Origin of the sequence: Pelomonas caseinilytica, assembly GCF_021353235.1 — a bacterium.
In the GTDB taxonomy this organism is placed as follows: Bacteria; Pseudomonadota; Gammaproteobacteria; order Burkholderiales; family Burkholderiaceae_C; genus Pelomonas; species Pelomonas caseinilytica.
Genome location: NZ_JAJTWT010000020.1, coordinates 1 through 53,689, shown reverse-complemented (window position 1 = coordinate 53,689; position 53,689 = coordinate 1). Strand labels below are relative to the sequence as shown.

Here is a 53,689-nt window from a genome sequence, read left to right as displayed (position 1 = left end):
GTGATCACTCCTCACACCCCCGCCCAGCTGTGGATATCTCGGGCAGGGTAGGTTGAACACCTGGGTCAAATTTGGGTCGGCAGGGCCCTCATGGGTGGGTCAAATTTCAGTCGGCGCCAACACGAGACCGCACTCTGCAGGTTGAGATCCTGTTTACTGTGCCAGTGCAGTTCCGAGAGCCCTAGACGATGGCGGAGCAGAGGCGTCTGAGGCGATCGACGACGCGATCTCCACCGCGTGGGCTACGGGTTTTCCTGGCTGTCGCGCCACCGCAGGACAGCAGCGATGGATTCCGAGAGCCCCTTCCGAGACGTCGGGGCCGCTCACCGGATGCATAAACGTGCCACCGCGCCCCAGAAAGCATAAAGCTGCCGGGACGGCAGCTTTATGGGTCAAGGCGCACGACCTTTCGGCGGCAACCCTTCTGACGAGTGGTGGAGAGGAGGAGGATCGAACTCCCGACCTCCGCATTGCGAACGCGGCGCTCTCCCAGCTGAGCTACCCCCCCACGCGAAGCCGGGAGTATAGCCCGGCTGCGGGTCCGTTGAAGCGGGCCGCGGTGTTGCCGCTCAGGTGGCCATGTAGCGGCCGGGCCGGTGGTTGATGGCCAGGGCGGCGTTGATGGCGGCCATGCCGAGCAGGGACAGGGCCACGCGGGGCCACGGCACCCAGGGGAGGGCGGCCAGCAGGATGGCGGCGTCCAGCGTCGCCTGCACGTAGCCGGCGCGCCAGCCGCGGCGGTCCTGCAGCCAGAGCACGACGAGGTTGAGGCCGCCCAGCGAGGCGCGGTGGCGGAAGAGGATGAGCATGCCGGCACCGATGAGCAGCCCGCCGCCGATGGCCGCGAAGTAAGGGTTGAGCTCGGTGATGCGCAGCCATCGCGGCAGGGCCTCGGCCAGTGCGGCCATCAGGGCGACGGAGGCCATCGTCTTGACGGTGAAGGCCGCGCCCATGCGGCGCCAGGCCAGGCCGTAGAAGGGCAGGTTGATGACGAAGAACAGCAGCCCGAAAGGCCAGCCGAGGGCGTAGTGCAGCAGGAAGGCGATGCCCACCGTGCCGCCGGTCAGCATGCCGGCCTGCTTGAAGAGGGCCACGCCCAGCGCCGCGAAGAGGGTGCCGGTCAGCAGGGCCTGCGCGTCCTCGAAGCGGCTGTGGCGGAAGCTGCGGCTGATGCGTGCGGCGGCATCCTTCATCCGATGATGCTCGACAGGAAGTACTTGATGACGCCCTTGGCCGCGAAGCCGACAAGGCCAAAGCCCAGGCCCAGCAGCAGCACGAAGGTGCCGAAGCGCCCGGCCTTGGACTCGCGCGCCAGCTGCAGGATGATGAACACCATGTACAGCATGAAGGCCGTCACGCCGACGCTCAGGCCGAATTGCGCGATCTCGGCTTCGGTGTAGCCCCAGAGGGTGTTCATGGCCTAGTCCCGCCGCCGCGTCACCAGGTCGCGGTAGGCATGCCAGCTGGCATGGCCGAGCCAGGGCGCGATGACGACGAGGCCGAGCAGCGCCGTGCCCATGCCAATGACGGTCAGCGCCAGGATGAGGGCGGCCCACAGGGCGATGGGCGCCGGGTGCTCCAGCACCACCCGCCAGCTCGTGAAGACGGCACCCAGCACGCCGAGCTTGGCGGGCGGCTGGTCGAGCAGGGCCGGGATGGCGACGACGCTGGAGGCGAACACGGGCGCGGCCAGCACCGCGCCCAGGGCCAGCCACAGCTCGAAGAGGTGGCTGGCGTCGTTGAGCACGACCTTGAAGAGGAAGTCGCGCGGGTTGCGGATGGGTTCGGGTGCGAAGACCGTGACGAGGCTGGCCGAGCACATGACCCAGCCGGTGCCGGCGAAGGCCAGCAGCACGCCGAAGACGATGAGGCGGCCGTCGCGCGGGCGCCAGGCTTCGCGCAAGGTGTGCCAGCCGGGGCGGCGGCCGAGGTCGATCTCGCGGCTCATGGCATAGAGGCCGGTGGCCAGCACGGGGGCCACGATGAGGAAGCCGCTGAAGGTGCCCGACAGCAGCCAGAATCGTTCATGCGCCACCCACCACAGCAGGGCGCCGAAGGCCGCCATGAGGGCACCCTGCGACAGCGAGACCAGGGGGCATTGCCAGAGGTCGCGCCAGCCGCGCGCGAGCCAGCCCAGTGGCCTCAGCAGCGGGATGGGACGAACGCCGAAGGCCTGCGACTCGCGCAGGGCCTGTTCACTGAAACGGTCAGGCATGACGGCGCGCAGTGTCGCCGCCCGGCCGTGCGCCGGCCTTGATGCCGCTCAAGGCGGTGACCAGGCGGGCGGTTCAGGGCTTGTCGAGCAGGTCGCGGGCGACTGCGCGCAGTGCCGGTGCTGTGCCATCGGCCAACTCGACGGTGCGCGCCTTGGCCAGCGCCGGGAAGTGGCCGCGCAGCGAGCGCTCGTAGCCGGGGTCGTAGTGCTCGCGCATCAGCTCGGCGAAGACGGTGGCCCAGTCTCCCGCGCGGGCGCGGCGCTGCCAGTCGTCGACGCGGGCGTGGCCTCGGAGTTCGACCAGGCCGTCCAGCGCGCGGCAGAAGACCTCCGGGTCGGCGGCGAAGTGTCCGTAGTCCTGCAGCAGCAGCTCGACCCGCGCCGCCTCCGGCATGGCGATCCAGACGCAGGAGGCGCACTCGCCGCGCATCGCGGCCAGCAGGGTGTCGGGCACGGTGATGCGGCCGATCTTGCGGCTCTCGCTCTCGACGAAGACGGGCCGGCTCGCGTCCAGCCCGCGCAGGGCGCTCCACAGCGCGCTGTCGAAGGCCTTCTGGCTGGGCTGGGGCGCGTCGGGCAGGGCGCCGAGCACCGAGCCGCGGTGGGCGGCCAGGGCTTCGAGGTCGAGCACCTGCGCGCCTTCGGCGGCCAGGGCCTGCAGCAGCCGGGTCTTGCCGCTGCCGGTGCGCCCGCAGATCACGCGCCAGTCGAAGCGGGCCGGCCAGGCGGCGAGGTCGTCGCGCACCTGGGCGCGGTAGGCCTTGTAGCCACCGACGAGCTGGCGCGAGCGAAAGCCGATCTGCCCCAGGAACCAGTGCATGGAGCCCGAGCGCTGGCCGCCGCGCCAGCAGTACACCAGGGGCCGCCAGGTCTTGGGCAGGCCGGCCGCGCTGGCTTCGATGTGGCGGGCGATGTTGCGCGCCACGAGGGCGGCGCCGAGCTTGCGGGCCTCGAAGGGCGAGGTGGCGTAGAGCAGCCCCACGTCGTGGCGCTCGCGGTCGTCCAGCACCGGCCAGTTCAGGGCACCGGGGATGTGGTCCTCGGCGAACTCGGCAGGCGAGCGCACGTCGATGAGGGCGTCGAAGCGATCCAGCTCGGCGACTGCTTCACCCACGCTGACGGTGTAGTTCATATCCTGCGATCAATCCGCCTCGAGGTGGCAGCGTAGTGCATGGCCACGCGGCTGTCGTGGAACTGGCTTTGCCAGGCCACTGACAGCGCCCCCTCGAGGGGGCCGGCGAAGCCGGTAGGGGGTGGGCTCATCACGCTGGCAGGGATACCGCGTCGAGGAGCTCGCTCTCGATCTGCAGCTGGGCCTTGTTCTGCTGCAGGGCCGGGCCGTCGACGAGGAAGGTGTCTTCCACGCGCTCGCCCAGGGTCGAGATCTTGGCCAGCTGCAGGTTGATGCCGTGGCGGGCCAGCACGCGGGCGATGGCGTAGAGCAGGCCGGCGCGGTCGCTGGTGGAGATGGTCAGCAGCCAGGCCGTGGCGCGTTCGTCCGGGCGCAGCGAGATGCGCGGCGTGTAGGGGAAGCTCTTGACCCGGCGCGAGAGCCGCCCGCGGCGCGGTTCGGGCAGGGGCCCGCCGGCCTGCAGCGCGGCGGCGAGCTTCTGCTCCACCAGGGGAACGAGGTCGCGGTGGTGGACGTCGGCCTCGGGGCGGATGACCTGGAAGGTGTCCAGGGCGTAGCCGTTGCGCGTGGTGTGGACCTTGGCGTCCAGGATGCTGAAGCCGGCGCCGTCGAAATAGCCGCAGATGCGGGCGAAGAGGTCGGGCTGGTCGGGCGCGTAGACCAGCACCTGCAGGCCCTCGCCGATGGGCGAGGGGCGGGCCCGCACGACGGGCACCTGGGTGTCGACGTGGCGCCAGAGCGAGCGCGCATGCCAGGCCAGCTCCGCGCCGTCGTGGCGGGCGAAGTAGCTGACGGCCAGCCGCTTCCACAAGGGCTCCTCGGTGCCGGGCAGTTGCGAATGCAGGGCCAGGTCTTGCCGGGCCTCGGCCTTGCGCGCCTCGATCTCAGCGTCCAGGTTGAGCTTGGCGCCGCCCAGGGCCCTGAGCGCGATGCGGTAGAGGTCTTCCAGCAGCTTGCCCTTCCAGGCGTTCCAGACCTTGGGGCTGGTGCCGCGGATGTCGGCCACCGTGAGCAGGTACAGCGCCGTGAGCCGGCGTGCGTCGCCCACCTTGGCGGCGAAGGCGGCGATGACCTCGGGGTCGGCCAGGTCTTCCTTCTGGGCCACGCGCGACATGGTCAGGTGGTGTTCGACGAGGAAGACGCACATCGCGGTGTCGTCGGCGTTCAGGCCGTGCTGGCGGCAGAAACGCCTCACCTCGACGGCGCCGAGCTCGGAGTGGTCGCCGCCGCGGCCCTTGGCCACGTCGTGGAAGAGGGCGGCGATGTAGAGCAGCTCGGGTGCGTCGAACTGCGCGGCCAGCTGCGAGCAGAACGGGTACTCGTGGGCGTGCTCGGGGATGAAGAAGCGCCTCACGTTGCGCAGCACCATGAGGATGTGCTGGTCCACGGTGTAGACGTGGAAGAGATCGTGCTGCATTTGCCCGACGATGGACCGGAAGACCCACAGGTAGCGGCCCAGCACCGAGGTCTGGTTCATCAGCCGGAAGGCGTGCGTCTGGCCCTCGGGCTGGCGCAGCATGGCGATGAAGGTCCCGCGGTTGACCGGGTCGCGCCGCCAGGCGGCGTCCATCAGGCCGCGGGCGTTGTACAGCGCCCGCAGCGTGCGCGCCGACAGGCCCTTGATGCCCGGCGTCTGCTGGTAGACGAGGAAGGTGCGCAGGATGGCGTGCGGGTCGCGCTGGTAGAGGTCGTCGGCGGCCACCTCCAGCATGCGTCCGCGGTCCAGGAATTCGGCGTGGCCCTCGATGGGCCGCAGCAGGCCCTGCTGGTCGCCATTGATCTGCTCTTCCAGGTTGAGCAGCAGGATCTGGTGCAGTTGCGTGACGGCCTTGGCCGCCCAGTAGTAGCGCCGCATCAGCACCTCGGAGGCGCGCTGCGCGCCCGTGCCCTCGAAGCCGAAGCTCTGGGCCACGGCCGTTTGAAGGTCGAACACCAGGCGGTCTTCCCGGCGGCCGGCCACGGCGTGCAGGCGCGCCCGGATGAGCTTGAGCTGGCCCTCGTTGCGCTGCAGCTGCTTGCTCTCGAACGGCGTGATGAGGCCGCGCTGGGCGAGCGCCTTCCAGGTCTTGCCCAGGCCCGCGGCGCGGGCGATCCAGACCAGCATCTGCAGGTCGCGCAGGCCGCCGGGGCTTTCCTTGCAGTTGGGCTCCAGCGCGTAGGGCGTGTCGTCGAACTTGGTGTGGCGCTGCACCGTCTCCAGCGTCTTGGCGCGGAAGAAGGCCTTGGCATCCATGGCCTGCATGAAGCGCTTGCACATCTGCCGGAAGAGTTTGGCGTCGCCGGCCAGGGGGCGGGACTCCAGCAGGGCCGTCTGGATGGTGACGTCGCCCTGGGACTCCGTCAGGCACTCGCCGAGGGTGCGCACCGAGGAGCCGATCTCCAGGCCCACGTCCCAGCAGGAGGTGATGAAGCCCTCGATGGCGGCCTTGACGGGGCCGGGCACATGGGCTTCGACGCCGTCCGGCAGCAGCACGAGGACGTCCACGTCCGAATGCGGGAAAAGTTCGCCGCGGCCGTAGCCGCCGACGGCGGCCAGGCAGGCGCCCTCCGGCATGCCGGCCTGGCCCCACAGCGCGCGCAGCGTGTCGTCGACGTGGCGGGCCAGGCGCCGCAACAGGCTCTGGGCGCCGGCCTGCGTGGGGCGATCGGCCAGGAAGCCGTCGATCAGCGCCTGCTTGCCGGCCTTGAACTGCTGGCGGAGGTCGGCGAGCGTGGCCACGTCAGGCGGCAGGCGCGGTGATGAAGGCCGGCGGCGGCGGGCTGCCGGCCGACAGCGTCATGACCTCGTAGCCTGTGTCGGTGACCAGCAGGGTGTGCTCCCACTGCGCGGACAGGGACCGGTCCTTGGTCGCGATGGTCCAGCCGTCGCCCATCTCGCGGATCTCGCGGCGGCCGGCGTTGATCATGGGCTCGATGGTGAACATCATGCCCGGCACGAGTTCGTCCAGCGTCCCCGGGCGGCCGTAGTGCAGCACCTGGGGTTCCTCGTGGAAGACGCGCCCGATGCCATGGCCGCAGAACTCGCGCACGATGGAAAAACCCGCGTTCTCGGCGAAGGTCTGGATGGCGTGGCCGATGTCGCCGAGACGCGCGCCGGGCTTCACCTTGGCGATGCCCTTCCACATGGCCTCGTAGGTGAAGGCGCACAGCCGCCTGGCCGCGATGCTGCCCTCGCCGACGATGAACATGCGGCTGGTGTCGCCATGCCAGCCGTCCTTGATGACGGTCACGTCGATGTTGACGATGTCGCCGTTCTTGAGCGGCTTGTCGTTGGGGATGCCGTGGCAGACCACCTGGTTGACCGAGGTGCAGATGGACTTGGGATAGGGCGTGTAGCCCGGCGGGCAGTAGTTCAGCGGCGCGGGCACGGCCTGCTGGACGCCGACGATGTAGTCGTGCGCCAGCTTGTCGAGTTCGTTGGTCGTGACGCCGGGCTGCACGTGGGACGTGAGCATGTCCAGCACTTCGGACGCCAGGCGTCCGGCGATGCGCATGCCGTCGATGTCGGCGCCGGTCTTGATCGTGATGGGCATGGAGAAATTATCTCAGTCGGCCCAGATGACCGTGCCGGTGGCCCAGGTAACCAGGACCACGATGCCGAAGGCGATGCGGTACCAGGCGAAGGGCACGAAGGTGTGGCTGGAGACATAGCGCAGCAGCCAGCGCACGCAGGCCCAGGCGGCCAGGAAGCTGACGACGAAACCCACCGCAAACATCGGCGCGTCGGCTAAGGACAGCGCGCCGCGCTCCTTCCAGAGGCTGTAGCCGCCCGCGGAGATCAGCGTCGGGATGGCCAGGAAGAACGAGAAGTCGGTCGCCGCCTTGCGCGACAGGCCCAGCAGCATGCCGCCGATGATGGTGGCGCCCGAACGGCTGGTGCCCGGGATCATGCCCAGGCATTGCACGAGGCCGACCTTGAGCGCGTCCAGGGCCGTCATGTCGTCCACGGCCTGCACGCGGGCCACCGGCTGGGCGCGCTTCTCGGCCCACAGGATGATGAGGGCGCCGACGATGAAGGCGCCGGCCACCACCGGTGCGTTGAACAGATGGGCCTTGATCGCCTTGTAGACCGTCAGGCCGACGACGCCGGCCGGAATGAAGCCCAGGGCGATGTTGAGCACGAAGCGCTGCTGCCGCGCGCTGCTGGTGATGCCGCCGAGCGCCTCGCGGATGCGGGCCCAGTAGACGATGAGCACGGCGAGGATGGCGCCGCTCTGGATGGCGATGTCGAAGACCTTGGACTTGGCGTCGGTCATGCCGAGCAGGCTGCCGGTCAGGATCAGGTGCCCGGTGGAGGAGACCGGCAGGAACTCGGTCAGGCCCTCGACGATGCCCATGACGGCGGCTTTGATCAGCAGGATGACATCCACGTAACGGCTCCGGGAGGCGAACAAAGCCGCGCAGTGTAGCCAGCCACCGTGTCCTGCCCTTGCCCGGAGCTGGCCCGGCGGGCTACATTACTGACCCACCGGTCATTAACTCGCCCATCCACCGCTTGGCCTCCACCCCCCGCCAACGCCGCAAGGACGCACGCCCGCAGGAATTGCTGGACGCGGCCCTGGAGCTTTTCGTCGAAAAGGGCTTCGCCGCCACGCGCAGCGAGGAGGTGGCCGCGCGCGCGGGCGTCGCCAAGGGCACGCTCTACCGCTACTACCCGAGCAAGAACGAACTCTTCAAGGCCATGGTGCGCGAGAACCTCTCGATGCACATCGCCGAGTCCGCCGCCCAGGCGGCCCAGTACGAAGGCCCCATCGCCGAACTGCTGGGTCGGATGATGCAGGCCTGGTGGGCCAAGGTGGGTCACGGCAAGGCCGGCGTCGTGTGCAAGATCGTCATGGTCGAGGCGCGCCGCTTCCCCGAGCTGGCGCAGTTCTACGTCGACGAGGTCATCACGCCGTCGCAGACGCTGATCGGCGGTCTCATCGAGCGCGGCATCCGCAGCGGCGAGTTCCGCGCCGTGTCCATCGAGGCGACGGTGCACCTGCTCATCGCGCCCATGCTGCACATGCTGCTGCACGAGCATTCCTTCGGTGAACACGACATCTGTCCGGAGACCATGACCGCCGAGGAACTGCTCGACGCCCAGATGTCGTTGCTTCTGCACGGGCTGCTCGCGCCTGGCTGACCTCTAGAATTTTGCTTTTCAGCCTGCCGTACCGTGCCCCGGAGAACTCCATGAACGTCGAACAAGCCCGCTTCAACATGATCGAGCAACAGATCCGCCCCTGGGACGTGCTCGACCCCAGCGTGCTCGAGCTGCTGCGCGTCGTGCACCGCGAGGACTTCGTGCCCGAGGCGCACAAAGCGCAGGCCTTCGTGGACGTCGAGCTGCCGCTGACCGCCACCCGCCGCATGCTGGCACCCAAGGTCGAGGCCCGGCTGCTGCAGGAACTCAAGGTGCAGCGCCACGAGAAGGTACTGGAGATCGGTGCCGCCACGGGGCACCTGGCAGCCCTGCTCGGCCACAAGGCCCAGCGCGTCATCGCCCTGGAGGCCGACACGGGCCTGGCCGCCCAGGCCGCGGCCAACCTCAAGCGCGCCGGCCTGCTGAACGTGACCGTGCTGAACCAGGACGGCGCCGCCGGCCTGCCCGCCGAGGAGCCCTTCGACGTCATCCTGCTGTCCGGCTCGGTGGCCGAGCTTCCCCAGGTGCTGCTGTCCCAGCTCAAGGTCGGCGGACGGCTGGCGGCCATCGTCGGCAGCGAGCCCGTCATGCGCGCCGTGCTGGTCACACGCACCGGCGCGAACGACTACAGCAGCGTGGAGTTGTTCGACACCGTGGCCGGTCGCCTGCCCGGCTTCGCCGAGGCGCCGGCCTTCAGCTTCTGAGAACTGCATGCAGCCCGTCCGCCGAAATCGTCGATTGCAGCCGCTGCCGGCGCAGGTCGTCGCATGCCTTCAGTCACCGGCGGGCTTTGCATCTATAACCCCGGCCGCTGCTTAATCCATTGCCCCAGCCAAGGAATCCCATGCCCTTCGTCCAAGCCCGCCGCCTGACCCTGCAACCGCTGGCATTCGCCGCCTGCCTCCTGCTCGCCGGGGCGGCCCAGGCGCAGAGTCTGCAAGAGCTCTACGACGCCGCGCGGGGCTATGACGCGACCTACCTCGCCACCAAGGCCAGCGCCGACGCGGCAGCAGCGCGCGCGGCCCAGGCCGAGGCCCTGGTGCGGCCCACGCTGGGCCTGGCGGCGACCGGCACCCAGGCGCGCAGCGAGCCGCCCAGCGGCTCCAGCCCCTCGGGCATCAACAGCACCACGCTGACGGCAGGGCTGCAGGGCAAGTATTCGGTCTACAACGCGGCCAATGCGCCCACCATCGACAAGGCCCGCCGCGGCTACGCCGTCGCCCAGGCCGACCTGGAGTCGGCCGAGCAGGACCTGATCGTGCGCCTGGCCACGGCCTATTTCGACGTGCTGGCCGCCAAGGACGCGCTGACCACCTCGCAGGCCAACAAGGCCGCCATCGCCGAGCAACTGGCCTCCGCCAAGCGCAATTTCGAGGTCGGCACCGCCACCATCACCGATACCCGTGAAGCCCAGGCCCGCTACGACCTGGCCGTCGCCCAGGAGCTGGCCGCCGACAACGACCTGCGCGTCAAGCGCGTGACGCTGGACCAGTTCGTCGGCCGCGTCGGCGTCGAGCCCAAGGGCCTGGCCGTGCCGGTGGCGCTGCCGGCGCTGCAGAGCGACAACGTCGACACCTGGGTGGCCACGGCCGATGACCAGCACCCCGCCGTGCGCAAGGCCCGCCTCGGCCTGGAAGTGGCCCAGCTCGACACCCAGATCGCCCGCGCCGGCGAAAAACCCACGCTGGACGCCAGCGCCTCGCTGGGCGCGCAGAACCTGCACAACAGCCTCAACGGCGCCGCGGCCACGGCCTCGGGCGTGGGCACGTCCAAGACGGCGAGCATCGGCCTGACCTTCAGCTACCCCATCTACACCGGCGGCCTGACGCAGAACCGCATCAAGGAAACCCTGGTGCTGGAAGACAAGGCCCGCAACGACCTCGACTTCGCCCGCCGCAGCGTCGCCGAGGCCACGCGCCGCGCCTTCTTCGGCGTGCAGTCGCTCAAGGCCCAGGTCAGCGCCTTCGAGGCCGCCGAGTCGTCCACCAAGCTGGCCCTGGAAGCCACGCAGCTGGGCTACAAGGTCGGCGTGCGCGTCAACCTCGACGTATTGAACGCCCAGACCCAGCTCTACACCACCCAGCGCGACCTGGCCAAGGCGCGCTACGACGTCGTCGTCAACAGCCTCAAGCTGCGCCAGGCCTCGGGCCAACTGCGCCCCGAGGACGTCACGGCGGTCAACTCGCTGCTGGTGCGCTGAACGGCGAGCGCCCCTCGGTCAAGCCCCGCCCCGGCGGGGCTTTTTACTGGCCGGGTCGGTGGGTGCCGGCACCTCGGCGGTGGGCAGGGGCTTGAGCGGTGCATGCTCGCGCAGCACGCGCAGGATGATGGCCGTGGACGTCGGGGTCTGCTGGCAGAAGCGCGAGAGCAGGGCGCTCAAATGGGCCACGTCGCGCACGGCGATCTCCAGGATCCAGCTGTCCTCCCCCGTCACGCCGTAGGCCGTCAGCACCTCGGGGCTGGACGCCAGCGCGGCCAGCAGCGCGGGCTCGTCGGTGTTGCCGATGCGGATGACGGCGCGGATGGCATAACCCAGCCGTCCGGCGTCGACGACCGCGTGGTAGCCGCGGATGACGCCGGCCTCCTCCAGCTTGCGCACCCGTTCCGTCACGGCCGGCTGGCTGAGGTGCACGCGGCGGCCGAGTTCGGCCATGGTCAGCCGGGCATCGGCCTGCAGCTCGGCCAGGATGCGATGGTCGTGCTGGTCGAGGTCGAGGGCCATCAGATTCTCTTGGAAGTGCCTGCAAGCAGCGGGGATCTTAAGGCGGCGGGGTGATTCAACCTTCAATCTGCCATGTCGCCCAAACGCCGTAATTCATAGCATGGCGGCCATGACGTCTTCCGCGCTGACCCTCAAGACGGCCTCCGGTCTGTCGCCCAAGCTGATGCTCTGCCTGGCCGCCACCTGGCTGGTCTGGGGCTCGACCTACCTGGCCATCAAGCTGGCCCTGACCAGCCTGCCGCCCTTCCTGCAGATGGGCAGCCGCTTCCTCGTTGCCGGGGTGCTGCTGGCGGGCTGGATGCGTTGGCGCGGCGTCCCATGGCCCAGCCGGCGGCAGTGGCTGCACGCCCTGGTCATCGGCGGCCTGATGCTTGGCGGCGGCATGGGCGGCACGGCCGCGGCGGAGCAGACGGTGGGCTCGGGCCTCGTCGTCGCCTTCATCGCCGTCATGCCGCTGATGATCGCGGGGCTGAACCTCCTCTGGGGCGAGAAGCCGGGCCGGCTGGAGTCCCTGGGCATCGCCTTCGGCCTCGTCGGCGTGCTGCTGCTGACCCAGGGCCAGGGCTTCGGCGCCTCGCCCCTCGGGCTGGTGGCCATCAGCGTCGCATGCGCGAGCTGGGCGGTCGGCAGCGTGCTGTCGCAGCGGGTGTGGCCCCTGGCGCCTGGCCCCATGGGCTTCGCCAGCGAGATGCTCGCCGGCGGCGCGGTGCTGATGGGGCTGAGCCTGGCGAATGGTGAGGCCCTGCCCGCCCACGTCGAACCGCAGGCCTTGTGGGCCTGGGCCTATCTGGTCGTGTTCGGGTCCCTGGTCGCCTTCAACGCCTACATGGTGCTGCTGGCCGAGGCTTCGGCCGGGCTGGCGTCGAGCTACTCGTTCGTCAACCCGGTCATCGCCATGCTGCTGGGCGTCACGCTGGCCGGCGAGCAGATCAGCGGCCACGAGTGGCTGGCCGCGGGCATCGTGCTGGTGGGCGTCGTGCTGCTGCTGTTGGGACGCGCCAGGACGCCGTCGAGATGAGCCGGCAGGGCGGCGGCCTGCGCCAGAATGGGCGCCCATGCTGTTCCTGCTCTCGCCTGCCAAGTCCCTCGACTACGACACCCCCACGCCGCCGGAGCTGGCGCCGGCGCTGACGCGCCCGCAGTTCCTCGACGATACGGCCGCCCTCATCGACGTGCTCCGCGCCAAGAGCGTGGACGACGTGCGCGAGCTGATGGACCTGTCCGAGCCCCTGGCCCGGCTCAACGTCGAGCGCTACGCCGCCTGGCGGCCACGCTTCACCGAGCACAACAGCAAGCCGGCGGTGCTGGCCTTCAATGGCGACGTCTACGACGGCCTGGACGCGAAGAGCCTGTCCGCCGACGACCTCGCCTGGGCCCAGCAGCACGTGCGCATGCTGTCGGGCCTGTACGGCATCCTGCGCCCGCTGGACCGCATGCAGCCCTACCGGCTGGAGATGGGCACGCGCCTGGCGACGCCGGCCGGCGCCAGCCTCTACGACTACTGGGGCGACCGCCTGGCCCAGCACCTGAACAAGCTCGCGCGTGGCGAGAAGGCGCCCGTCATCGTCAACCTGGCCTCGCAGGAGTATTTCCGCGCCGCCAACCGCGCCGTGCTCAAGCCGCGCGTGGTGGACTGCCAGTTCGAGGACTGGAAGAACGGCGGCTACAAGATCATCAGCTTCTTCGCCAAGCGCGCCCGCGGCCTGATGGCGCGCCACGCCATCCTGCACCGCATCGAGACGCCCGAGGGCCTGAAGGACTTCGACCTCGACGGCTACCGCTTCGCCCCGGCGGCGTCCACCGCCGACACCTTCGTCTTCCGACGCAAAGCCCTGCCATGAGCCAGCAAGCCATCACGCCCGAACTCCTCGAGTGGATCGCCGACCAGTCGCGCGCCGGCCATCCTTCGGAAAGCATCCTGGCCGCCATGCTGGGCAGCGGCTGGGACGAGTCCATCGCCCGCCAGGCGCTCGCCCGCCAGCTCGGCCAGTCGGCCACCCTGACGGCGCCGTCCGTCGGCACGCCGGGCATGCCCGAGCCCGACCTGAGCCGCTTCGCGCCGGTGATGGATGCCGGCGACCGCCAGGTCAAGGTCGTCATGGCGCTGCGCCAGCCCCGCGTCGTCGTCTTCGGCGACCTGCTCTCCGACGAGGAGTGCGACGGCATCATCGAGCTGGCCAAGACCCGCCTGGCGCGTTCCGAGACGGTGGCCACCGGCACCGAGGGCAGCGAGGTCAATGCCGCGCGCACCAGCGACGGCATGTTCTTCGAGCGCTGCGAGAGCGAACTGATCCGCCGCGTGGAGTCGCGCATCGCGACCCTGCTGCGCTGGCCGCTGGACCATGGCGAAGGCCTGCAGGTGCTGCGCTACCGGCCCGGCGCCGAGTACCAGCCGCACTACGACTATTTCGACCCGGGTCATGTCAGCACGCCCAACATCCTCAAGCGCGGCGGCCAGCGCGTGGGCACCCTGGTGATCTACCTCAACACGCCGGGGGCCGGCGGATCGACCATCTTCCCCGACATCGGCCTGGACGTCGCGCCGGTCAAGGGCAACGCCGTCTTCTTCAGCTACGACCGGCCCCACCCTTCCACCCAGACCCTGCACGGCGGCTCGCCCGTCGTCGAGGGCGAGAAGTGGGTGGCGACCAAGTGGCTGCGCCAGGGCGTGTTCAACTGAAGTCGGTTCCGGCGGGGCGATGGCTACGCCGAGAGCAGCTTGTGGATCAGCTCGGGCGTGCTGCCCGCCTGGTACTTCTTCATCAGCCGGCCACGGTAGATGTCCACGGTGCGCGGGCTCACGCCCAGGCGCCGGCCGATGAGCTTGCTGGTCTGGCCTTCGACGAGCAGGGCGGCGATCTCGCGTTCGCGCGGGGTCAGGTCGGCCGTGATCTGGCGCCGGGCGGACAGGTCCTCGAAGCTCCAGATGCCGCGGGCATGCGGGTCGGCCGGATCCAGGGCGCGGCCGGTGACGTGGCACCAGAACAGCTCGCCGCTGCCTAGCCGGCGCATGACGCGGTCGTCGGCGTAGTGGCCCTGGGCGTCGAGGCTGGCGACGATGCGCGCGCCGGTGCGCTCGAACTCGGCCGTGCTCGGGTACATGACGGCGAAGCTGCTCCCCACGAGCTGCTCGCGCGTGGCGCCGAAGATCTGCAGCACCCGCTCGTTGCAGTCCACGATCTGCCGCTGGGCCGACAGCACCAGCCCCACGGGGGCGAACTGGAAAGCGTGGCGGTAATCGAGGGCGGCGGGTTCCACTTAGGCGATCTTGCGTAATCGACGGCGGGCGGCGCGCGATAGTACCCTTGCGGTCGTTTTGAAACGGCCAGGAGACAGTGGCATGAACAAGGTGTACCCGAGCGCCGACGAGGCGTTGCGCGGCGTCGTCAAGGATGGGCAATTGCTCGCCGTCGGCGGCTTCGGCCTGTGCGGCATCCCCGAGGCGCTGATCGCCGCGCTGCGCGACAGCGGCGTCAAGGACCTCACCGTCATCTCGAACAACGCCGGCGTCGACGGCTTCGGCCTCGGCCAGCTGCTGACCACGCGGCAGATCAAGAAGATGATCTCCAGCTACGTCGGCGAGAACAAGGAGTTCGAGCGCCAGTACCTGGCCGGCGAACTGGAGCTGGAGTTCACGCCCCAGGGCACGCTGGCCGAAAAGCTGCGTGCCGGCGGGGCCGGCATCCCGGCCTTCTTCGTGCGCACCGGCGTCGGCACCCTGATCGCCGAGGGCAAGGAGACGCGCGAGTTCGACGGCCACACCTACATCCTCGAGAAGGCCCTGGTGCCCGACGTGGCCCTGGTCAAGGCCTACAAGGCCGACAAGAGCGGCAACCTCGTCTTCCGCCGCACCGCGCGCAACTTCAACCCGGCCGCCGCCATGGCCGGCAAGCTGACCGTCGTGGAGGTGGAGCAGCTCGTCGAGACCGGCGACATCGATCCGGACGCCGTCCACCTGCCGGGCATCTACGTGCACCGCATCGTCGTGAACGCCAATCCGGAAAAGCGGATCGAAAAGATGACACTGTCCCCGAAGAAGGAGGCCTGACCATGCCCTGGACCCAAGACCAGATGGCCGCCCGCGCGGCCCAGGAGCTCGAAGACGGCTTCTACGTCAACCTCGGCATCGGCATCCCGACGCTGGTGGCCAACCACGTGCCGGCCGACAAGGAAGTCTGGCTGCAGAGCGAGAACGGCATGCTGGGCATCGGCCCCTTCCCGACCGAGGACGAGGTCGACGCCGACCTCATCAACGCCGGCAAGCAGACCGTCACCACGCTGCCCGGCTCCAGCATCTTCGGCAGCCACGACAGCTTTGCGATGATCCGCGCCGGCAAGATCAACCTCAGCATCCTCGGCGCCATGCAGGTCAGCCAGAAGGGCGACCTGGCCAACTGGATGATCCCGGGCAAGATGGTCAAGGGCATGGGCGGCGCCATGGACCTCGTGGCCGGCGTCAAGCGCGTCATCGTGCTGATGGAGCACGTCGCCAAGAAGAAGGACGGCACCGAGGACCTCAAGATCATCCCCAGCTGCACCCTGCCGCTGACGGGCGTGGGCGTGGTGGACCGCATCATCACCGACCTCGGCGTCTTCGACGTGACGCCCCACGGCATCAGCGTCGTCGAGCTGGCCGAGGGCGTGACGCGTGAATTTGCGCAAAGCAAGACCGGGGTTCCGTTGCTCTGAGGTAAAGCCTCGCTCCCACCCCCCAGTTCATGGGCCTCGACGGGTCGGCGCAAGCCGGCCCGTTTGCATTGGCGGCCCCTTGCTCGGGGCTGGGCCATCCAAATCGGCTGAGAGCCGCGCTGTTCAATGGTGCGTGCTTGACGCCATGGAGTTAACGCGATTGCTCCGCGAATTCGGCCGGTGATTCTTGTCAGCCACCGCGACGGGAATCTTCCATTTCTCGCCGCCTGCATGAACGGTCCGGTCGCATATCACGGAAACGACGGACCTGTTCGTACCCGGCAAACGTGTCGTCCATTCCGCGCGCAGAGGTACGGCACAGGCTACCGCACCGGCCTTTAGATTCGGTTCGAGGGCCTCGAAACTGGTGCCATGTTTGCTGTTCCATTTGGCAACGAAGCTTCTGGCTTCCTGCCGTACTTCATAAAGGCCCTGCCAATCGCCCCGGGTGCGCATGTCCTCTATGCTGCTGGTATTTTGAGCCGTGGCTGGAATGGCGGTGATGACGAGCAGTGCGCCAAATAGGCTATTCGATAGTGATAGTGCCAACGTATTTTCCATTGCTGTCCATTCGATTCTTGATCAGATAGTCATAAACGGAATTCCACATGTCAAATTGATATATGGTCACACATCCTTCTGATAAGTTCCCGACATGCACGAAGCTGCTGTTGTGATTTCCGGCGTACTCAATTGGAAACCATACGGTGTGATACTTCAGGTCGCTTTGATATTGAACGTAGAAGTTCGTGAATCTGGCATTGTGGGCGCCATCGGGAGTAAGGATTTTATAGGTACCCTTTGGAAGCGGCTTTGAATGAAGGGTTTTGTTGTAATCGGGGCTTGTGGGGTTGGTCTCGGTGAAGTCTACATCTGAGTCGAGCGATATTGTGGCGATCTTGCCGTCGAACGACAACTTGGCTACAAGCTGATTGCGAACTTCTCCATGCCGCGCGACGGATTTCAATTGTTGGCGACCCAGTATTTTGGCGATTAACTTGGCGCCGCTTCCACGTTTTGCCGAGATGAGGCATTTTTCTCTATTCTCCAATGCCAGGCTCGCAATTTTCCCCTTGTATCGGCCTTCCAAAATGCTGAAATAAATGCGCCCATCTTTGGTTTGGTTTTCGGAAACCTTCAGGTATTCGGGTACTGCGACGATTCCCTCAGGGATACGGATTGCCAACCACCCGCTCTGGTCCAGGGACTTTGTGTATAGTATTTTGTGAAAGGAATTCTGGTTGCTATTGGGGATGCGGTTGGTTGGTCTTGTGGGTTCGGTCATTTCACTCTCCCGCATGCCCTAGTTCGATGACGAGTGACTCGGGTTTTATTGTGTAATATCGTCCCGTCTTTCCTTGTGCATCGGTCGTGCCGTGCGCGACGTTACCGTTCTCAAAAAACACTGTATAGGGTGTGTTTGCAAGTGGTTCGCCAGTATCCCGATCGCGCAACGTGAATTCCTCATCGAAAGCCTGATTTGCAATCATTGCGTCGCAGAGTGCAGCAGCTGCCTCTGCACCGCCGGGGGCGGCCTTAGCAACCAGGGCAGCGCCACAGGCGGTAAGGTGGCCCTCCGTGGCGAGAGGCAGCTTGGCATTCGTGTCTGTGCATATTGCAAGGCCTTCGATTATTTCGAAGACATGAGGCTTGCACTTTGGGCAGTAAACCTTGTCCCCTTTGCGGGCTACTGGTATTCCGTGCCAGCTGTTTGTCGGGCTTCCCGATAGGACGACGCCACCGTGAGTGGCTTTGTCGCCAACAATGATCTGTGCTTTTCCGAAGAGAGAACTTCTCATGGCGGTGTCGTTTGCTGGTACGTTGGTGGACAAGAATCCCGTGCCTGGTGCATCTGCCGATTCCTTGTTTATCACTCCAGACAGGCGGACGCCGGCCCATGGAACCAAATGACCTGCATACGGAATGAAAGTCCTATTTCGAGAGCCGAGCAGCCGACTGCTTGTTCGGCAGAGTACTGAGTCGTACCCGACAAGCCCGTAAAGAAAGCAGTTTTACTTACACAGGACAGGTGGCCGTGTTCCATAAGATGGCCGCCATGACCCGCCTTCTCGCCCCCCTGCTGCTGGCCGCGCTGCTGGCCCCCGTCCATGCCCAGCCTCCGGCCGTCGACCAGCCCGAGGCCGCGACCGCGCGCACGTCCAAGGCGCCCGGGCTCACGACGCCGGCCCGGCGCTTCGCCGTGACGGCCGCCAATCCGCTGGCGGTGGACGCCGGCCTCGAGATCCTGCGCGGCGGTGGCTCCGCCATCGACGCCGCCGTGGCCGTGCAGGCCGTGCTCGGCCTGGTGGAGCCGCAGTCCAGCGGCATCGCCGGTGGTGCCTTCCTGATGCACTGGGACGGCCATCAGGTGCAGGCCTTCGACGGCCGCGAGACGGCGCCCGCCGCGGCCACGCCGGCGATGTTCCTCAAGCCCGACGGCCGCCCGCTGGCCATGCGCGACGCCATCATGAGCGGCCTGTCCACCGGCGCGCCCGGCGTGCTGGCCATGCTGGCCGAGGCGCATCGCCAGCACGGTAAGCTGCCCTGGCCCCGCCTGTTCGAGCCGGCCATCCGCCTCGCGGAACGGGGCTTCGCCGTCAGCCCGCGGCTGAACGAGCTGCTGGCGGGCGAGACTGCACTGCGAGCCGACCCCCAGGCCGGCCCCTACTTCTACGACGACGCGGGCGCCCCCAAGCCCGTCGGCACCGTGCTGAAGAACCCCGCCTACGCCGCCGTGCTGCGCGGCATCGCGCAAAAAGGGCCCAAGGCCTTCTACGAGGGCGCGGTGGCCGAGGACATCGTGCGCCGCGTGCGCGGCCATGCCCGCCCGGGCCTGCTGACCACGGCCGACCTGGCCGGCTACAAGGCCGTCGTGAGGCCGCCGCTGTGCAATGACTGGCGCAGTTATCGGGTCTGCGGCTTCGGCCCGCCCACCTCGGGCCACCTGACGCTGATGCAGATCCTCGGCCTGCTCGACACCCAGCCCAAGGCCGTGGCGGCGCGCGGCATCACGGCCGACTGGCTGCACGCCTATGCCGAGTCCGCCAAGCTCGCCTTCGCCGACCGCGCCCAGTTCATCGCCGACCCCGCCTTCGTCGCCGCGCCCGGCGGCGACTGGCTCAACCTGCTCGCGCCGGCCTACCTGAAGGAGCGTGGCGCCCTCATCGGCGAGCGCGCCATGGCGCCGGCCACGGCCGGCGACCCGGGCGCGCTGAAGGCCGCCTGGGCGCCGCAGCCGGAGCAGGCCGAGCACGGCACCAGCCAGGTCAGCGTCGTCGACGCCGACGGCCAGGCGGTGTCCATGACGACCAGCGTCGAGGCAGCCTTCGGCAGCCGGGTCATGAGCGACGGCGGCACCGGCCTGGCGGGCGGCTTCATCCTCAACAACCAGCTGACAGACTTCTCGCTCAACCCGGTGGGCGCCGACGGCAAGCCCGTGGCCAACCGCGTCGAGGCCGGCAAGCGCCCGCGCTCCAGCATGGCGCCCACGCTGGTGTTCGACCGGGGCGGCCGCCTCGTCATGGCGGCCGGTTCGCCGGGCGGGCCGGTCATCATCCATTACGTCGCCAAGGTGCTGACCGGCGCCCTGGCCTGGGGCCTGCCGGCCCAGCAGGCGGTGGACCTGCCCAACTTCGGCCACTTCAACACCGGCCGGCTCATCGTCGAGCGCGGCGCGCTCTCGCCTGCACAGCTGGACGAGCTGCGCAAGCGCGGCCATCAGGTCGACGAGAGCGACCTGACCAGCGGCCTGCAGGTGCTGCTGCGCACCCCGGCCGGCTGGACGGGCGGCGCCGACCCGCGCCGCGAGGGCGTCGTGCGCGGCGAGTAAGCCCAGCCGAGTCCGGCGCGGCGACGGCTTCCCGTCCGACAGGGCGGGGCCCGCAGCGCCGCCTAGGCTGCCCCGGTGTGCTTCAGGGGCCGGGCATGGACGAGTTGCAGGGATGTCTTTCACGCCGCGACGTGCTGCTGGCCGGCGCCGGCGCGGCGACTGTGGCCCGCGTCGACGCGGCCTCCTCGCCGCCAGCCTCCGCGCCGCCTTCGACGGAGGGCCCGATGAGCCGCGTCACGTTGGAGGTCAACGGCGAGCGCCAGACGGTGGACGTGGACACGCGCACCACGCTGCTGGACTTGCTGCGCGAGCACCTGCGCCTCACCGGCACCAAGAAGGGCTGCGACCACGGCCAGTGCGGCGCCTGCACGGTGCTGGTGGAGGGGCGGCGCGTGAACAGCTGCCTGCTCTTCGCCGTGATGCTGCCCGACGCCAGGGTCACCACCATCGAAGGCCTGGGCACGCCCGAGCGCCTGCATCCGCTGCAGGCCGCCTTCATCGCCCACGACGGCTACCAGTGCGGCTACTGCACTCCCGGCCAGATCTGCTCGGCGGTCGGCATGCTGGACGAGCTCGGGCGCGGCATGCCCAGCCACGTGACGACCGACCTGTCGGCCCGGCCGCTGCTGTCGGCCGATGAGCTGCGCGAGCGCATGAGCGGCAACCTCTGCCGCTGCGGCGCCTACTCCAACATCGCCGAGGCCATCACCGAGGTCGCCCAGGCCCGCGGGGCACCGCATGAAGCCCTTCGGCTACCTGCGTGCGCGCACGCCCGCCGAGGCCGCCGCGGCGGTCGCCAGCCAGCCGGGCGCGCGCTTCATCGCCGGCGGCACCAACCTCGTCGACCTGATGAAGCTGCAGATCGAGACGCCGGGCCAGCTCGTCGACATCAACGCCCTGGGCCTGGACCGCGTCGAGGCCACGCGCGAAGGCGGCCTGCGCATCGGCGCCCTGGTGCGCAACAGCGACCTCGCCGGTCACGCGACCGTGCGGCGCGACTACGCGGTGCTTTCGCGGGCCCTGCTGGCGGGCGCTTCGGGCCAGCTGCGCAACCGCGCCACCACCGCCGGCAACCTGCTGCAGCGCACCCGCTGCCCCTACTTCTACGACACCCGGCAGCCCTGCAACAAGCGCCAGCCGGGCAGCGGCTGCGGTGCCCTGGGCGGCGTGTCGCGGTCGCTGGCCGTCATCGGCACCAGCCCGGCCTGCATCGCCCAGCATCCGAGCGACATGGCGGTGGCCATGCGGGTGCTGGACGCCGAGGTCGAGACCCTGCAGCCCGACGGCAGGCCGCGCCGCATTCCCATCGCCGACTTCCACCGGCTGCCTGGCGACACCCCCCATGTCGAGCACACCCTGGCCCCCGGCGAACTGGTCACCGCGGTGCTGCTGCCGCCGCCGGCCGGCGGCTCGCAGGTCTACCGCAAGGTGCGCGACCGCGCTTCCTATGCCTTCGCCCTGGTCTCGGTGGCCGCCATCGTGCAGCGCGACGGCTCGGCCCGGCTGGCCTTTGGCGGCGTGGCGCCCAAGCCCTGGCGCGTCGAGGCGGCCGAGCCGCTGCTGGCCCAGGGCGTCGGGCCGTATTTCAGCCAGGCCTTCGCCGGCGCGCGGCCCACGCCCGACAACGCCTTCAAGCTGCCCCTGGCGCAGCGCACGCTGGCCGGCCTGCTGCATTCCGTGAAGGCCCCGGCATGAGATTCGACCGCCCCGCCACCACCAACCCCATCGACCAGGGCCGTGTCGTCGGCCGCCCCACGCCGCGCATCGACGGCCCGCTCAAGACCACGCGCACGGCGCCCTATGCCTACGAGCACCACGAGGTGACGCCGGCGCCGGCGGTGGGCTACGTTGTCTGCGCCGGCATCGGCAAGGGCCGGGTCGCCGCCATGGAGCTGCGCGCCGCCCGCGCGGCGCCCGGCGTGCTGGCCATCGTCACGGCGCAGAACGCCGGCAAGCTCGGCAAGGGCAGCAAGAACACCGCCCGGCTGCTCGGCGGCCCCGAGGTCGACCACTACCACCAGGCCCTGGCCGTCGTGGTGGCCGAGACCTTCGAGCAGGCGAGGGCGGCGGCGGCCCTGGTCGAGGTGAGCTACGAGGAGGCGCCGGGCCGCTTCGACCTGGCGGCGCAGAAGGCGCGCGCCCCGCTGGCCAAGAGCGACGGCATGGGCGGCAAGGCGCAGACGCGGGTCGGCGACTTCGACGCCGCCCTCGCCAAGGCGCCGGTGCGGCTCGACGCCACCTACACCACGCCCGACCAGGGCCACGCGATGATGGAGCCGCATGCCAGCATCGCCTGGTGGGAGGGCCCGCGGCTGACGGTCTGGACGTCCAACCAGATGGTGGACTGGGCCGTCACCGACCTCGCCAAGACCCTGGGCCTGCCCAAGGAGAACGTGCACGTGAAGTCGCCGTTCGTGGGCGGCGGCTTCGGCGGCAAGCTCTTCCTGCGCGCCGACGTGCTGCTGGCGGCTCTCGGCTCCCGGGCGGCCGGGCGGCCCGTCAAGCTGGCGCTCCCGCGGCCGCTGATGTTCAACAACACGACGCACCGGCCGGCCACCGTCCAGCGCATCCGCATCGGCGCGTCGAAGGAAGGCCGCATCCATGCCATCTCGCACGAGAGCTGGTCGGGCGACCTGCCGGGCGGCAAGCCCGAGACGGCGGTCAACCAGACCCGCCTGCTCTACGCCGGCGAGCACCGCCACACCGCCATGCACCTGGCCGTGCTGGACCTGCCCGAGGGCAATGCCATGCGGGCGCCGGGCGAGGCGCCGGGGCTGATGGCCCTGGAGATGGCGATGGACGAGATGGCCGAGAAGCTGGGGCTGGACCCCATCGACTTCCGTCTGCGCAACGACACCCAGGTCGACCCGGAGAAGCCCGGCCGACCCTTCTCGCAGCGCCGCCTCGCGCAATGCCTGAAGCAGGGGCCGAGCGCTTCGGCTGGCACCGCCGCCAGGCCCGGCCGGCGCAGGTGCGCGAGGGCGACTGGCTTGTCGGTCTCGGCATGGCAGCCGCCTTTCGCAACAACCTGGTGATGAAGTCCAAGGCACGCGTGCGCCTGGACGGCCAGGGCCGCGTGACGGTCGAGACCGACATGACCGACATCGGCACCGGCAGCTACACCATCATTGCCCAGACGGCCGCCGAGGTGATGGGTCTGCCGCTGGAGAAGGTGGTGGTGCGCCTGGGCGACTCGGACTTCCCCGTCTCCTGCGGCTCGGGCGGCCAGTGGGGCGGCAACAACTCGACGGCGGGCGTCTACGCGGCCTGCATGAAGCTGCGCGGCCTGGTAGCCGCGAAGGCCGGCATCGGGGCGCAGGCGCAGTTCGTCGACGGCGAGGTACGCGGGCCGGGCAGGGCGGTGCCGTTGGCCCACTTCGCCGGCCTCGTGGCGGAGGACGGCATCGAGTACGGCGACCTCGACAAGCGCTATCAGCAGTCCACCTTCGGCGGGCATTTCTGCGAGGTCGCCGTGGATGCCTGGACGGGCGAGGTGCGCGTGCGCCGCATGCTGGCCGTCTGCGCGGCGGGCCGCATCCTCAACCCCATCTCGGCGCGCAGCCAGGTCATCGGGGCGATGACCATGGGGATAGGCGCGGCGCTGATGGAGGACCTGAAGGTCGACCGTCGCCGCGGCTTTTTCGTCAACCACGACCTCGCGAGCTACGAGGTGCCGGTACACGCCGACGTGCCCCACCTCGACGTCGTCTTCCTGGACGAGACGGACCCGGTCTCGTCGCCGATGAAGGCCAAGGGCGTGGGCGAGCTGGGCATCTGCGGCGCGGCGGCGGCGGTGGCGAATGCGATCTACAACGCCACCGGGGTCAGGGTGAGGGACTATCCGGTGACGTTGGACAAGTTGCTGGGGGGCTTGCCTGGGGTGGTTTGAGCGGCCGCGGCTTTGGTCGGGTTGCTTTTGCGAAGAGCCTTGCGACTCTCTGCACCGCCGCGGGAATCCGCCCCGCGAGGGCGGGTAACTTTCTTCTGTCGCGCCAGAAGAAAGTCACCAAAGAAGAGGCGCTTTAAAGCGAGCACCCTCGTTCGCTGAACGCTCGGATCAGGCTACAGGCGACCCGCTGCGCTCTCGCCGCTGTCCCTATCCCGGGCGCCATCCATCGCGCCGCATGGCCGCCTAACGTCGGCTGCACGCCGAACTCACGAGTTGAATGCAAGCGCCGCTCGGGCGGCGCGTCGTGGGGTGTGGTGCCTTCATTGGTGAGCCCGGCGTGCAGCCGGCGTTAACCGGCGTGAAGGTCCGATTTGTGGTGCTCGGCATAGGGACAGCAGCGAGAGCGCAGCGGCTCGCCTCGGGGCACTTCTTGGCGTTCAACGCAACAGGGCGCTGGATTTAGAGCGCCTCTTCTTTGGTGACTTTCTTCTGGCGCTGACAGAAGAAAGTTACCCGCCCTCGCGGGGCGGATTCCCGCGGCGGTGCATCGAGTTCCAAAGGCTCAATGCAAGAGCAACCCGACCAAAACCGCACCGAGTCGCAAAGGCTCCGCCGCCAGTCAGCGCTTCCCCAGCACCACCACACCCATCGCGCCCAAGCCCAGGAAGAGCATCCCGCTCCACACCTCATACGGCAGCCCCACGAACCGGTACGCCGCCGCATCCGCGCAGTTGGCCGTGATCATGAACATCGACGGCCACAGGTCCTCGAGGTTCAGGGCCGTGACGATCTTGTCGGCCAGGCCGAGGGCACAGCTCGCGCTCTGCGAGGCCACCTCGTGCTGGAAGACCGCCGCCGTCAGGCCGGCCGCGCACAGCATCAGCACCAGCACGACGAAGCCCTGGCGCAAGGCCCGCTTGGCCTGCATCAGCCAGCCGAGGAAGGACGCCGTGCCGATCAGCAGGAACACCAGGCGCTGCAGCACGCACCAGGGGCAGGGCTTGACGCCGAACTGGTGCTGGGCGACGTAGGCCACTGCGACGGCGGCGAAGCTGGCCGCGGCCATGCCCGCCAGCGCTCGGGCCGGCAACTTGGAAGGCTGGATGAACATCAGTCGCGGATCTCGGCAATCAGCTCGATCTCGACGCAGGCGCCGAGCGGGATCTGCGCCACGCCGAAGGCGCTGCGCGCATGCTTGCCGGCATCACCCAGCACCGTGGCGAGCAGCTCCGAGCAGCCGTTGGTGACGAGGTGCTGCTCGGTGTAGGCCGGCGTGCTGTTGACCAGGCTCATCACCTTGACGATGCGCACCACCTTGCCCAGGTCGCCCGTGGCGGCCTGCAAGGTGCCGAGCAGGTCGATGGCGACGGCCCGCGCGGCCTGCTGGCCGGTGGCCGTCTCGACATCCTTGCCCAGTTGCCCGACCCAGGGCTTGCCGTCCTTCTTGGCGATGTGGCCGGACAGGAAGAGCAGGTTGCCGGTGCGCGTGAAGGGCCGGTAGGCGGCGGCCGGAGCGGACACGGGCGGCAGGGTGATGCCGAGTTCGGCGAGCCGGGCTTGGATGGCGGTGGAGCTCATGCGGGAAAGGCGCGGTGGCGCAAGAGAAAAACGGCGGCATGCTACACCCCGACATCATCAAAACAAGAGCGTCGGGGAGGGGCATTGCGCAAGCAGCGAGCGCAGCCGGCAGGCATGCGCGATCTCGTCTCGATGGGCCTGGCATGGTTGCTCGGCCTCGCGGCCCTGCACCGCTGCGAACGCCTGCCCACGCCGGCCGAATACGCGCTGCTGGCCGCCGTGCTGGCCGTCCTCGCCACGCTGCCGTGGTGGCGCCGGCGGCCTCGGTTCGCGCTCGCCGCCGGCGCGGCCCTGCTGGCATTCGCCCAGGGCGCGCTGAGGGCCGAGCTGCGCCTGGCCGCCGACCTCCACCCCGCCTGGGAGGGCCGGGACCTGGTGCTCGTCGGCCGGGTCGATTCCCTGCCCATCGCCGTGACCGGCCAGGGCGGCGTGCCGGGCTGGCGCTTCGAGTTCGAGGTCGAGTCGGTGGGCCCGACGCCGCAGGCCCTGGCGCCCGAGGTGCCGCGGCGGCTGATGCTGCTGGCCTACGAGCTGCCGGGCCGCGTCGCGGCGGTCACGGCCGGCGAGCGCTGGCGCTTCACGGCCCGGCTCAAGCGGGCGCACGGGCTGGCCAACCCGGGCGGTTTCGATGCCGAACTCTGGCTCTTCGAGCAGGGCCTGCGGGCGACCGGCGTGGTGCGCGCGGCCGAGCGGCTGCAGCCGGCGCCGTGGTGGTCGCTGGACGCGGCACGCCAGCGGCTGCGCAGCGCCATCCGCGACCACGTGGCCGACCCCGGCATGGCCGGCGTGCTGGCGGCGCTCAGCCTCGGCGACCAGAACGCCATCGGCCATGCCGACTGGGCGCTGTTCCGCGACACCGGCGTGGCCCATCTGCTCAGCGTCTCGGGTCTGCACGTCACCCTGTTCGCCTGGCTGGCCGCCGCGCTGGCGGGGCCGCTGTGGCGCCGCAGTTCTCGGCTGTGCCTGCGCCTGCCCGCGCCGACCGCCGCGCGCTGGCTCGGCGTGGCCGCGGCCTTGGCCTATGCGCTGTTCTCGGGCTGGGGTGTGCCGTCCCAGCGCACGGTGCTCATGCTGGCGGCCGTGGCGGCCCTGCGCAGCCTCAACCTGCGCTGGCCCTGGCCGCTGGTGCTGCTCGCCGCGGCGGTCGTCGTCACGGCGGCCGATCCCTGGGCGCTGATGCAGCCCGGCTTCTGGCTCTCGTTCGGCGCCGTGGGGCTGCTGATGGCGGCCGGCGGCGAGCCCGCCGAGGGCTGGCGGGCTCGCCTGTTCGGGGCGCTGCGCACCCAGGGCATCGCCACCGTGGGCCTGGCGCCGCTCAGCCTCATCTGCTTCGCGCAGCTGTCGGTGGTGGGCCTGCTGACCAACCTGGCGGCCATTCCGCTGATCAGCTTCATCGTCACGCCGCTGGCGTTGCTGGGCGGGTTCTGGCCACCGCTGTGGACGCTGGCCGCCGTGCTCATGCAGGGCCTGATGGCCTGGCTCCGCCTGCTTGCGGCCTGGCCCGCGGCGGTGTGGTGGCTGCCGGCGGCGCCGTTGGCCGCCCAGGCCCTGGCCCTGCTGGGTGCGGCGCTGATGGTGATGCGCCTGCCGTGGCGGCTTCGCCTGGCGGGGCTGGCGATGACCCTGCCCCTGCTGTGGCCGGCCGTGCCGCGGCCGGCGGCGGGCGAGTTCGAGCTGCTGGCGCCCGACGTCGGCCAGGGCAATGCCGTCGTCGTCAGGACGGCCGGGCATGTGCTGGTCTTCGACGCCGGCCCCGGCTACTCGCCGGGCGCCGACGCCGGCGAGCGGGTGCTGCTGCCGCTGCTGCGCGGCCTGGGCGTGCGGAGGCTGGACGCGCTGGTGCTGAGCCACCGCGACGGTGACCACGTCGGCGGCGCGGCGAGCCTGATGCGGGCGCTGCCGGTGGCCGAACTGCGCAGTTCACTGGAGCCGGCGCATCCCCTGCTGGCCGGCGGCGGGGCTGCCGCGCGCTGCGAGGCCGGCCAGTCCTGGACCTGGGATGGTGTGCGCTTCGAGCTGCTGCACCCCACGCCGGCCCACTACGAGGCCGGCCTCAAGTCCAACGACTTGTCCTGCGTGCTGCGCATCAGCGCGGCCTCGGGGCGGCGGGCGCTGCTGGCCGGCGACCTGGAGGCCGGGGAGGAGAGGGCGCTGGCGCGGCGCGAGGCCGACCTGCGCGCCGACGTGCTGCTGGTGCCCCACCATGGCAGCAAGACCTCCTCCAGCGACGAGCTGCTGGCGGCGGTGCGGCCCGCGGTCGGCATCGTGCAGGCGGGCTACCGCAGCCGCTTCGGCCATCCCGCGCCGGCCGTGCTGGCGCGCTACCAGGCGGCCGGCATCGCCATCGTCTCCACTCCGGCCTGTGGCGCCTGGCGCTGGCACAGCGGCCAACCCCCGCCGGCGGGCCTGTGCGAGCGCGCGCGCGAACCGCGTTACTGGCGGGACCGCAGGACGCCGCCTTCCGAACTGCCCGGTCCACCGGCTGACGAGGCGGCACCCCCCGAGCCGGAGCTGTCGTTCTGACGCCGGCCCTGCCTACACTCGCCGGGTCGCTGCATGCACCAGGAGACGTCGCATGGAAGGCTCGCAAGCTCTGTCGCGGCTGCGCCGCATCATTTCCCTGGGCCTGCTCTGCGCGGCCCTGGCCGCCGCGCCGGCCTGGGCCGGCGGCGGCAGCGCCGGCTCCGGCGCCAAGGCGACGGTCAGCACCAAGGACTACGACCTCTACCGCAGCGGCAGCGCTGCCGACGCCCTGCCGCCCCAGCCCGCGAGCAACCTGCTCGTGCTGATGGGCGGCGGCATCGACGTGGACGACGCCTTCCGCGCCATGATCGCCAAGGCCCGCGGCGGCACGGCTTCCAAGGTCGACGTCGTCATCCTGCGCACCTCTGGCGCCGACGGCTACAACGCCTACCTCATGGCGATGGACGGCGTCGACTCGGTCGAGTCCATCGTCCTCAAGACGCGCAACGGTTCCAGCGCGCCCGAGGTGCTGGACCTGGTCAACCGCGCCGACGTGCTCTTCATCGCCGGCGGCGACCAGTCCACCTACATCGCCCTCTGGGCCGGCACGCCCCTGGAAGCCGCCATGAAGGCGGCCGTGGCCCGGCACGTGCCCTTCGGCGGGACCAGCGCGGGCCTGGCGGTGCTGGGCCAGTTCGACTACTCCGGCGCCAACCAGTCGGTGACCTCGGCCGACGCCCTGGCCAACCCCTACAACCGCAACGTCACGCTGGACCGCAGCTTCCTGAACGCGCTGCCGCTGATGGCGGGCGTCATCACCGACGCCCACCTCGTCACCCGCGACCGCATGGGCCGGCTCGTCACCTTCCTGGCGCGTCTGTCGGCCGACGGCTGGGCCGGCTGGCAGTCGCTGCGCGGCATCGGCGTCGACGAGCAGACGGCCGTGGTGGTGGACGGCGACATCGCCACCGTCATGGGCAACGACGACGGCGCGGGCGGCCGCACCGGCAGTGCCTACTTCCTCAAGCCGACGGTGGCGCCGACGACGGTCAAGGCCAAGACGCCGCTGACCTTCCGCAGCCTGCAGGTCGAGAAGCGCGTGGCCGGCGGGCAGTACAACCTCGCCACCTGGCCGACCGAGTCGCCCTATTTCATCTCCGCCGAGGCCGGCGTGCTGATGCCCTATCCCTACTGACGTGCCTGCAGGCGCCGGGCCCTGACGGCCTGGCCCAGCTCGATGACCGCCAGCGCGTAATAGGCCGACCAGTTGTAGCGGGTGACGGCCCAGAAGTTCTCGGTGCCGAGCAGCACGGTGGTGGGCTTCCTGGGGCCGTTCTGCAGCTCGATGACGGCCATGGGGCCGGCATGGTCGCGCGCGGCCTCGGACGGTTCGGCGCCCGCCTCGATCAGGTCGGCGGCGCTGAAGCTGGGCTTGATGTCGGGCGCCAGCAGGTGGCGGCGCGCGGCCGGCGCGGTGGGCAGCCTGACGCTGTAGTGCGTGGCCTGGCCGGGCTTCCAGCCGTACTCGGCCAGGTAGTGGGCCACGCTGCCGATGGCGTCGGCGGGGCTGGCGATCAGGTCGATGCGGCCGTCGCCGTCGAAATCCACGGCGTGCTGGCGCCAGCTGCCGGGCATGAACTGCGGCAGGCCCAGGGCGCCGGCATAGCTGCCGCGCACGTCGGCGGCGTCCAGGCCGTTCTCGCGGCACAGCTTGAGGAACTCGGCCAGCTCCTTGCGGAAGAAGGCCTGGCGCTCGGCGGCGCGCGGGTGCTCATCGGGGAAGTCGAAGGCCAGCGTCGCCAGCGCGTCCAGCACCTTGAAGCCGCCGGTGATGCGGCCGTAGAAGGTCTCCACGCCGAGGATGCCGATGACCACCTCGGCCGGCACGCCGTACTGGCTCTCGGCGCGCGCCAGGGCGGCCTCGTTCTCATCCCAGAAGGCCACGCCAGCGTCGAGCCGCTTCGGCTCGATGAAGCGGTCGCGGTAGGCCGTCCAGTTCTTGGCGATGCCGGCCTTGGCGGGCAGGATGAGCTGGCGCACCCGCGGCAGGTCCAGCGCCTGGGCAAGCTGCTCGCGCAGGGCTGCCGCGTCCCAGCCCTGGGTGGTGGCGAGGTCGTCGGCGAAGGCGACGAGGGCCGGGCGCGGGCCCAGGGGCTGGGGCGGCGGTGGCGCCTTGGCGTGGCGCGGCTTGGCCTGGACGGAGAGGGCCAGCAGGAGGCTGGCGGCGACGAGCAGGGAGCGGGACTTCAGCGACATCACGCCCGCAGCATACGGGCCGCGGTGCGGAACTCCGCCCAGGCGGGCGGCGCAGAGCCGGCATAACGATGGCGCTCCAGCCGCTCCAGCCACTGCGCCGCGGGCTCGGCCTTCTGGCCCAGTTGCCGGCGCAGGGCGCGCGCCCAGGCGGCGGGGCTTTCGTGGGCCGGCGCCGGCACGCCGGCGCGGGCGAGCAGGGCGGCGATGCGGGCGCGCTGGCGACTCCAGGCGTCGTGCGGCCGGCTGCTCCAGCGTATCCAGCCGGCCGAGGCCGTCGCCAGCAGCAGGATGACGCCGGCCAGGGCCTGGCCCAGGGCGGCCCAGTCGGGCTGGGCGAAGCCCAGGCGCTTGAGCAGGTCGAACTGGTTCTGGCGCGAGTAGTTCAGCACCAACTGCTGCCAGCGGTTGTCCAGCGTCTCCCAGCCGTTGCGCAAGGCCCGCCACAGCGTCGGGTTGAGCTGCCCGATCACGCCCGGCTGCGGACGCAGCGCCAGGCCTTCGGTGACGCGGTTGGGCGCGACGGCTGCGGTCGGGTCGCTGCGCACCCAGCCGCGGCCCTCCACCCAGAACTCGGCCCAGGCGTGGGCATTGGCGTTGCGCACGACCTGGTAGCCGTCCTGGGCCTCGGCATCCCAGCCCTGGAAGCCGGTGACGATGCGCGCCGGCACGCCCATGCCGCGCATCAGCACGACGAAGGCCGAGGCGAAGTGCTCGCAGAAGCCCAGGCGGCGGTCGAGCCAGAACTCGTCGATGACGTGGGGCGAGGCCTCGCCGTAGCGGCCGGGCGAGAGGGTGTAGAGGAAGTCGTTGGTCCGCACATGCTCCAGCAGCGCCGCGGCGAGCGCCTCGGCCCGCGGGCCGGCGGCCAGGCCGGCGAAGCGCGGCTGCTCGCTCAGCGCCCGCGCCCAGGCGAGGCTGCGGGGGTTGAGGCCGGGCGGCAGCTCCAGGTCGGTGGCCTGCTGCAGGCGGTTGCGCCGCAGGCCGGCCTGCCAGCCGGCGTAGGCCGAGGCCTGCACGCGCAGACGCTCGGTGATGGGCCGCGGCGACAGCCACTGCAGCTCGGGGCCGCGCGTGACCGTCAGGTCGACCAGGGCCATCTCGCTGCCCGGGCCGCCCGGGCTCATCTCCAGCAGCGGCAGCACGGGCAGGCGCAGCGGCTCCAGCGTCATCTCGTAGCGCACGGCGGGGCCGGTGGTGGCGAGGTCGTCGCGCCCGCGCAGCCAGCTCTGGCTGACGGCGGGGCTGGGCGCGCGCCAGGTCTTGCCGTCGAAGCGGGTCAGCACGGGGCCGCGGAAATAGCGCTGGTCCGGCGGCGGCAGGGGGCCCTCGAACTTGAGCCGCAGGGCGATGCTGTCGTCGTTGGCGACCTCGTTCATCGCGCCGAACTCGAGCTGGTTGGACAGGCCCGTGCGGCCGATGGCCTCGGTGGGCACGCCCCACAGCGGCGCGATGCGCGGAAAGAGCACGAAGAGCAACACCATCACCGGCAGGCCGAGGGCCGTCGTGCCCGCTGCGCGGCGCGCGGCGATGGCGATGCTGGGCACGCCGGTGGGCATCTGCGCCAGCACCACGGCGGCGAGCAGGCCCCACAGCGAGGCCAGGGACCACAGCGCCGTCAGCAGCGACTGTGAGTACAGGAACTGCGTCAGCACCAGGAAGAAACCGAGGAAGAACACGACGAAGGCATCGCGGCGCGCCCGCAACTCCAGCGTCTTGAGCGCCATCAGCATGACGAGCAGCGTGATGCCGGCCTCGCGGCCGACGAGGGTGCGGAAGGTCAGCCACGTCATGCCGGCGTAGATGACGACGATGCCGAACAGCCCCCAGCGGCTGGGCAGGGGGCGCTGGCGCCAGGCCAGCAGTCCCCGCCAGGCCAGCACCACGCCGGTGAGTGCGCTGCTCCACCAGGGCAGGTGGGTGGCATGCGGGGCGACGACGGCGGCGATGACGCCGAGCAGGAAGAGGCTGTCCCGCGTGTCGCGCGGCAGGCGCGCCCACCAGCCGGTGGATGGGGCAGGGGAGGTCGCCACCGTGTTCATGCCTCGAACTCCGCCAGCCGCTCCAGGCAGGCCTGGCGGTGGGCCGGGCCCAGGCCCGGCGGCGTCTCGCCTGCGGGCAGCCGCAGGCCGTAGGGCAGGCCTTGGCGCTCGGCGGCCAGCACCCAGGCCGTCAGGCGTGACAGCCGGGCTTCGGTGTCGCGGCCCTGGGTGTCGCGCCAGTCCAGCCAGAGGTCGCGGGACAGGGGCGACTCGGTGTCGCGCACCCACAGCGGCAGGCCCTGCTCCAGGGCCAGGGCGGACTTGCGCCACAGGATCTGCTTGAGCGAGTCGCCGCGGCGGTAGGCGCGCACGCCGGAGAAGTCCGTGCCGCCGGGGGCGGCGCGCGCCGTTGCGGCCTCGCCGGCGCCGGCTTCAGCCTGGGGCGGGAAGGGGGCCGGCACGTCGTCGGGGCGCGGGTAGACCCAGACCCGGCTGGCCGGCCGCCAGTAGCTCCAGGCGCGGAAGAAGCCCAGGGGGAAGCGCGTGGTGACGATGAGGCGCGGCAGTTCGCGCAGGCCGCGCCGGCCGGCGGGCAGCCGCAGCTTGAGCGCTGCATGGCCGAGGGCCGGCACGTCCACCCAGGCGGGCTCAGTGGCGCCGCTGTCGAGCTGGGCGCTGACGGCGATGCCGAAGCGGGCGTGGCCGCGGTTGTGCATGCGCAGCTCCAGCGTGAACTCGTCCCCCGCGTGCACGCCGTCCGGCGCCTTGAGGTCCATCTCCAGGCCGCGCAGGTTGGCGTGCGTGGTGTGCATGGACGCGAGGCCCGCCCCGGTCAGCGCGAAGGTCAGGGCATAGCCGAGGCTGAGCTGCTCGTTGATCGAGGCCAGCAGCAGCACGCCCAGCGTGCCGCAGAACGCCAGGCCGGCGATGGTCGGCACGATGTAGACGTTGCGCTGGGTCGTGGCGTGCGTGTCGGCCACGGGCTGGCGGGCCTGCCACCAGGCTTGCCAGCGGCGGCGCAGGGGCGAAGCGAGCGAAGTCACCTGGACCGCGGCTTCATGGAAGGGGAATCGCCTCGATCATGGCGCGCACCTGCTCGCGGGCGCCGCGGCCGGCGCCGGCGCGGGGCTGGAGCCGGTGGGCGATGGTCTGCGGCAGGATGGCCTGCACGTCGTCGGGCGAGACGTAGTCGCGCCCCTGCAGCAAGGCCCGGGCCCGCGCCGCCCGCAGCACGGCCAGGCCGGCGCGGGGCGACAGGCCTTCGGCGAACCACTGGCCCGAGCGGGTGGCGGCGATCAGGGCCTGCAGGTAGTCCAGCAGCGGTGCGGCGGCGTGGATCCGGCGCACGGCGGCCTGGGCCGCGATCAGCTCTGCCGGCGTCATCACCGGCCGCAGGGCGCGCAGCTGCTCGCGGCTGTCCTCGCCCATCAGCAGCTCGCGCTCGGCGGCGGCGTCGGGGTAGCCGAGGGAGATGCACATCAGGAAACGGTCCAGCTGCGACTCCGGCAGCGGGAAGGTGCCGAGCTGCTCGCTCGGGTTCTGCGTGGCGATGACGAAGAAGGGCTCGGGCAGGGCGTGGGTCTGGCCGTCGATGCTGACCTGGTGCTCCTCCATCGCCTCGAGCAATGCGCTCTGGGTCTTGGGCCCGGCGCGGTTGATCTCGTCGGCCAGCAGCACCTGGGCGAACACGGGGCCGGCGTGGAAGGCGAAGGCCTGCTTCTCGCGCTCGTAGACGCTGACGCCCAGCAGGTCGCTGGGCAGCAGGTCGGCGGTGAACTGCAGGCGCGAGAACTTCAGGCCGAGCGAGATGGCCAGGGCATGCGCCAGCGTCGTCTTGCCGACGCCGGGCAGGTCCTCGATCAGCAGGTGGCCGCCCGCGATCAGGCAGGCCAGGGAATCGGAGATCTGGGCCGGCTTGCCCTTGATGACCGTGCTAATCTGGTTTTGCAGCGCCAGCAGCTGCGCTGCCAGCGATCGTGATGGGGCTTGCGTCATGAGCTGCACCATAGCAAGAGACAAGCATTCCATGCCGACTGCGTATTTCAATCCCCCCGAGTGCCGGCGCCACGAGATGGGCCCCGGCCACCCCGAGTGCCCCGAGCGGCTGTCCGCCATCGACGACTGGCTGATCGCCTCCGGCCTGGAGCCGGCCCTGCAGCACGTCGACGCCCGGCCGGTGGACCCCAAGGACCTGGAACTGGCCCACACCCACGCCTACGTCGCCGAGATGGGCGCCGTGCTGCGCGAGTGCGAGGCCAGCGGCGAGCGGCGGGCGGTCGACCCCGACACCTCCGCCAACGCCCACACCTGGCGCGCCGCGCTGGTGGCGGCGGGGGCGGCCGTGCAGGCCACCGACATGGTCATCGACGGCCGCGCCGACAACGCCTTCTGCTCCGTGCGCCCGCCCGGCCACCACGCCACGCGCGACCAGAGCATGGGCTTCTGCTTCTTCAACAACGTGGCCATCGCGGCCCGCCATGCGCTGGACGTGCGCGGCCTGGAGCGCGTGGCCATCGTCGACTTCGACGTCCACCACGGCAACGGCACCGAGGACATCATCGCGGGCGACGACCGGGTGCTGATGGTCAGCCTCTTCCAGCATCCCCTCTACCCCTACAGCGGCGCCGTGCCCAAGGGCACCAACATGGTCAACGTGCCCATCCCGCCCTACACGCGCGGCGGCGAGGTGCGCGAGATCGTCGAGGCCATGTGGCTGCCCGCGCTGGAGCGCTTCAAGCCGCAGATGATCTTCGTCTCCGCCGGCTTCGACGCCCACCGCGACGACGACCTCGGCCAGTTGGGCCTCGTCGAGGCCGACTACGAGTGGATCACCCTGAAGATCAAGGCCGTGGCCGAGCGCCACGCGCGGGGCCGCATCGTCTCGGTGCTGGAAGGCGGGTACAACCTGCAGGCCCTGGCGCGCAGCGTCGCGGTCCATCTCCGCGCCCTGGCCGACCTCTGACACCATGCATCAACCTCTGAGCCTGAATGAACTCCAGGCCCTGCTGGGCCGCGCCTTCAGCGCGACCGCGCTGGGCGAATGGGCCCTGCTGCTGGGCTGCCTGCTGCTGGCCGGCCTGGTCACCGTCATCCTGTCGCGGGTGAAGGAGCGCCGCGGCCTGAGCGTGCTCTTCGGCGAGCGCGTCGTCGACGGGGCGCTCTTCCCGCTGCTGGCCGTGGGCCTGGCCCTGGCCGCCCGGCCGCTGCTCAAGGTCTGGGGCCTGGCGCCGGCGGTGTTCAAGCTGGTGTTGCCGCTGCTGGTGTCGCTCGCGGTCATACGCCTCGTCGCCCGCGTGCTGGCGGCGGCCTGGCCCAGCTCCACCGTCATCAAGGCCGTCGAGAGGCTGGGCTCGTGGCTGATCTGGATCGGCGCCGTGCTCTGGGTCACGGGCCTGTGGCCGGTGATGATGGACGAGCTGGACGACATCGGCTGGAAGTTCGGCAACGTCCACCTGACGCTGCGCAACCTCATCGAAGGCGGCTCCACGGCGGCTCTGGTGCTGGTGGTGGCCCTGTGGATCTCCTCTGCCATCGAGGCGCAGCTGCTGCGCCGCGAGTCGCTGGACCTGTCCATGCGCAAGATCGCGGCCAACGCCATCCGCTCGCTGCTGCTCTTCGTGGGCCTGCTCTTCGCGATGTCGGCCGCAGGCATCGACCTGACCGCCCTGGGCGTGCTGGGCGGCGCGCTGGGCGTGGGCCTGGGCTTCGGCCTGCAGAAGCTCGCGGCCAACTATGTGAGCGGCTTCGTCATCCTGGCCGAACGGTCGCTGCGCATCGGCGACATGGTCAAGGTGGACAACTTCGAGGGCCGGGTCACCGACATCAAGACCCGCTACACCGTGATCCGCTCGCTCGGCGGCAAGGAGGCCATCGTGCCCAACGAGCTGCTGATCACGCAGCGCGTCGAGAACTCCTCCCTGGCGGACCCGCGGGTGCTGCTGTCGACCGTGGTGCAGGTGGCCTACGGCTGCGACGTCGAGGCCGTGATGGGCCGCCTCACGGCCACGGTGGCCGAGGTGCCTCGGGTGCTGAGTGCCCCGGGCCCGGCGGTGCAGCTCAGCCAGTTCGCCGCCGACGGCCTGGAGCTGACCATCTACTTCTGGATCATGGACCCCGAGAACGGCAGCGGCGGCGTGCGCTCGGATGTGAACCTGGCCATCCTGCGCACCCTGCAGGGCCTGGGCGTGGACATTCCCTATCCGCAGCGGGTCGTGCACCAGGCCGGGCTGCCGCCAGCCAAGGTGGATATTCCCCAGCCCGACGGTGCCCGCACCCCACCCGCCTGACGCCTTCTTCGGTGGAGAATCCTGCCGCTCGATGACAAGGCCAGGGAGGTCGGATGAAGGCGTGGTGGGTGAAGCTGGGGGCGGTGCTCGCCCTGTCGATGCTGGCCGGTGGCCAGGGATTCGCCGCCGAGGCGGCGCGCGTGGCGACGGACATCCCGGTCCGCGTGGAGTTGCAGACCGAGCAGCATGTCGTCGCCGAGGACGGCAGCGAGGTCAGCACCTACCGCAGCGTGATGCGGGCCGTGAAGGCCGAGGCGGCCGAGGGCTTGCGCCAGCGCACGGTGAGCCATAGCGCCAGCGCGCAGAAGCTGGAGATCCTGGACGCCTTCACCCGCAAGGCCGACGGGCGCCGCATCAAGGTGCCCAAGAGCAACTACCAGCTGCGCACGGCCTCGGGCCGGCAGGGCGGCGCCGCGCTGTTCTCGGACTGGAACGAGACCACGGTGGTCTTCCCCGACGTGCAGGCCGGCGATGCCGTCGAGCTGAGCTACCGCATCACCACCCGCCAGCCGCTGTTTCCCGGCAAGTTTTCCCGGGAGGACAGCTTCAGCCGCCAGTACGCCTTCGACCGCGTCAGCATCACGGTGGACGCGCCGGCCGGCATGAAGCTGCTCCACGAGGCGCGCGACATGGCCTTCACGCAGAAGGTCGTGGGCAAGCGGCAGGTGCTGAGCTGGACCTTCAGCAACCCCCAGCCGGTGCTGAGCGAACGCACGGACTTCACGGTCTACGACTACCGCGACGACCCCGGCTACGCCGTCTCCAGCTTCGAGAGCCAGCGCGAGATCGTCGAGCGCTACGTCGAGCGGGCCGCCCCGAAGGCGGCCGTGACGCCGCGCGTCCAGGCGCTGGCCGAGCAGATCACCCAGGGCATCGACGAGCCGCGGGCGCAGGTGAGGGCGCTGTACGACTGGGTCGCCCGCGAGATCAGCTACGGCGGCAACTGTGTCGGCATCGGCGCCGTCGTCCCGCGGGACCTTGCTGTCGTGCTCGACAACCGCATGGGCGACTGCAAGGACCACGCGACGCTGCTGCAGGCGCTGCTCCAGGCCAAGGGCATCGCCAGCCACCAGGTGCTGGTCAATGCCGGCTCGCAGTACCGCCTGCCGAGCGTGCCCGTGCTGAGCATGGTCAACCACGTCATCAACTACGTGCCGTCGCAGAAGCTTTTCCTCGACTCGACCAGCGCCGACACCCTCTTCGGCGACCTGCCCATCCTGGTGCAGGACAAGCCCGTCCTGGCGGTTTCGGACGACGTTCCGGCCCGCACGCCCGTTGAGGACGGCCGCGCCAGCCAGCGCGTCGTCGCGGCCTACCGCATCGGGGCCGACGGTGCCATCGAAGGCGAGGTCAGCCTCGAAGCCCAGGGCCGCTTCGGCCAGCAGATGCGCCTGGCGCTCAAGGGCCTGAGCAAGGACCAGCTCGAGACCGTCGTCAAGCGCCATTTCGAAGGCGCGCGCGTGCCCGCGGACGGCCAGTTGCTGAAGACCTCCGACCTGCAGGCCCGCACCGACGCCCTCAGCTACGAGGCCAGGTTCCAGAGCAAGCCGCTGCTGCGCATGGGCGCGGCGGGCGCCTTCGGCATCGGGCCCTTCCTCTTCAGCGCCGCTCCGGTGGGGTCCTATGCGAAGTACGCCCTGCAGCCGGCCGAGGGCCACCCGACGCTGTGCTTCTCATCGCACAGCGAGGAGGTCTACGACATCACGCTGCCAGCCAACATGCAGGTGCTGTCCATCCCCGAGGGCATCGCCGTCAACGGCCCGCTGGTGAGCTACGAGAGCAGCTACAAGCTCGAAGGGCGGGTGCTGCACGTCAAGCGCGCGGTGACGGACCGCATGCCGGCCAACGTCTGTTCGGCCGAAACCAATGCGGCCTACCACGATGCCATGCAGCCCCTGCTGAACGACCTCCGCCAGCAGGTGCTCTACAAGTGAGCGCCCGGGGCGCCGCTCAGAAATCCGCGTCGAGCACGACGCGGTAGCGCGCCTTGCCGCTGCGCAGGTGATCGAGGGCGTCGTTGACGCGGCTCATCGGGAAGCGCTCGACCTGGGGCAAGATCTGGTGGCGGGCCGAAAACTGCAGCATCGTCGCCAGCACCGAGGGAGGTGGCGTGGGCGAGGCCGAGAGGCTTTTTTGCCAGCTCAGCAGCCCGCCGCTCTTGAGGGCCAGCGCGTCGGTCACGACGCCCACGAGGTGCATGCGGCCCTTGGGCGCGAGCGTGGCGAGCAAAGCGTCCCAGTTCAGCGCGGCGCCGACGGTGATGAGCAGGAAGTCCAGGCTGCCGGCGGCGGCCTTGAGCTCGGCCTTGTCGACGCTGGACAGGGTCTTGTGCGCGCCCAGCGCCAGGGCCTCGTCGCGCTTGGAGGGCGAGGACGTGAAGGCCGTCACCTCGCAGCCCCAGGCGCGTGCGAACTTGACGGCCAGGTGGCCCAGGCCGCCGATGCCGACCACGCCGACGCGGTCGGTCGGCTTGATCGAATGCAGCACGAAAGGCAGGAAGACGGTGCCGCCGCCGCACATCAGCGGTCCGGCGGCGGCGGGGTCGAGGCCGTCGGGGATGGGGATGGCCCAGCTCCAGTGCGAACGCAGCCGGTCGGCGAAGCCGCCATGGCGCCCGATGAGCGTCGGCTGGCGCTTGGCGCACAGGTGCTGCTCGCCGCCGAGGCAGAAGTTGCAGTGGGTGCAGCTGCCGGTGTGCCAGCCCACGCCGACGCGCTGGCCGATCTCCCGGCCCTTGGCCCGTGGGCCCAGCGCCGTGATGCGGCCGACGACCTCGTGGCCGGGCACGACCGGGTAGCTCGCGGGGAACCACTCGCTGTCGATCATGGCGAGGTCGGAGTGGCAGATGCCGCAATGCTCCACGGTGATCTCGACGTCCTCGTCGCCCAGGGGGCCGGGGTCGAAGTCGAAGGGCTGCAGCGGGCCGCCGGCCGAGTGGGCGGCGTAGGCGCGGAAGAGGTCGGTCATGGCGGGAGTCCTCAGGCGTCGTTGCCGTAGATGATGAAGCCGCGATGTTCCGCCACCTGGTCGTACAAGGCGCGGGCGGCGGTGTTGGTGGTGTGGGTCTGCCAGTACACGCGCTTGACGCCGTCCGCGCGGGCCGCGGCGTAGACGCCTTCGATCAGGGCGCGGCCGATGCCGCGTCCGCGGGCCTCAAGCGCGGTGAAGAGGTCCTGCAGATAGCAGGTCGGCTCGATGCGCGTGGTGCTGCGGTGGTAGAGGTAGTGCACGAGGCCGAGGAGGGCGCCGGCCTCGTCGGTGGCGACGAGGGCGTGCATCGGCTCGTAGGCGTCGAAGAAGCGGGCCCAGGTGGCTTCGGTGACGGCGGCGGGGAGGGCCGTCTCGCCGGCGCGGCCGTAGAAGGCGTTGTAGCCGTCCCAGAGCGGCTGCCAGGCGGCGCGGTCCGCGGGTTGGAGGGTTCGGATGTGGATCATGGCGCGCGCATTGTGGAGGCCTTCTCCATCGTTGGCACACGATGGGGTCGCATGATGGGCGTCGTCCACTTCAAGGAGCCCCGATGAAACCCCTGCTCATCCCCGCCCTGTGGCTCGCCGCCTGCGCCGCGGGTGCCCAGCCCCAAGGCGGCCCGCCGCCCGGTGGCGAGCACCGCGGCCCGCCGCCCGAGGCCCTGGCCGCCTGCAAGACAGCCAAGGCCGGTGCGGACTGCAGCTTCACCCATGGCGATCGCACGGTGAAGGGCAGCTGCTGGGCGCCCGACGGCAGGCCGCTGGCCTGCCGCCCCAAGGACGCGCCGCCACCGGCTGCGGGTGCCTCGGCGCCCCCGCCCAGGCGCTGATCAGCCCGCGGCGACGGGGATGCCGACCGGCTTGCCCGAGGCGATGCGCTGCTGCCACTCGGCCGGGCCCGTGACGTGGGCGCTGGTGCCGCTGGCGTCCACGGCCACCGTCACCGGCATGTCGACCACGTCGAACTCGTAGATGGCCTCCATGCCCAGGTCCTCGAAGCCGACGACCTTGGCCCCCTTGATGGCCTTGCTGACGAGGTAGGCGGCGCCGCCGACGGCCATCAGGTAGGCGCTCCTGGCGTCCTTGATGGCCTCGATGGCGACCGGGCCGCGCTCGGCCTTGCCCACCATGGCGATGAGGCCGGTCTTCTCCAGCATCATGCGGGTGAACTTGTCCATGCGCGTGGCGGTGGTGGGGCCGGCCGGGCCGACGACCTCGTCGCGCACCGGGTCGACGGGGCCGACGTAGTAGATGACGCGGTTGGTGAAGTCCACCGGCAGGGGTTCGCCCTTGGCCAGCATGTCCTGGATGCGCTTGTGGGCGGCGTCGCGGCCGGTCAGCATCTTGCCGTTGAGCAGCAGGGTGTCGCCCGGCTTCCAGCTGGCAACCTGCTCCTTGGTCAGCGTGTTCAGGTCGACGCGCTTGCTCTTGTTGTAGTCCGGCGCCCAGTGCACGTCGGGCCACAGGTCCAGGCTCGGCGGCTCGATGTAGCTCGGACCGCTGCCGTCCAGCACGAAGTGCGCATGCCGCGTGGCCGCGCAGTTCGGGATCATGGCGATGGGCTTGCTGGCGGCGTGGGTCGGGAAGGTCTTGATCTTGACGTCCAGCACGGTCGTGAGGCCGCCCAGGCCCTGCGCGCCAATGCCCAGGGCGTTGACCTTCTGGTAGAGCTCGATGCGCAGTTCCTCGAGCTTGTTCTGCGGGCCGCGCTGCAGCAGCTCGTACATGTCGATGTCTTCCATCAGCGCCTGCTTGGCCAGCAGGGCAGCCTTCTCGGCCGTGCCGCCCACGCCGATGCCCAGCATGCCCGGCGGGCACCAGCCGGCACCCATGGTGGGCACGGTCTTGAGCACCCAGTCGACGATGTCGTCGCTGGGGTTGAGCATGTAGACCTTGCTCTTGTTCTCGGAGCCGCCGCCCTTGGCCGCGACGATCACGTCCACCGTGTTGCCGGGCACCACCTCCATCTGCACGACGGCGGGCGTGTTGTCGCGGGTGTTCTTGCGGGCGAAGATGGGGTCGTCCAGGACGCTGGCGCGCAGCTTGTTCTCGGGGTTGAGATAACCCTGGCGCACGCCTTCGTTGATGGCGTCCTCGAGGCTGCCGGTGAAGCCTTCCCAGCGCACGTCCATGCCGATCTTGAGGAAGACGTTGACGATGCCGGTGTCCTGGCAGATGGGCCGTTTGCCTTCGGCGCACATGCGGCTGTTGGTGAGGATCTGCGCGATGGCGTCCTTGGCCGCCGGCGAGGCCTCGGCCTCGTAGGCGCGGGCCAGGTGCTGGATGTAGTCGGCCGGGTGGTAGTAGCTGATGTACTGCAGGGCGGCTGCAACACTGTCGATGAGATCTTGCTGGCGGATCGTGACGGTCATGGCGGGTCTGGGCGGCGGGAAGGAGTTAGGCGGAATTATCGGCGCCCCTACAGACCAAGGGGTTGGGCGGGGTGACTATGCTGGCCCTTTCCGCCGACGAGAAGCTGACGCCATGGACACCCGCATCGAGCGTGACACCTTCGGCCCCATCGAGGTGCCGGCCGACAGGCTCTGGGGGGCGCAGACCCAGCGCTCGCTGCAGAACTTCGACATCTCCGGCGAGCGCCAGTCGCCCGAACTCATCCGTGCGCTGGCGCTGGTGAAGCGCGCCTCGGCGGTCGTGAACGAGGCGCTCGGCCTGCAGGATGCGGCCAGGACCCAGGCCATCGTCGCCGCCGCCGACGAGGTCATCGCGGGCCGGCATGCCGACGAGTTCCCCCTCGTCGTGTGGCAGACGGGATCGGGCACCCAGACCAACATGAACGTCAACGAGGTGCTGGCCAACCGGGCGAGCGAGCTGCTGGGCGGCCCGCGCGGCGAAGGGCGGCTGGTGCACCCCAACGACGACGTCAACCGCAGCCAGAGCAGCAACGACGTCTTCCCGACCGCCATGCATGTGGCGGCCGCGCAGGCCCTCGCCGAGAGGCTGATGCCGCCGCTGCAGGCGCTGCGGGCGACGCTGGCGGCCAAGGCCGAGGCCTTCGACGGCATCGTCAAGATCGGCCGCACCCACCTGCAGGACGCAACGCCCCTGACCCTGGGCCAGGAAATCTCCGGCTGGGTGGCGCAGTTGGCCCAGGGCGAACGCCATGTCCGTGCGGCGCTGCCCCACCTGCACGAACTGGCCCTGGGTGGTACTGCGGTCGGCACCGGGCTCAACGCGCCCAAGGGTTATGCCGAGCAGGTGGCCGCGGAGCTGGCGCGGCTGACGGGCCAGCCCTTCGTCACGGCGCCGAACAAGTTCGAGGCCATGGCCTCCTGCGACGCCCTCGTGCACGCCCACGGCGCCCTCAAGACCCTGGCCGCCAGCATGACCAAGATCGCCAACGACGTGCGCTGGCTGGCCAGTGGCCCGCGCAGCGGCATCGGCGAGATCCGCATCCCGGAGAACGAGCCGGGCTCGTCCATCATGCCGGGCAAGGTCAACCCGACGCAGAGCGAGGCCGTCACCATGCTGGCCGCCCAGGTCATGGGCAACGACGTGGCCATCAACATCGGCGGTGCCTCGGGCAATTTCGAGCTCAACGTCTTCCGCCCGATGGTGATTCACAACTTCCTGCAGAGCGTGCGGCTGCTGGGCGACGGCATGCGCAGCTTCGACGCGCATTGCGCCGCCGGCATCGAGCCCAACGAAGGCCGCATCGCCGAGCTGGTGGAGCGCTCGCTGATGCTGGTGACGGCGCTCAACACCCACATCGGCTACGACAAGGCCGCGCAGATCGCCAAGAAGGCTCACCGGGAGGGCACGAGCCTGCGAGAGGCGGCGCTGGCGCTCGGCCATGTGACGGCCGAGCAGTTCGACGCCTGGGTGGTGCCGGGCCGTATGGTGGGGCGCTGACGCCCCCCGCCTCAGTGTCTGTCGCCGTTGCGCGGCGGCTGCGGCAGCAGGCGGTCGGTGAAGGCGATGGCCATGGCAGACAGCAGAAAGGCGACGTGGATGATGGTCTGCCACATCAACGTCTTCTCCGCATAGTTGTCGGCGTTGATGAAGGTCTTGAGCAGGTGGATGGAGCTGATGCCGATGATGGCGGTGGCGAGCTTGACCTTGAGCACCGAGGCGTTGACGTGGCTCAGCCATTCGGGCTGGTCGGGGTGGCCTTCGAGATCCATGCGCGACACGAAGGTCTCGTAGCCGCCGACGATCACCATGATCAGGAGGTTGGAGATCATCACCACGTCGATGAGGCCGAGCACGACCAGCATCAGGATGGTCTCGTTGAGCTTGGCGATGGGCTCGTAGCCGATGACGGCTCCCGCCGCATCCTTGATGGCCACGCTCTTGTATCCAATGCTCTTGATCAGGATCTCCAGCGCGTGCTGGTCGCCGAAGGCGGCCTCGATCAGGTGCACCAGCTCCGTCCAGAACTGGAAGACGTAGACCGCCTGCGCCAGGATGAGGCCAAGGTACAGCGGCAACTGCAGCCAGCGGCTGGCGAAGATCAAGCGGGGCAGGGGGCGCAGCTGGGGGTCGGAGGGCATGAGGGCGGGCCGGGCAACAATGGCCGGAAATTCTAGGTGGGATGGCCGGCGTTCCAGAGTAAGGACATCGTCAGTCGCCACTATCACAGTCCGCGCCAAGCACTTTCAGGAGACAAGCCATGAGCACGCTGAACACCTATCCGCCCAGCCCCGAGTGGGTCGCGAACGCCCACGTCAAGGGTGAGGCCGGTTATGCGGCGCTGGTGGCCGAGGCCGAGAAGGACTACGCCGGCTACTGGGCCCGCCTGGCCCGCGAGCTGCTGAGCTGGCAGACGCCCTTCACCAGGACCCTCAACGAGGAGAGCGCCCCGTTCTTCAAGTGGTTCGAGGACGGCAAGCTCAACGTCTCCTACAACTGCCTGGACCGCCATGTCGAGGCCGGCAAGGGCGACCGCACGGCGCTCATTTTCGAGGCCGACGACGGTGCCGTCACGAAGGTCAGTTATGCCGAGCTGCTCGGCAAGGTCAGCCAACTGGCCAATGCGCTCAAGGCGCGGGGCATCGAGAAGGGTGACCGGGTCGTCATCTACATGCCCATGTCCGTCGAAGGCGTGGTGGCCATGCAGGCCTGCGCCCGCATCGGCGCCACCCACTCGGTCGTGTTCGGCGGCTTCTCGGCCCAATCGCTGCGCGACCGCGTGCAGGACGCAGGCGCCGTGGCCCTCATCTGCGCGGACGAGCAGCTGCGCGGCGGCAAGGCCCTGCCGCTCAAGGCCATCGTGGACGAGGCGCTGGAAGGCGGCGCCTGCCCCACGCTGAAGGACGTGATCGTCTACAAGCGCACCGGCGGCAAGATCGGCTGGACCGAAGGCCGCGACCTGTGGCTGCACGACCTGATGTCGGCCGAGTCCACCACCTGTCCGCCGGTGTGGGTCGAGGCCGAGCATCCGCTCTTCCTGCTCTACACCTCGGGCTCCACGGGCAAGCCCAAGGGCGTGCAGCACAGCAGCGGCGGCTACCTGCTGCATGCGGCCCTCACCACCAAGTGGACCTTCGACCTCAAAGATGGCGACGTCTTCTGGTGCACGGCCGACATCGGCTGGGTCACCGGCCACACCTACATCACCTACGGCCCGCTGGCCCTGGGCGGCACCGAGATCGTCTTCGAGGGCGTGCCCACCTACCCGGACGCCGGCCGCTTCTGGCAGATGATCCAGAAGCACAAGGTCAGCATCTTCTACACGGCGCCCACGGCCATCCGCTCCCTCATCAAGGCGGCCGAGACCAACGAGGCCGTGCACCCCAAGAACTACGACCTTTCCTCCCTGCGCCTGCTCGGTTCGGTGGGCGAGCCCATCAACCCGGCGGCCTGGGAGTGGTACCACCAGCACGTGGGCGGCGGCCGCTGCCCCATCGTCGACACCTTCTGGCAGACCGAGACCGGCGGCCACATGATCACGCCGTTGCCGGGCGTCACGACGCTGGTGCCGGGCTCCTGCACGCTGCCCTTCCCGGGCATCCAGGCCGCCATCGTCGACGAGACGGGTAACGACGTGCCCAATGGCCAGGGCGGCATCCTGGTCGTCAAGAAGCCCTGGCCCAGCATGATCCGCACCATCTGGGGCGACCCGGAGCGCTTCAAGAAGAGCTACTACCCCGCCGAACTCAAGGGTTATTACCTGGCGGGCGATGGCGCCATCCGCGATGCCGAAACCGGCTACTTCACCATCACCGGCCGCATCGACGACGTGCTCAACGTCTCGGGCCACCGCATGGGCACGATGGAGATCGAGTCGGCCCTGGTCAGCTGCACGGAGCTGGTGGCCGAGGCGGCCGTCGTCGGCCGCCCCGACGACACCACGGGCGAGGCCATCTGCGCCTTCGTCGTGCTCAAGCGCCCGCGCCCGAGCGGCGACGAGGCCAAGGCCATCGCCAAGCAGCTGCGCGACCACGTGGCCAAGGAGATCGGCCCCATCGCCAAGCCCAAGGACATCCGCTTCGGCGACAACCTGCCCAAGACCCGCTCGGGCAAGATCATGCGCCGCCTGCTGCGCGCGGTCGCCAAGGGCGAAGCCGTCACCCAGGACACCAGCACGCTGGAGAATCCGGCCATCCTGGAACAGCTCGGTCAGGCTTACTGACCGGGCTGTTGCAGGCCGCGCCTGGCGCGGTCGGCGCAGCCGAAGGCCGGATTCGGGGCTTGCTCATATCGCTTGCGATGTGAGCGAGCACCAGAACCCCGCCATCCTGGAACAGCTCGGTCAGGCTTACTGACCGGGCTGTTGCAGGCCGCGCCCGGCGCGGTCGGCGCAGCCGAAGGCCGGATTCGGGGCTTGCTCATATCGCTTGTGATGTGAGCGAGCACCAGAACCCCGCCATCCTGGAACAGCTCGGTCAGGCTTACTGACCGGGCTGTTGCAGGCCGCGCCCGGCGCGGTCAGGCCTGTTGAGCCGCCTGCGCCGGTGGCGGCAGGAAGGTGACGACCGGCCGCACCTCGATGTCGGTGCCGAACTGGCGGCCCGGAAAGTCCCGGGCCAGGGCCAGCGCGGCGGGCAGGTCGGCGGCGCTGACCAGCGTGCAGCCCGCCAGAGGCGAGACCTCGGGCTCGCCGGCGTCGCCCTCATGGCTGAGCACGCTGCCCGCCTTGTCGAACACGGACACGGACAGCACCTGGCCGGCTTCGCGCCGGGCCAGCACCCATGCGCGGATGCGTTGCGTGCGGTCGTTCAGTTCGGTCGCGTCCAGCGCGCGGGTGGGACGGTAGAGGAAGGCAAAGACGGGCATGGCATGTCGCGGTGTGGAAATGCCTGCAGGATGCCGGCAGGATCCGGCGCCGGATTGGACAATTTCCGCAGCCTTGCCGCACACGCCATGAAGTTGATTCGCTCCGACGTCTCCGCCCCCGGCGGCCTGATCGAAGGCCTGGCGGTGCTGCGCGTGGACCAACCACTGCAGCGCACGCTGGTGGCCGAGAGCCGGCTCAGCGTCGGCGTGCGCATCGGCGGCTGTGCGCGGCAGTGGCGGCAGTGGCGGCAGGGCGGTTGGGAGACGTTGCCTCGCTTCACGTTGACGGGCGTGCACTGCACGTCTCGCACCATCCACACGTCGGCGGGAGGCGTGCTCGTGCTGGCCCATCTGCATCCGGCGGCGGCCGCGGCCCTCGGCGTCGATGCGCGCCGGATCGTCGAGCGCAGTGTCGATCTGTCCAGCCTGTGGCCCGTGCGGCAGCTCGAGGCGCTGGGCGACAGCCTGGCCGGCGCGCCGGACGATGCGGCGCGCATGCGCCTGCTGGAGTCCGCCGTGGCCGAACGCATCCTGGCCGGCCCGGCGGTGGATGCGCTGGTGTTCGCGGCGGTGGATCGTATCCGTCGCGATCTCGCGGAGATCAGGATCTCGGCGCTGGCCCAGGCCCTGGGGGTTAGCGTCGACACGCTGGAGCGGCGCTTCACGGCCGGTGTCGGCGTCAGCCCCAAGCGCTACGCACGGGCGGCCCGGCTGCGCTCGGCCGTGCTGAGCTACGCGGCCGACATGACGCTCACCGATGTGGCCATGGGCGCCGGCTACTACGACCAGTCGCACTTCGTGCGCGAGATGCAGCGCGCGACGGGCGAAGCGCCCGCGCGGCTGCTGCCGCCCGGGCGCTACTGCTGAGGAAGGTCTGCAAAACCGCTCGTCAATCCGACCGGCATGGGCGCAAGCGTCAAGAACGGACTTGAGCGATCCGGCTTCCGCGTGGAGCAGGCGCTGCGGGGGCGAGTCCAACCTGCAGTGCAGCTCTGCGGACCGCGTTGGCGATCGCCTCAGAGGCGCCCGGGTCGCTTGTGGCGCGCGCCAGCGTCACGCCGCCGGAAAGTAGTGCCATCAACGCCCAGGCTCGTTCCAGACGTTCCTCGGGCTTGCCTTCGGGCAAGCCATCGGCAATGGCTTGCGCCAGCTCGATCATGTGCTCCTGCACCGCAGCCTTGATGTGATCGCCGGCTCGGCCTACCTCGGGAATCAGTGACTGCATGGCGCAGCTGTCTCCCAGCTCGCAGACGCGCTTGTAGCCGAGATAGAAGTCCACGAGAGCCTCCACCCATTGGGCGCCGCTGGTCGCGCGCAGCCGTTCGACAGCCGCTCTGAGTTCATCGATGCCGCTCAGCACCGCCTCCTTGAAGGCGGCCTCCTTGGACGAGAAGTGCACGTAGAAGGCGCCAGATGTGACGCCGGCTTCCTTGGCCAGGCCGTCGATCCCAATTCCGCCAAAGCCACCCCGTTTGAAGCCTCGCCCGGAGGCCTCAACGATGCGCTGACGGGTCTGCGCCTTCTGCTCGGTCCGCGACATGGGAACTCTCCTCGTCAAGTTTTTTGAGCAGTGTAATTGACGGGATAACGATCGTTATGTAATCTCGGATAACGATCGTTATGTTGACGATCGGACTTGCCACGACATCGGTGAGTCACATCCCTCAATTGGAGTTCCGACATGCCCATCACTCTCACCCTCACCGAAGGCGTCCTTCCCCGGGGTACTGAGCGCCAAGCGATCGCCCAGATCACCGCAGCGCTGCTGAAGCATCACGGCCTGACGGGCAACAAGGTCATGACGCCCAACATCACCGCGCACGTGAACGTCCTGCCGAAGGGCATGAGCTTCGCCGGCGGTGAGGAAGTCGACGGCGCCTGGATCGAGACCAAGACGCCAGCTTTCGCATTGGCCAGCCATGAGGTGCAAGCCGCCTTCTTCGGAGAAGCTACGCAGATCATTCACGACCTATCGGGTGGCAAGTTGCCGGTCGAGCGCATCTGGTCCAACGGCGTGCATGCCGTGGATGGCACCTGGAACATGAACGGCAAGGCCCTGACCAATGCCGAGCTTGGCGCCGAGGTCGGCAAGGGCTGAGGAAGCCGCCTTGGCCGGGCGGCGCCGCGAGTCAGATCGAGGCGCCGCACGGCTCCGCCATTCCGCCCAAACTGAACAGAGAACTTCATGGCCTACCCAATTCACTCCGTTGACTCTGCGCGTAGGCAATCTCGAGCGCTCCCTGTCGTTCTACGTGGGCATCTTGGGAATGACCTTGTTCCGGCGGGAGGACTACCCAAGCGGGAGATTCACTCTGGCCTTCGTAGGCTACGGCAGCGAAGAGACCTCGCCGGCGATTGAGTTCACGCACAACTGGGATCGCGATCACTACGAGCCCGGCGCGGCCTATGGGCACATCGCGTTGTCGGTACCAGACGCCGCCGCCTGCGCCAGATTCGCGGCGCTGGGCGTTCGCATCCTGCGCTTGGCTGCGCGGCATCCGCCCGCAGCTGCTGGGCAGCCGCGCTCCGGTGTCGAGGCCCGGATCTGGCCTATGGGCGCCGGTGCTGGCCGTTGCGCACCTTGAGCCCGATCAGCACCAGGCCGCCGAGCATCAGGGCGACGCTGGCCGGCTCCGGCACGGGCGACACGTTCAGCGCCTGGTCGAGGTGGATCTTCAGGAACTCGGTGTTGTCCGAGGTCAGCGCGCGGCCGCCGCCTCCGGGGAAGTTGTTGTCGTTGACCACCAGCAGCGTGTGCGCGTCGACGACGTGCACGTTCTCGATGGTCACGTACGGGAAGGTGAAGGTCGTGCTGCCGTCGCCGTTGAGATCGCTGGGGTCGGCGATGTTTATCAGGTCGACGAGTTCGGTCTTCTCGACGGTGCCGTCGGCGCCCACCTTGCTCAGGTCCACCTTGAACAGCTTCTTGAACGGCGTGCCGCCGGTGGCCGTCGCGCCGTTGCGCTCGATGACGATGAATTCGTGGTCGTTGATCGCCGTCATGTCCCCGATGTTGGTGCCGTTGGCATCGAGCTTGTAGAGCAGCTGCCAGCGGCGTAGGCGTTGGTGTCGATGTTGAACTCGTTGATGCGCAGCGTCTTGGCGGGGTCGCCCGTGACGGTGCCTTCGAGCAGGGTGTAGAGGCGGTCGCCGCCCTTGTTGATGGCCATGCCCTCGAATCCGCGCGAGCCGCCCAGGTTGGCCGGCGCGGCGCCGCGGTAGGCGTTCTCCGGTGCGTAGACGCCGGGCAGGCTGACGTCGCGCGCCAGCACCTTGCCGGTGGCGTCGGTCTTCACGAGGTAGGGGCCGAATTCGTCGCCGAACCAGAGATGGCCGTACTTGTCCTGGCGCACGCTCTCGGTGTCGAGGTCGGCGCCGGTCAGCAGTTGGTTGGCCCGGATGCCGGCGTCCACGGCGATGCCCTTGGGGTTCAGGCTGGCGCTGCCGTTGTAGTACTGCGCGTAGTCGGCCTGGATGGCGAAGCCGAGCTTGCGGTTCGGGTCGCTGAGCGTGATGCGGGTGCTGGCGTCGAAGCCGGCGCGGGCCGCGCCTGTGGCCCAGTCGGCGGCGGAGACGGTGCCGCTGCCGCCGCTGGCGGTGCGGAAGTCCGGCAGCACGGCGTACATGCGCAGCAGCGAATCGGCCGAACTGGCTTGCGTGCCGAAGCCGTTGTCGACCAGGAAGCGGTAGCTGCCACCGGCGCCTTGCAGCACGCCCGAGAAGCCCTGCACCGGCTGAAGGTTCAGGTAGGGCGGGTTGTTGGCCGGGCTGGCGGCGTTGGCGAAGCCGAACTGGCCGGAGGTGGGGCCGTCGGAGAAGGTGGCGGCGGGCATGACGGCCCAGCCTTCGAGGCTGGGCGAGGCGGCATGTGCGGCGGAGCCAGCGCAGAGTGCCACGGCCAGGCCGATGGCGGAGGGCAGGAGGCGGGTGGGCTTCATGGGCGGGGGCCGGGTGAGGCGCGCAGAACAGCCTGCGCGCGGCGGATTCTTGGAAGCTGCCGTGACCACCCCGTGAAGCCGGCCCATGCGCCGCCCTGGCGTTCTAGGGAGGTGCTGCCCGCCCCAAAAGGAAACGGGCCCCGAGGGGCCCGTTTCAAGGAGGCGTCAGCGACGCAGCGTCACTTGACCGTCAGCACCCACTTGGCCAGGGTCTCGGCTTCGGCCGGGGTCACCTGGGTGTTGGGCGGCATGGGCACGGGGCCCCAGACGCCGGAGCCGCCCTTCTGGATCTTGTCGGCCAGTTTCTTGTACGCGTCCTTTTCCTTGGCGTACTTGGCGGCCACGTCCTTGTAGGCGGGGCCGACGACCTTCTTGTCCAACGCGTGGCAGGCCATGCAATTCTTCTTCTGCGCCAATTCTTGGTTGGCGAATGCGGCGGGGGCGAAGAGGGCAAGACTGAGAATCAAGACTTTCATGCGAACCTTTCTAGGCGTTGAACTACAGTGAATGCAAAAGATACCTGAAGGAGAGCCCGAATGGGTTTCGTATTGATCGGTGTGCTCTTCATCGTGTTGCGATTGGGCGGCTGGGTGCAGTTCCACAACAGTGATGTGTGGGCGTGGGTGATCGTCCTGTCGCCCTTCGCGCTGGCGGTGGCATGGTGGGCCTGGTCGGATGCCAGCGGGTTGACGCAGCGCAAGGCCATGGATGCCATGGACAAGAAAAAGGCCTCGCGCCGCGAACAGCAGATGGAAGCGCTCGGCCAGGCGCGGCCGGGCGCGCGCAAGAAGCGCTGAGCTGTCGCCGCTCTAACTGAAGTCACGCCGGGCAAACCCGGGCATCCGCGGGGCATGACTCCGGAGACCGCCGCATGAATGTCCGCCCGCTTCCCGTCGCCCTCGAGACTCAACAGCCCGACGAAACCTTGCGCCATCTCGAACGCGCCCGTGCGCTGGAGCGCTTCGTGCAGAACCGGCGCGCCAACCCGCGCAACGTCGAGGAGGCCCGCAGGCTGCTGGCCAGCCTGGCCTGAGCGACGGCCGGCGCGAGGCCGTCGTGCACGCTGGCTATGATGCGCGCCGCTTCCTCCTTCCTGCTTAGCGCATGCTGGTTCATCCCCAGTTCGACCCCATCGCCCTCCGTGTCGGCCCCCTGGCCATCCACTGGTACGGCATCACCTACCTGATCGCCTTCGGCCTCTTCCTGTGGCTGGCCGGCCGGCGGGCCCGCATGCCCCAGCACGCCGCGGTGGGCTGGACTCGGCAGGACGTGGACGACGTGCTCTTCTACGGCGTGCTCGGCGTGGTGCTCGGTGGCCGGCTGGGCTACTGCTTCTTCTACAAGCCCGACTACTACCTTCATCACCTGGCGGAGATCGTCGAGGTCTGGAAGGGCGGCATGTCCTTCCACGGCGGCCTGCTGGGTGTGTTGCTGGGCCTCTACCTCTTCGGCCGGCGGCGTGGGCGCAGCTTCTTCGAAGTGTCGGACCTGATCGCCCCTTGCGTGCCGCTGGGCATCGCCGCGGTGCGCCTGGGCAACTTCATCAACGGCGAGCTGTGGGGGCGGCCTGCGCCGGCCGACCTGCCCTGGGCCGTGGTCTTCCCGCAGGCCCACGATGGCGGCATCGCGCGCCATCCTTCCCAGCTCTACCAGGCGGCGGGCGAGGGCCTGCTGCTGTTCATCATCCTGTGGTTCTACGCGCGCAAGCCGCGCGCGACGGGCCAGATCTCGGGCGTCTTCATGATGGGCTACGGCGTGCTGCGCTTCGTGGCCGAATACTTCCGCGAGCCCGACGATTTCCTCGGCCTGCGCGCCCTGCAGCTGAGCCAGGGCCAGTGGCTGAGCCTGCCGATGGTGGTGGTGGGCGCCCTGATCTTCGCCTGGGCCACCAAGCGCAACCAACGACCGGCGGGTTGAAGCGTGCGACAGATCTTCTTCGATACCGAGACCACCGGCCTGGAGGCCGACAAGGGCGACCGCATCATCGAAATCGGCTGCGTGGAGATGATCAACCGGCAGCTGACCGGCAACAACCTGCATCTCTACATCAACCCGGAGCGCGCCAGCCACGAGGACGCGCTGCGGGTGCACGGGCTGACCGAGGAATTCCTGGCGGACAAGCCCAAGTTCGCCGAGATCGTCGACCAGCTGCTCGAATTCCTCGCAGGTGCCGAACTCGTCATCCACAACGCCCCCTTTGACATCGGCTTCATCAACGCGGAGCTGAAGCGGCTCAGGCGCGGCGTGCTGACCGACCACGTCGGCGGCGTGCGCGACACGCTGCTGATGGCGCGCGACCTCTTCCCCGGCAAGGCCAATTCCCTGGACGCCCTGTGCCGACGGCTCGAGGTCGACAACTCCAAGCGGACCCTGCACGGCGCCCTGCTCGACGCCGAGCTGCTGGCCGACGTCTACATCCGCCTCACGCGCGGCCAGGACGCCCTGCTGATGGATGAACACGGCGAAGGCGCGCACGGTGACGCCCAGGCGTCGATCGAAGCCGTGGACCTGAGCCGCTTCCAACTGCCCGTGCTGACGGCCGACGCGGCGGAGATGGAGGCCCATGCCAAGCTCCTGGCCGAACTCGACAAGGCCGCGGGCGGCGCCTGCAAATGGCGCCAGCTGGAACCCGTTCAACCCGTGGCATAATCGCGGGCTTCCCGGAAAGCGGGAGCTGCAGACCGGGCGCGAGCCCGGCATTCAGGGCGGTTAGCTCAGCGGTAGAGCACTGCCTTCACACGGCAGGGGTCGCAGGTTCGAACCCTGCACCGCCCACCAGCCTTCGCGCTGGTGACCTGAATGCAGCGAACGCACCCAAGAATCCGGGCGGTTAGCTCAGCGGTAGAGCACTGCCTTCACACGGCAGGGGTCGCAGGTTCGAACCCTGCACCGCCCACCATCGAGACGTCACCGCCGTCCGATCCGAAATCAAGCACTTGGCGGAGACGCCAGGTGCTTTTTTCTTGGACCGCGGCAAAGCGTTGCCAAGCCGACCCCCGAGGCCGGCGTGTTGACATGGCGCAATGCCCCTCGCTCGGCACGGCCCAGACTTAGGGCTTGAATGCCTGGAGCGCGCATGCCTGACTCCGCAAAGAACACCGCCAACCCGCAGGGCACGGCAGACATCGCGGACCTCGTCCTCGAGCTTGTCGATCACCTTGATGCGATGGTGGCCTACTGGGACGCCGGGCAGATCTGCCGCTTTGCCAACCAGGCTTACAAGGATTGGTTCGGCCGGGGCCGCGACGAACTGCTGGGCACGATGCGTATTCCATGCGATCGCGGACACCGTTCCGCTGTGATGGCGGACAGCATTCCGCCGTGATGGCGGACACCGTTCCACGCTGATGGCGGACAGCATTCCAAACTGATCGCGGACACCGGGA

At 69.6% G+C, this 53,689-nt stretch carries 52 protein-coding genes, 3 tRNA genes and 3 pseudogenes; 30 read left to right on the top strand and 28 right to left on the bottom strand.

Features of this window, described 5'->3' with window-relative positions:
- Nucleotides 1-432: 432 nt before the first annotated feature.
- The 8 genes from LXT12_RS25925 to LXT12_RS25890 all read right to left on the bottom strand — a co-directional run bounded on the left by LXT12_RS25925 (nucleotide 433) and on the right by LXT12_RS25890 (nucleotide 7,717).
- Nucleotides 433-508, bottom strand: a tRNA-Ala gene (locus LXT12_RS25925).
- Nucleotides 509-569: 61 nt separating this feature from the next.
- On the bottom strand, nucleotides 570-1,193 hold the full coding sequence (locus tag LXT12_RS25920) for a YitT family protein (RefSeq protein WP_233395316.1): 624 nt from the start codon (nucleotides 1,191-1,193) through the stop codon (nucleotides 570-572).
- Nucleotides 1,190-1,417 (bottom strand): DUF2788 domain-containing protein, encoded by a 228-nt coding sequence (locus tag LXT12_RS25915; protein ID WP_233395314.1) that lies wholly within the window; start codon nucleotides 1,415-1,417, stop codon nucleotides 1,190-1,192. Before LXT12_RS25915 ends, LXT12_RS25920 begins: the two co-directional genes overlap by 4 nt.
- A 3-nt stretch (nucleotides 1,418-1,420) precedes the next feature.
- Nucleotides 1,421-2,215: a DUF2189 domain-containing protein gene (locus LXT12_RS25910; RefSeq protein WP_233395312.1), complete on the bottom strand. Its 795-nt coding sequence runs from the start codon at nucleotides 2,213-2,215 to the stop codon at nucleotides 1,421-1,423.
- 73 nt (nucleotides 2,216-2,288) lie between these two features.
- Nucleotides 2,289-3,347, bottom strand: coding sequence for a tRNA 2-selenouridine(34) synthase MnmH (mnmH, locus tag LXT12_RS25905; RefSeq protein ID WP_233395311.1), 1,059 nt, complete (start codon nucleotides 3,345-3,347; stop codon nucleotides 2,289-2,291).
- Between the two features lie 130 nt (nucleotides 3,348-3,477).
- The gene (locus LXT12_RS25900; RefSeq protein ID WP_233395309.1) at nucleotides 3,478-6,066 is read right to left on the bottom strand and encodes a [protein-PII] uridylyltransferase; all 2,589 of its coding nucleotides are present in this window, start codon (nucleotides 6,064-6,066) and stop codon (nucleotides 3,478-3,480) included.
- A gap of 1 nt (nucleotide 6,067) precedes the next feature.
- Nucleotides 6,068-6,880 (bottom strand): type I methionyl aminopeptidase, encoded by an 813-nt coding sequence (map, locus tag LXT12_RS25895; RefSeq protein ID WP_233395308.1) that lies wholly within the window; start codon nucleotides 6,878-6,880, stop codon nucleotides 6,068-6,070.
- A gap of 12 nt (nucleotides 6,881-6,892) precedes the next feature.
- Nucleotides 6,893-7,717 carry an undecaprenyl-diphosphate phosphatase gene (locus LXT12_RS25890; protein WP_233395303.1) on the bottom strand — a complete coding sequence of 275 codons (825 nt, stop codon included), beginning with the start codon at nucleotides 7,715-7,717 and terminating at the stop codon, nucleotides 6,893-6,895.
- A 125-nt stretch (nucleotides 7,718-7,842) separates the two neighbouring features.
- Here LXT12_RS25890 and LXT12_RS25885 point away from each other — a divergent pair, with 125 nt between their 5' ends.
- The 3 genes from LXT12_RS25885 (at nucleotide 7,843) to LXT12_RS25875 (ending at nucleotide 10,672) form a co-directional block, all read left to right on the top strand.
- Entirely contained in the window at nucleotides 7,843-8,472 is a 630-nt protein-coding gene (locus tag LXT12_RS25885) for a TetR/AcrR family transcriptional regulator (protein ID WP_233395302.1), read from the top strand.
- 50 nt (nucleotides 8,473-8,522) lie between these two features.
- Nucleotides 8,523-9,176 (top strand): protein-L-isoaspartate O-methyltransferase family protein, encoded by a 654-nt coding sequence (locus tag LXT12_RS25880; protein WP_233395301.1) that lies wholly within the window; start codon nucleotides 8,523-8,525, stop codon nucleotides 9,174-9,176.
- Nucleotides 9,177-9,316: 140 nt separating this feature from the next.
- On the top strand, nucleotides 9,317-10,672 hold the full coding sequence (locus tag LXT12_RS25875; protein ID WP_233395299.1) for a TolC family outer membrane protein: 1,356 nt from the start codon (nucleotides 9,317-9,319) through the stop codon (nucleotides 10,670-10,672).
- 18 nt (nucleotides 10,673-10,690) lie between these two features.
- Here LXT12_RS25875 and LXT12_RS25870 read toward each other — a convergent pair whose 3' ends face one another.
- Nucleotides 10,691-11,194: an Lrp/AsnC family transcriptional regulator gene (locus LXT12_RS25870; RefSeq protein WP_233395298.1), complete on the bottom strand. Its 504-nt coding sequence runs from the start codon at nucleotides 11,192-11,194 to the stop codon at nucleotides 10,691-10,693.
- Nucleotides 11,195-11,303: 109 nt separating this feature from the next.
- Here LXT12_RS25870 and yedA point away from each other — a divergent pair, with 109 nt between their 5' ends.
- From yedA to LXT12_RS25855, 3 genes are read left to right on the top strand one after another with little or no spacing between them, the layout of a single operon-like run.
- The gene (yedA, locus tag LXT12_RS25865) at nucleotides 11,304-12,212 is read left to right on the top strand and encodes a drug/metabolite exporter YedA (RefSeq protein ID WP_233395297.1); all 909 of its coding nucleotides are present in this window, start codon (nucleotides 11,304-11,306) and stop codon (nucleotides 12,210-12,212) included.
- A 37-nt stretch (nucleotides 12,213-12,249) separates the two neighbouring features.
- Nucleotides 12,250-13,035 carry a peroxide stress protein YaaA gene (gene yaaA, locus LXT12_RS25860; RefSeq protein WP_233395295.1) on the top strand — a complete coding sequence of 262 codons (786 nt, stop codon included), beginning with the start codon at nucleotides 12,250-12,252 and terminating at the stop codon, nucleotides 13,033-13,035.
- Nucleotides 13,032-13,874, top strand: coding sequence for a 2OG-Fe(II) oxygenase (locus LXT12_RS25855; protein ID WP_233395290.1), 843 nt, complete (start codon nucleotides 13,032-13,034; stop codon nucleotides 13,872-13,874). Before yaaA ends, LXT12_RS25855 begins: the two co-directional genes overlap by 4 nt.
- A 23-nt stretch (nucleotides 13,875-13,897) precedes the next feature.
- On the opposite strand, the gene LXT12_RS25850 is transcribed toward LXT12_RS25855, so the two are convergent.
- Nucleotides 13,898-14,452 carry a LuxR C-terminal-related transcriptional regulator gene (locus LXT12_RS25850; protein WP_233395288.1) on the bottom strand — a complete coding sequence of 185 codons (555 nt, stop codon included), beginning with the start codon at nucleotides 14,450-14,452 and terminating at the stop codon, nucleotides 13,898-13,900.
- Nucleotides 14,453-14,534: 82 nt separating this feature from the next.
- Between LXT12_RS25850 and LXT12_RS25845 the strand changes: the two genes are divergently transcribed.
- Both LXT12_RS25845 and LXT12_RS25840 read left to right on the top strand, forming a co-directional pair.
- Complete coding sequence (locus LXT12_RS25845) at nucleotides 14,535-15,242, top strand: CoA transferase subunit A (RefSeq protein WP_233395286.1); 708 nt, start codon at nucleotides 14,535-14,537, stop codon at nucleotides 15,240-15,242.
- A 2-nt stretch (nucleotides 15,243-15,244) separates the two neighbouring features.
- The gene (locus LXT12_RS25840; RefSeq protein ID WP_233395280.1) at nucleotides 15,245-15,883 is read left to right on the top strand and encodes a 3-oxoacid CoA-transferase subunit B; all 639 of its coding nucleotides are present in this window, start codon (nucleotides 15,245-15,247) and stop codon (nucleotides 15,881-15,883) included.
- A 123-nt stretch (nucleotides 15,884-16,006) separates the two neighbouring features.
- Here the strand turns inward: LXT12_RS25840 and LXT12_RS25835 are convergent, their stop codons facing one another.
- Genes LXT12_RS25835 through LXT12_RS25825 form a run of 3 tightly spaced genes read right to left on the bottom strand, consistent with a single transcriptional unit; the run spans nucleotide 16,007 to nucleotide 17,682 of the window.
- Nucleotides 16,007-16,444, bottom strand: a complete 438-nt coding sequence (locus LXT12_RS25835) for a hypothetical protein (RefSeq protein ID WP_233395273.1) — start codon at nucleotides 16,442-16,444, stop codon at nucleotides 16,007-16,009.
- The gene (locus LXT12_RS25830; protein ID WP_233395271.1) at nucleotides 16,410-17,168 is read right to left on the bottom strand and encodes a hypothetical protein; all 759 of its coding nucleotides are present in this window, start codon (nucleotides 17,166-17,168) and stop codon (nucleotides 16,410-16,412) included. The genes LXT12_RS25835 and LXT12_RS25830 overlap by 35 nt, the downstream gene beginning before the upstream one ends.
- A gap of 1 nt (nucleotide 17,169) precedes the next feature.
- Entirely contained in the window at nucleotides 17,170-17,682 is a 513-nt protein-coding gene (locus tag LXT12_RS25825; RefSeq protein ID WP_233395269.1) for a PAAR domain-containing protein, read from the bottom strand.
- Nucleotides 17,683-17,939: 257 nt separating this feature from the next.
- Here LXT12_RS25825 and LXT12_RS25820 point away from each other — a divergent pair, with 257 nt between their 5' ends.
- The 4 genes and pseudogenes from LXT12_RS25820 to paoC all read left to right on the top strand — a co-directional run bounded on the left by LXT12_RS25820 (nucleotide 17,940) and on the right by paoC (nucleotide 23,601).
- Entirely contained in the window at nucleotides 17,940-19,712 is a 1,773-nt protein-coding gene (locus LXT12_RS25820) for a gamma-glutamyltransferase family protein (protein ID WP_233395267.1), read from the top strand.
- Nucleotides 19,713-19,807: 95 nt separating this feature from the next.
- Nucleotides 19,808-20,440: pseudogene (paoA, locus tag LXT12_RS25815) on the top strand (aldehyde dehydrogenase iron-sulfur subunit PaoA); the annotation flags it as partial.
- 10 nt (nucleotides 20,441-20,450) lie between these two features.
- Nucleotides 20,451-21,407, top strand: a complete 957-nt coding sequence (locus LXT12_RS25810) for an FAD binding domain-containing protein (RefSeq protein ID WP_233395265.1) — start codon at nucleotides 20,451-20,453, stop codon at nucleotides 21,405-21,407.
- A pseudogene (gene paoC / locus LXT12_RS27100) lies at nucleotides 21,404-23,601 on the top strand (aldehyde oxidoreductase molybdenum-binding subunit PaoC). Before LXT12_RS25810 ends, paoC begins: the two are co-directional and overlap by 4 nt.
- A gap of 619 nt (nucleotides 23,602-24,220) precedes the next feature.
- Here paoC and LXT12_RS25795 read toward each other — a convergent pair.
- On the bottom strand, nucleotides 24,221-24,712 hold the full coding sequence (locus tag LXT12_RS25795) for a disulfide bond formation protein B (RefSeq protein ID WP_233395261.1): 492 nt from the start codon (nucleotides 24,710-24,712) through the stop codon (nucleotides 24,221-24,223).
- Complete coding sequence (locus tag LXT12_RS25790) at nucleotides 24,712-25,179, bottom strand: RidA family protein (protein ID WP_233395259.1); 468 nt, start codon at nucleotides 25,177-25,179, stop codon at nucleotides 24,712-24,714. The genes LXT12_RS25795 and LXT12_RS25790 overlap by 1 nt, the downstream gene beginning before the upstream one ends.
- Before the next feature lie 114 nt (nucleotides 25,180-25,293).
- Between LXT12_RS25790 and LXT12_RS25785 the strand changes: the two genes are divergently transcribed.
- Together LXT12_RS25785 and LXT12_RS25780 are read left to right on the top strand one after the other, a co-directional pair.
- The gene (locus LXT12_RS25785; RefSeq protein WP_233395257.1) at nucleotides 25,294-27,702 is read left to right on the top strand and encodes a DNA internalization-related competence protein ComEC/Rec2; all 2,409 of its coding nucleotides are present in this window, start codon (nucleotides 25,294-25,296) and stop codon (nucleotides 27,700-27,702) included.
- A 52-nt stretch (nucleotides 27,703-27,754) separates the two neighbouring features.
- Entirely contained in the window at nucleotides 27,755-28,837 is a 1,083-nt protein-coding gene (locus tag LXT12_RS25780) for a cyanophycinase (protein ID WP_233395250.1), read from the top strand.
- On the opposite strand, the gene mltB is transcribed toward LXT12_RS25780, so the two are convergent.
- Genes mltB through LXT12_RS25760 form a run of 4 tightly spaced genes read right to left on the bottom strand, consistent with a single transcriptional unit; the run spans nucleotide 28,831 to nucleotide 33,872 of the window.
- Nucleotides 28,831-29,898, bottom strand: a complete 1,068-nt coding sequence (gene mltB / locus LXT12_RS25775) for a lytic murein transglycosylase B (protein WP_233395248.1) — start codon at nucleotides 29,896-29,898, stop codon at nucleotides 28,831-28,833. The two genes, LXT12_RS25780 and mltB, sit on opposite strands and share 7 nt — an antisense overlap.
- Nucleotides 29,898-31,937, bottom strand: coding sequence for a transglutaminase TgpA family protein (locus tag LXT12_RS25770; RefSeq protein ID WP_233395247.1), 2,040 nt, complete (start codon nucleotides 31,935-31,937; stop codon nucleotides 29,898-29,900). Before LXT12_RS25770 ends, mltB begins: the two co-directional genes overlap by 1 nt.
- Nucleotides 31,934-32,920, bottom strand: a complete 987-nt coding sequence (locus LXT12_RS25765; RefSeq protein ID WP_233395245.1) for a DUF58 domain-containing protein — start codon at nucleotides 32,918-32,920, stop codon at nucleotides 31,934-31,936. Before LXT12_RS25765 ends, LXT12_RS25770 begins: the two co-directional genes overlap by 4 nt.
- Nucleotides 32,921-32,933: 13 nt before the next feature.
- Nucleotides 32,934-33,872 (bottom strand): AAA family ATPase, encoded by a 939-nt coding sequence (locus LXT12_RS25760; protein ID WP_233395243.1) that lies wholly within the window; start codon nucleotides 33,870-33,872, stop codon nucleotides 32,934-32,936.
- Nucleotides 33,873-33,903: 31 nt separating this feature from the next.
- On the opposite strand from LXT12_RS25760, the gene LXT12_RS25755 reads away from it, so the two are divergent.
- Genes LXT12_RS25755 through LXT12_RS25745 form a run of 3 tightly spaced genes read left to right on the top strand, consistent with a single transcriptional unit; the run spans nucleotide 33,904 to nucleotide 38,097 of the window.
- Nucleotides 33,904-34,839: a histone deacetylase family protein gene (locus LXT12_RS25755; protein WP_233395238.1), complete on the top strand. Its 936-nt coding sequence runs from the start codon at nucleotides 33,904-33,906 to the stop codon at nucleotides 34,837-34,839.
- A gap of 4 nt (nucleotides 34,840-34,843) precedes the next feature.
- The gene (locus LXT12_RS25750; protein WP_233395236.1) at nucleotides 34,844-36,163 is read left to right on the top strand and encodes a mechanosensitive ion channel family protein; all 1,320 of its coding nucleotides are present in this window, start codon (nucleotides 34,844-34,846) and stop codon (nucleotides 36,161-36,163) included.
- Between the two features lie 53 nt (nucleotides 36,164-36,216).
- Nucleotides 36,217-38,097: a DUF3857 domain-containing transglutaminase family protein gene (locus LXT12_RS25745; protein WP_233395229.1), complete on the top strand. Its 1,881-nt coding sequence runs from the start codon at nucleotides 36,217-36,219 to the stop codon at nucleotides 38,095-38,097.
- A 16-nt stretch (nucleotides 38,098-38,113) separates the two neighbouring features.
- Here the strand turns inward: LXT12_RS25745 and ahr are convergent, their stop codons facing one another.
- Together ahr and LXT12_RS25735 are read right to left on the bottom strand one after the other, a co-directional pair.
- Nucleotides 38,114-39,130 (bottom strand): NADPH-dependent aldehyde reductase Ahr, encoded by a 1,017-nt coding sequence (ahr, locus tag LXT12_RS25740; RefSeq protein ID WP_233395227.1) that lies wholly within the window; start codon nucleotides 39,128-39,130, stop codon nucleotides 38,114-38,116.
- A gap of 11 nt (nucleotides 39,131-39,141) precedes the next feature.
- Nucleotides 39,142-39,597, bottom strand: a complete 456-nt coding sequence (locus LXT12_RS25735) for a GNAT family N-acetyltransferase (protein WP_233395226.1) — start codon at nucleotides 39,595-39,597, stop codon at nucleotides 39,142-39,144.
- An 83-nt stretch (nucleotides 39,598-39,680) separates the two neighbouring features.
- Here LXT12_RS25735 and LXT12_RS25730 point away from each other — a divergent pair, with 83 nt between their 5' ends.
- Nucleotides 39,681-39,959: a hypothetical protein gene (locus LXT12_RS25730; RefSeq protein ID WP_233395224.1), complete on the top strand. Its 279-nt coding sequence runs from the start codon at nucleotides 39,681-39,683 to the stop codon at nucleotides 39,957-39,959.
- Here the strand turns inward: LXT12_RS25730 and LXT12_RS25725 are convergent, their stop codons facing one another.
- Complete coding sequence (locus LXT12_RS25725; protein ID WP_233395222.1) at nucleotides 39,960-41,501, bottom strand: fumarate hydratase; 1,542 nt, start codon at nucleotides 41,499-41,501, stop codon at nucleotides 39,960-39,962.
- Between the two features lie 112 nt (nucleotides 41,502-41,613).
- Here LXT12_RS25725 and fumC point away from each other — a divergent pair, with 112 nt between their 5' ends.
- Complete coding sequence (gene fumC, locus LXT12_RS25720) at nucleotides 41,614-42,999, top strand: class II fumarate hydratase (RefSeq protein WP_233395221.1); 1,386 nt, start codon at nucleotides 41,614-41,616, stop codon at nucleotides 42,997-42,999.
- An 11-nt stretch (nucleotides 43,000-43,010) separates the two neighbouring features.
- Here the strand turns inward: fumC and LXT12_RS25715 are convergent, their stop codons facing one another.
- The gene (locus tag LXT12_RS25715; RefSeq protein WP_233395219.1) at nucleotides 43,011-43,640 is read right to left on the bottom strand and encodes a TIGR00645 family protein; all 630 of its coding nucleotides are present in this window, start codon (nucleotides 43,638-43,640) and stop codon (nucleotides 43,011-43,013) included.
- A 119-nt stretch (nucleotides 43,641-43,759) separates the two neighbouring features.
- On the opposite strand from LXT12_RS25715, the gene acs reads away from it, so the two are divergent.
- Nucleotides 43,760-45,721, top strand: coding sequence for an acetate--CoA ligase (acs, locus tag LXT12_RS25710; RefSeq protein WP_233395217.1), 1,962 nt, complete (start codon nucleotides 43,760-43,762; stop codon nucleotides 45,719-45,721).
- Nucleotides 45,722-46,017: 296 nt separating this feature from the next.
- On the opposite strand, the gene LXT12_RS25705 is transcribed toward acs, so the two are convergent.
- Nucleotides 46,018-46,365 (bottom strand): hypothetical protein, encoded by a 348-nt coding sequence (locus tag LXT12_RS25705; RefSeq protein WP_233395212.1) that lies wholly within the window; start codon nucleotides 46,363-46,365, stop codon nucleotides 46,018-46,020.
- 87 nt (nucleotides 46,366-46,452) lie between these two features.
- Here LXT12_RS25705 and LXT12_RS25700 point away from each other — a divergent pair, with 87 nt between their 5' ends.
- Nucleotides 46,453-47,232, top strand: coding sequence for an AraC family transcriptional regulator (locus LXT12_RS25700; RefSeq protein ID WP_233395209.1), 780 nt, complete (start codon nucleotides 46,453-46,455; stop codon nucleotides 47,230-47,232).
- Between the two features lie 49 nt (nucleotides 47,233-47,281).
- Here LXT12_RS25700 and LXT12_RS25695 read toward each other — a convergent pair whose 3' ends face one another.
- Nucleotides 47,282-47,905, bottom strand: a complete 624-nt coding sequence (locus LXT12_RS25695) for a TetR/AcrR family transcriptional regulator (RefSeq protein ID WP_233395208.1) — start codon at nucleotides 47,903-47,905, stop codon at nucleotides 47,282-47,284.
- A 141-nt stretch (nucleotides 47,906-48,046) separates the two neighbouring features.
- Here LXT12_RS25695 and LXT12_RS25690 point away from each other — a divergent pair, with 141 nt between their 5' ends.
- Together LXT12_RS25690 and LXT12_RS27170 are read left to right on the top strand one after the other, a co-directional pair.
- Entirely contained in the window at nucleotides 48,047-48,463 is a 417-nt protein-coding gene (locus tag LXT12_RS25690) for a 4-oxalocrotonate tautomerase (RefSeq protein WP_233395206.1), read from the top strand.
- The gene (locus LXT12_RS27170) at nucleotides 48,429-48,950 is read left to right on the top strand and encodes a VOC family protein (RefSeq protein WP_255763792.1); all 522 of its coding nucleotides are present in this window, start codon (nucleotides 48,429-48,431) and stop codon (nucleotides 48,948-48,950) included. Before LXT12_RS25690 ends, LXT12_RS27170 begins: the two co-directional genes overlap by 35 nt.
- Here LXT12_RS27170 and LXT12_RS27090 read toward each other — a convergent pair.
- The 3 genes and pseudogenes from LXT12_RS27090 to LXT12_RS25670 form a co-directional block, all read right to left on the bottom strand.
- Complete coding sequence (locus LXT12_RS27090; protein WP_349255051.1) at nucleotides 48,916-49,005, bottom strand: PEP-CTERM sorting domain-containing protein; 90 nt, start codon at nucleotides 49,003-49,005, stop codon at nucleotides 48,916-48,918. The genes LXT12_RS27170 and LXT12_RS27090 overlap by 35 nt on opposite strands.
- Before the next feature lie 144 nt (nucleotides 49,006-49,149).
- Nucleotides 49,150-50,198 (bottom strand): annotated as a pseudogene (locus LXT12_RS25675) (esterase-like activity of phytase family protein); the annotation flags it as partial.
- Between the two features lie 284 nt (nucleotides 50,199-50,482).
- A complete protein-coding gene (locus LXT12_RS25670) occupies nucleotides 50,483-50,779 on the bottom strand; it encodes a c-type cytochrome (protein WP_233395204.1) in 297 nt (98 codons plus the stop codon).
- A 60-nt stretch (nucleotides 50,780-50,839) separates the two neighbouring features.
- On the opposite strand from LXT12_RS25670, the gene LXT12_RS25665 reads away from it, so the two are divergent.
- From LXT12_RS25665 to LXT12_RS25635, 7 genes are all read left to right on the top strand, one after another.
- Nucleotides 50,840-51,100 (top strand): TIGR04438 family Trp-rich protein, encoded by a 261-nt coding sequence (locus tag LXT12_RS25665; protein ID WP_233395202.1) that lies wholly within the window; start codon nucleotides 50,840-50,842, stop codon nucleotides 51,098-51,100.
- Nucleotides 51,101-51,174: 74 nt separating this feature from the next.
- Nucleotides 51,175-51,336 (top strand): hypothetical protein, encoded by a 162-nt coding sequence (locus LXT12_RS25660; RefSeq protein ID WP_233395201.1) that lies wholly within the window; start codon nucleotides 51,175-51,177, stop codon nucleotides 51,334-51,336.
- A 71-nt stretch (nucleotides 51,337-51,407) separates the two neighbouring features.
- Nucleotides 51,408-52,220 (top strand): prolipoprotein diacylglyceryl transferase, encoded by an 813-nt coding sequence (lgt, locus tag LXT12_RS25655; protein WP_233395198.1) that lies wholly within the window; start codon nucleotides 51,408-51,410, stop codon nucleotides 52,218-52,220.
- A 3-nt stretch (nucleotides 52,221-52,223) separates the two neighbouring features.
- Nucleotides 52,224-52,952, top strand: a complete 729-nt coding sequence (gene dnaQ, locus LXT12_RS25650; RefSeq protein ID WP_233395196.1) for a DNA polymerase III subunit epsilon — start codon at nucleotides 52,224-52,226, stop codon at nucleotides 52,950-52,952.
- A 54-nt stretch (nucleotides 52,953-53,006) separates the two neighbouring features.
- Nucleotides 53,007-53,081, top strand: a tRNA-Val gene (locus LXT12_RS25645).
- 46 nt (nucleotides 53,082-53,127) lie between these two features.
- A tRNA-Val gene (locus LXT12_RS25640) sits at nucleotides 53,128-53,202 on the top strand.
- A 177-nt stretch (nucleotides 53,203-53,379) separates the two neighbouring features.
- Nucleotides 53,380-53,628 carry a PAS domain-containing protein gene (locus LXT12_RS25635; protein WP_233395194.1) on the top strand — a complete coding sequence of 83 codons (249 nt, stop codon included), beginning with the start codon at nucleotides 53,380-53,382 and terminating at the stop codon, nucleotides 53,626-53,628.
- Nucleotides 53,629-53,689 lie beyond the last annotated feature (61 nt).

Coding starts and splice junctions, on each gene's coding strand:
- LXT12_RS25920 (WP_233395316.1), bottom strand. CDS start 1,193: ATGAAGGATGCCGCCGCACGCATCAGCCGCAGCTTCCGCCACAGCCGC.
- LXT12_RS25915 (WP_233395314.1), bottom strand. CDS start 1,417: ATGAACACCCTCTGGGGCTACACCGAAGCCGAGATCGCGCAATTCGGC.
- LXT12_RS25910 (WP_233395312.1), bottom strand. CDS start 2,215: ATGCCTGACCGTTTCAGTGAACAGGCCCTGCGCGAGTCGCAGGCCTTC.
- mnmH (WP_233395311.1), bottom strand. CDS start 3,347: ATGAACTACACCGTCAGCGTGGGTGAAGCAGTCGCCGAGCTGGATCGC.
- map (WP_233395308.1), bottom strand. CDS start 6,880: ATGCCCATCACGATCAAGACCGGCGCCGACATCGACGGCATGCGCATC.
- LXT12_RS25880 (WP_233395301.1), top strand. CDS start 8,523: ATGAACGTCGAACAAGCCCGCTTCAACATGATCGAGCAACAGATCCGC.
- LXT12_RS25875 (WP_233395299.1), top strand. CDS start 9,317: ATGCCCTTCGTCCAAGCCCGCCGCCTGACCCTGCAACCGCTGGCATTC.
- LXT12_RS25870 (WP_233395298.1), bottom strand. CDS start 11,194: ATGGCCCTCGACCTCGACCAGCACGACCATCGCATCCTGGCCGAGCTG.
- yedA (WP_233395297.1), top strand. CDS start 11,304: ATGACGTCTTCCGCGCTGACCCTCAAGACGGCCTCCGGTCTGTCGCCC.
- yaaA (WP_233395295.1), top strand. CDS start 12,250: ATGCTGTTCCTGCTCTCGCCTGCCAAGTCCCTCGACTACGACACCCCC.
- LXT12_RS25855 (WP_233395290.1), top strand. CDS start 13,032: ATGAGCCAGCAAGCCATCACGCCCGAACTCCTCGAGTGGATCGCCGAC.
- LXT12_RS25845 (WP_233395286.1), top strand. CDS start 14,535: ATGAACAAGGTGTACCCGAGCGCCGACGAGGCGTTGCGCGGCGTCGTC.
- LXT12_RS25840 (WP_233395280.1), top strand. CDS start 15,245: ATGCCCTGGACCCAAGACCAGATGGCCGCCCGCGCGGCCCAGGAGCTC.
- LXT12_RS25835 (WP_233395273.1), bottom strand. CDS start 16,444: ATGGAAAATACGTTGGCACTATCACTATCGAATAGCCTATTTGGCGCA.
- LXT12_RS25830 (WP_233395271.1), bottom strand. CDS start 17,168: ATGACCGAACCCACAAGACCAACCAACCGCATCCCCAATAGCAACCAG.
- LXT12_RS25825 (WP_233395269.1), bottom strand. CDS start 17,682: ATGAGAAGTTCTCTCTTCGGAAAAGCACAGATCATTGTTGGCGACAAA.
- LXT12_RS25820 (WP_233395267.1), top strand. CDS start 17,940: ATGACCCGCCTTCTCGCCCCCCTGCTGCTGGCCGCGCTGCTGGCCCCC.
- LXT12_RS25810 (WP_233395265.1), top strand. CDS start 20,451: ATGAAGCCCTTCGGCTACCTGCGTGCGCGCACGCCCGCCGAGGCCGCC.
- LXT12_RS25795 (WP_233395261.1), bottom strand. CDS start 24,712: ATGTTCATCCAGCCTTCCAAGTTGCCGGCCCGAGCGCTGGCGGGCATG.
- LXT12_RS25790 (WP_233395259.1), bottom strand. CDS start 25,179: ATGAGCTCCACCGCCATCCAAGCCCGGCTCGCCGAACTCGGCATCACC.
- LXT12_RS25785 (WP_233395257.1), top strand. CDS start 25,294: ATGCGCGATCTCGTCTCGATGGGCCTGGCATGGTTGCTCGGCCTCGCG.
- LXT12_RS25780 (WP_233395250.1), top strand. CDS start 27,755: ATGGAAGGCTCGCAAGCTCTGTCGCGGCTGCGCCGCATCATTTCCCTG.
- mltB (WP_233395248.1), bottom strand. CDS start 29,898: ATGTCGCTGAAGTCCCGCTCCCTGCTCGTCGCCGCCAGCCTCCTGCTG.
- LXT12_RS25770 (WP_233395247.1), bottom strand. CDS start 31,937: ATGAACACGGTGGCGACCTCCCCTGCCCCATCCACCGGCTGGTGGGCG.
- LXT12_RS25760 (WP_233395243.1), bottom strand. CDS start 33,872: ATGACGCAAGCCCCATCACGATCGCTGGCAGCGCAGCTGCTGGCGCTG.
- LXT12_RS25755 (WP_233395238.1), top strand. CDS start 33,904: ATGCCGACTGCGTATTTCAATCCCCCCGAGTGCCGGCGCCACGAGATG.
- LXT12_RS25750 (WP_233395236.1), top strand. CDS start 34,844: ATGCATCAACCTCTGAGCCTGAATGAACTCCAGGCCCTGCTGGGCCGC.
- LXT12_RS25745 (WP_233395229.1), top strand. CDS start 36,217: ATGAAGGCGTGGTGGGTGAAGCTGGGGGCGGTGCTCGCCCTGTCGATG.
- ahr (WP_233395227.1), bottom strand. CDS start 39,130: ATGACCGACCTCTTCCGCGCCTACGCCGCCCACTCGGCCGGCGGCCCG.
- LXT12_RS25735 (WP_233395226.1), bottom strand. CDS start 39,597: ATGATCCACATCCGAACCCTCCAACCCGCGGACCGCGCCGCCTGGCAG.
- LXT12_RS25730 (WP_233395224.1), top strand. CDS start 39,681: ATGAAACCCCTGCTCATCCCCGCCCTGTGGCTCGCCGCCTGCGCCGCG.
- LXT12_RS25725 (WP_233395222.1), bottom strand. CDS start 41,501: ATGACCGTCACGATCCGCCAGCAAGATCTCATCGACAGTGTTGCAGCC.
- fumC (WP_233395221.1), top strand. CDS start 41,614: ATGGACACCCGCATCGAGCGTGACACCTTCGGCCCCATCGAGGTGCCG.
- LXT12_RS25715 (WP_233395219.1), bottom strand. CDS start 43,640: ATGCCCTCCGACCCCCAGCTGCGCCCCCTGCCCCGCTTGATCTTCGCC.
- acs (WP_233395217.1), top strand. CDS start 43,760: ATGAGCACGCTGAACACCTATCCGCCCAGCCCCGAGTGGGTCGCGAAC.
- LXT12_RS25705 (WP_233395212.1), bottom strand. CDS start 46,365: ATGCCCGTCTTTGCCTTCCTCTACCGTCCCACCCGCGCGCTGGACGCG.
- LXT12_RS25700 (WP_233395209.1), top strand. CDS start 46,453: ATGAAGTTGATTCGCTCCGACGTCTCCGCCCCCGGCGGCCTGATCGAA.
- LXT12_RS25695 (WP_233395208.1), bottom strand. CDS start 47,905: ATGTCGCGGACCGAGCAGAAGGCGCAGACCCGTCAGCGCATCGTTGAG.
- LXT12_RS25690 (WP_233395206.1), top strand. CDS start 48,047: ATGCCCATCACTCTCACCCTCACCGAAGGCGTCCTTCCCCGGGGTACT.
- LXT12_RS27170 (WP_255763792.1), top strand. CDS start 48,429: ATGCCGAGCTTGGCGCCGAGGTCGGCAAGGGCTGAGGAAGCCGCCTTG.
- LXT12_RS25670 (WP_233395204.1), bottom strand. CDS start 50,779: ATGAAAGTCTTGATTCTCAGTCTTGCCCTCTTCGCCCCCGCCGCATTC.
- LXT12_RS25665 (WP_233395202.1), top strand. CDS start 50,840: ATGGGTTTCGTATTGATCGGTGTGCTCTTCATCGTGTTGCGATTGGGC.
- LXT12_RS25660 (WP_233395201.1), top strand. CDS start 51,175: ATGAATGTCCGCCCGCTTCCCGTCGCCCTCGAGACTCAACAGCCCGAC.
- lgt (WP_233395198.1), top strand. CDS start 51,408: ATGCTGGTTCATCCCCAGTTCGACCCCATCGCCCTCCGTGTCGGCCCC.
- LXT12_RS25635 (WP_233395194.1), top strand. CDS start 53,380: ATGCCTGACTCCGCAAAGAACACCGCCAACCCGCAGGGCACGGCAGAC.